This window comes from Dorea ammoniilytica, from assembly GCF_025567415.1.
GTDB lineage: Bacteria > Bacillota > Clostridia > Lachnospirales > Lachnospiraceae > Claveliimonas > Claveliimonas ammoniilytica.
Map to the genome: position 1 here is coordinate 1 of NZ_JAOQJV010000007.1, position 57,671 is coordinate 57,671.

Genomic DNA, 57,671 nt, shown 5'->3' on the forward strand with positions numbered 1-57,671 from the left:
CTTCGCCGTCGGGGTGATTACCCTACGCATTACCTGAGGTTCATGTCAAGGCTGGCGGACGGCTTAGAAAACCTATAACGTGGTAACGTCAATCCCACGAAAAAAATGATTGACCCTTAATTAATCATATGTTTTTGTTTAAATATTCTAATGGTTTAAAATATGAACAATCAACAGAGATACAAAAAAACCCCATATAGGACTTTTATATTTCATTGTCCTATATGAGGGTAGCATATCATTCTGGCACCCGGAGGTGTGATATATCTTTCAATATTCTTTTTATAATAGTTTCTATACTACGATGAACTCACACTTTTTTCAACCAATACTTTTAACCCAAAATAATATCCTGGCAGTTAAAAACCACCAGGATATTATCTACATTATAAATGAAGGGAAAATTATTGTTCTATCTCTTCCATAACCGGTACTTCCTCAATCTGGGAAAGCAGTTTTCTAGAAAGAACTGCTACTCCGGCAGCAGACGCACATTCCAGAATTCCAAGGAATACCATCCCGATTTCCGCCGAAATCTGATCATATTCGCCGGTTATCATGAAATAAATACAACTGAAAACTGTAACGCCAGCAAAGAGTGCTCCAAACACGCCACATCTGCAAAGCCTTGCCGGTCCATTCTTATGTTGTTTCGCTGTCATTTCGTCCGTGATCTTCATAGAAGTCGCAATGCCGATCCATGCAAATAAAAGCGGAACAAAATATACTAACCAGCTTAAATATACGGCAAGATCGCTGATACTCTGACAGGAATGTGTACCAGTAAGTACAAATGCTGCCGTCATAACCGCAATTAAAATCGCAGCATATTTATTTATCTTAGAAACGTAATCCGAATCGCAGATATAATGCATCTTAATCGCAATCGGCTGTGTCTGTACTGTCCTGTTTGTTTCCTGTGTCTTCGTTTCAGTCATAATCAATCATCCTCTTATCTGTTATATTTTAGAGAGTCCGTCCGCCATCCATCAAGATAATCTGACCATGTATATATGAACTCTCTGGAGCTGCCAGGAAGCATGCAAGATTTGCAATATCTTCCGGATATCCAAATCTTCCGATCGGGATTTTAGCCATCAGCTGCTCCTTTGACTCTTCTGTCGGATATAACGTATCAAACAAATCCGTAACAATAACACGTGGTGCAATGGCATTTACATTCACGCCGTTCTTGCCGAATTCCTTTGATACCGTACGCATCAGACCATGCTGGCCTGATTTGGATGCAGCATAATGTGCTCCTCCTCCGGTTCCGGTAATACCGGAACCAGATGTTACAAAGATAATCCGTCCTTCATCTTCAGGTTTCTTATCAGCAAAACAATCATAAAAAGCTTTGACTGTATAGAATGATCCACTCAGATTGATAGAGATAACTCTCTCCCATTCTGCCGGTTCGATCTCAGCAATTGTATGTTTTCTGCTGACACCCGCATTAATTACAAGAATATCTATCTTACCAAAAGCATCTACCAGTTGCTGCTTTGCCTGAACCAAAGACTCATAATTTGAGACATCGGCTGCTGCGAACACGCATTTATATCCTTTTGCTGTGAATTCTTCCTGAGCCGCAAGTCCTGTAGCTTTATCAAAATCAATAATTCCCACAGCTGCACCGCTCTCAGCCATTTTCTCCGCGATACTTCTTCCGATACCTTTAGCTGCGCCAGTCACTACGGCTGTCTTTCCTTTTAAACTTAAATTCATTTCAATTTCACCTCAACTGTCTAACTGCGTGTGTACAAATCTGTTCTAACTTGCAGGCACTGCTTAACTTAAAATGTCAACGATTTTCTGAATATCCTGCTCCATTCCCATACCTGTCAGGAAAGACAGTGCACGGATTACCGGAATCTTGTCATTAGAATAACTTGTTGTGGTTACAATAAGATCAGCTCCAGCCATCTTAGACTCAATCTCAGCTACTTTACACTGAACGATCTCAGCCTGAACATTTGCTTTTGCAAGTGCCTCTTTGATTTTTACACATACTACTGTTGATGTTGCAATACCTGTTCCGCAGGCAACGATTACTTTTTTCATAGATAGATAACTCCTTTCAATTCAACCTTTAAAGTCCTTTTAAATTATGCTCTAATTATTTTGCTGCATTAGCGGCTTCAACCTGAGCCTTAACGTCATTTCTTGTCCAGTACCACAGTCCAAAGTAGATAACTGCTACAGCAATACCTGCGATGAACATTGGCATGTTAGCTGGATCACAAAGTTTAGCAAATACCCATACAAGAATATGGCATGATGCATCGATACCAGAAATCTGTGTTGCACCTTCTGGGAAAGCGAATCCTACAGCTTTACCCATTGCTGTTGTAGCCTCAGCCATGTTAGTAGCGATGAACAGGATACCACACATCATAACTGAAGAGCTAAGTACGCTTCGTACGATGTTACCACGGGAAGCAACTACTGCCCAGATTACTGTGAATGGAAGTACAGCAAAGTCAGCGTACGGAAGTAATCTGTTGTAAGGCAGAATGATTGCCAGCGCCAGTGTAATAGGGATCATGATCAGGGATACTGTTACAACTGTCGGATGTCCTGTAGCTACAGCTGCATCCAGACCAATGTATACTTCTTTTCCCGGGAATCTCTTCTGAATAAAGTTTCTTGCGCCTTCTGAAATAGGCATCAGACCTTCCATAAGCAGAGATACCATTCTAGGAAGAAGTACAAGTACAGCAGCCATGTTAACGCCTGTCAGAATAACCTGTTTTGAATCGTATCCGGCAAGTGCTCCGATAACAAGACCAAGAACAAGACCAAGGAACATAGGCTCACCGATGAAACCAAGTTTCTTCTTCAGTGTATCGCCTGTAACGTCCACTTTGTTAAGTCCTGGGATTTTATCCCATACACGATTCAGTGCGTAACATACAGGTGCCCATGCAACAGTCTCAGCATGTGGCAGACACACGCCTGGCAGTTCCAGGAAAGATCCCACTGCAGGTGCTGTCCAGTCAGCCAGCTTGAAAGTAACTACAGCGTGGATCAGTGCACACAGCAGACAAAGCGGAAGGCTTCCTGTTGCGTAGTAGATTACACCACCTGCAAAAATCAGATGCCAGTAATTCCAAATATCAACGTCCATCGTCTTTGTCATATTAAGTGCTAACATGATCATATTGACGATAAACAGGAGCGGAATCAGCATTACTGCAATTGGTGTAGCCCATGTAATAGAAGCTGCTACCGGCCAACCTACGTCCAGTACATTCAGACTTAAGTTCAATCTGTCAACCATTGCCTGTGCTGCTGCTCCTGCATAGCTACTGATCAGTCCGATAACCAGGTTAATTCCGATGAAACCAACACCTACTGTCAAACCTGCGCGGAATGACTTAACAAATCCCTGTCCCAGAATCAGACCAAAGATTGTCAGAATAATTGGAAGCATGGCACTTGCTCCCAGGTCCAAAATGTATTGAACCGCACTTGTGATAATACTCATAGTTTCTCATCCTCTCTTTCTTTTGTATTCCTTAAAGTGTCTATAAAATCATGGAATAAGCTATGCCATAAGCTTTTCCATAACTTCCTCAATTGTGTCCATATCTTCTGCCGCTTTTACGGTCTGCAGCACAGATACGTTCTGGCAGGTCTCTACCAGTTTAGAAAGCATTTCGATCTGATCATTTGGCTTCATAATAGCGAGCATAAAGATCACTTCAACGGATACAGTTGCTTCATCATCTCCCATAACCACAAAGTCCACAGGTTTGTCAAGAATGCCACAGAACACAGCTTTCTTATTAACATGAATAGCATCTGTATGTGGAATAGCCACTCCCATAGCTTCCATTGGAAGACCTGTTGGGAATACTTTTTCTCGTTCAATGACTGCCCCTGGGTAAGTATCTTTTACCCATCCTTTTTCAACCAGCACATTGCCCATCTCACGCAACACCCCGAATTTATCAGACGCATCTACCTTTGCTACAAGATAGCCTTTCTCAATATTTTCCTTTAAGATTTCCATACTTCTTTCTCCTTTTGTTATACATAATAAAATTTTCTTATATTTCGTCTGTATCAGCTACCTGGATAACTACCTTTACTTCCTCTGCATTTTTACTCTTCGTAAATCCTTCTTCCCAGTTATCAAGATCTGTGATCATAGTTACTACCTTCTCCGGATGTACCAGTCCCTCTTCCATCAGTTTTAAAGATGTTCTCCATGCACTTGGCTTCTGTGTTCTGGTTCCCATATAATGAATTTCTTTTGGGAAGAAAATACCTACGTTGACTTCATTGATATCTTTTGCAAATACACCAATCTGGACAACCTCACCCTTTTTACGAATCAGCTCAAATGAACGATTTAATGCCGGAATAGCACCGGAACATTCATAGATTTTGTCTGGTCCGATACCATCTGTCATCTCATTCATTACAGTTCCCAAATCTTCTTTCATCTGATCAACAATACGATCAAATCCGAGTGTTCTTGCAACTTCAAATCTCTTTTCATCTTTGGTAAGACCGGCAATAACTACTTTCGCACCCTGTGATTTACATACCATACCTGTCAGAAGTCCCATAGCTCCTGGTCCGAAAATCAACACTGTCTCCCCCGGCTTAACCTGTGATGTTTCCATGGCTCCATGTACGCAGCATGCAAGAGGCTCCGTCAAAGACGCCTGTAACAGACTTACTTTTTCTGGAAGTTTATGGATTCTCGCTTCATGGTTAATTACATATTCCGCAAATCCACCATCAGCCTGTGTGCCAAGTCCCTGTCTTGATGAGCAGAGATTATATTCTTCATTCTTGCAGTAAATACATTTGCCACAGGTCTTAAATGTCGTCTCACTTGTTACTCTGTCTCCCACCTTCAATTCTTTTACATCTGGTCCAACCTCTTCTACAATACCCGAAAACTCGTGACCCAGTGTAACCGGTGGTTTATTGCTGGCATACTCACCTGCCCATGTGTGAAGATCTGAACCACAGATTCCTGCATATACTACTCGGATCTTAACCAGATCACCGCTTACTTTCGGTTCCTCAACCTCTCGGATTTCCAAATTACCAGGTCCCTTTGCATATTTTACTAATGCTTTCATCGTCGTCCTCCTCTTTTGTCAGTCCATCATACGTGACATTGATTGCATTATCCATTATCTATTTAACAGTCTTCAGACTATTAATCGCATGTAACAGTTCTTCTGCTGTCGGCATTCGATCCAGCATATGTTTGATCTTTTCATTTCCGAAGATCATCATGACATCATATAATGCAGAATTAATACTTTCAGCACTCTGTATACTTATTCCTATAAGATATCTCACCGGATCATTCGATTCATGATGAAAATCCACCGGTTTTTTTAATCTAAGCAACGAGGCTGCTTCTTGTTTAACTCCCTCCAAGCAGTCTGCATGCGGAAGTGCTGTTCCCGGCCATATTACAACATAAGGACCATTTTCTTTTATGTTTTCCACCATTGCATCTACGTAAGCATCTGTCACGGCACCGCTATCTCTCAAAAGTATTCCAGATTGTCTGACAGCATCCTCCCAGTCATCTGCTTCATAATCAACCATCACTCTGTCCTGTGACAGAAGATTGTAAAAAGCACCTTGAATATCAGATTCTACCGGATTGATTACATCCAGCTGCATTTCTGGTATTTCTTTATCACCATCATCTTCTATTAATTCAAATACCTTACGCTGCACATCCAGCAAATCATCAGTATTCAATATTGCAGATCTAACGACCACACATGGCAGTTCACTCTCCAATGGGATCGTTGAAACAATCATTTGTGCCCCACTGTTTTGAATTTCTTTGGTATTATGCACAGACGAGACGCTGACAATATCGATCATCTCATCTAATGTATGCAGCTTTGCCAACATGAATTGCGCTGTACCTCTTCCGGTCTCGCATACCAATGCAACTTTAATTTTGGAATTCTTAGAGCTTTCTGCTTTTTCTTTTTCCAGTACAGATGCAAAATACAAAACCATAAAAGACATCTCGTCTTCGGAAAACTCTTTTCCTATATACTCTTCCAGGCTTCCGACATTTTCACGAATAATCGCAAAGATTTCCGGGTATTCCTGAAGCAAAGATTCTTTCAATGGATTTTTAAGCATTTCTCCTGACTGCAATCTGAATACAGCCGACCTCATGTGCGCTACCAGCAAATCATACAGTGAAAAATCCAGATAAAAATCAATTCCAAAACAATTTGATATATGATATAAAGTTTCTGCAATCAACAGGCGGATATCTAATGCATTTGCCTTATTAGATTTACTGTCTTTCAGATAACTTTTTCCCTTTAGACATTCTGCATAATACAAAATCTCTGATTCAGGAATCTCAAGACTATATCTTTTTTCTATAACTGCAAATAAATTACTGCTAAATTCATATTTGGAACTTCGTCTGAGATTTTTCCAATTTTCTTCATAATATGCAGGAATGATTTGATTATTATGAATACGATTTACAGCCAACGTCAGTTCCCTCACTGCTTCAAAGAAAGAATAATCCGAAAGAAAGGTCTGTTCTTCTTCCTCTTCCTGAATGATCAACTGTTTTATATCGTTATATATATTCATCCTGTCCATCTGGCGAACCATCAAACACCAGAATGCTCCCAGACTGTATCCCGTCTCATACTCATTGTCATCTCCGTTGACTTCAAGGAGTTTTAATATGCCTTTTCTCACATCTAATTCCGGCACATTAACAATGTAACCTCTGTGTACCTGCGAAATCAGTTCCATTTTATTTTCTTCAAACCATTTTTTGATTTCCGGAAGATCACGAAGAAGTGTGGTTCTGCTGACTCCAATTGTCTCTTTCAGCTGTTCTACCGTAACGTATCCTTTTGCGTTTAGCAGAATCATTACCAACACCGCTGCTCTCTCGTTCTTAGATAAAAAGTATGTATAAAATGTATGCTCACAAATAAATTTTTCAAAGGCGTGCACATCAACTCGGACGTCTGTATCAAAAAATACCTCTCCATCAGACCCAATTTGAATTACCGGAAGATCATATTCTATCAACGAGTCATTCAATTCCCTGATATCTGCACGGATAGATCTCTCCTGTACTTTGTATTTTTCAACCAGTTCCGTAACATTTTGTCTGCTGCCTAAAATTAATTCCCGTAATATTTTGTTACTTCTTCTGTTCATGCTGTCCTCCTCGATAGCCATATTATAAGTCATACTCTCGTCTCTCAAAAAGTCCCATCAAATGCAACTAAAATGCAAAGATTGGTATTATATACAAAAAGAAGTCATTTTTCGCGTAATTTTACGTAAAAAATGACTTCTTTTCTTAATATTTTGTTATGAAAATTATCTAATTCTTATTCAGTCATCCCATGTTGTCTATTCATTCTGTCCACCCAACAGATACCGGTAAATTGCTTCTGCACAGCCGCCATGATCATTATCGGCCACATTCACTTTGCATACTTCTCGTACGCACTCTCTCGCATTGCCCATTGCCACAGGCAGTCCTGCTACCTTCATCATCTTCACATCGTTATCAGAATCTCCCACTGCAATCGTATGTTCAAGTGGTATTTTGACGATTTCACAAAGTTGCTTTAACCCAATCCCCTTTGACATATGAAGCGGCGAGATTTCAAATCCTGTATCCTCTGCATAGACTACCGTCACTGGCAATTGAATGATTTGCTCAAACAATCTGTCTCGTATTCCAACGCTTGATGCATATACATTCATTTTCTCCATCGGAAAATGTTCTTTGCGATATGCATCATACAGGCCATCATAATGTTTGCCGGTCTTACGCTGCAGCTCCTTGTATCTCGTAACATAAAAATAATCCATACGCTCAGCATCGATGCTGTCTACAAGATTGCGACCTTTTGAATAGCCAATCAGCATACAGTCTTCGCCATCTATAATGTCTATGATTTTCTCAACGATTTCATCTGGAATCACAGTTGATGATAAAATTTCCTTTGTCTCCGAATCATAAAGCAATGCTCCGTTTTCACACACAAAATACCGCACATTCTGCAATTCATTTTCCTCATACGGTTCTATTTCACCAACTGCCCGTCCTGTGCAGACCGCTATCCTCTTCCCCAGTTCAACGGCTCTCGCAATTGCCTCCCGCGAAGATTCACTTACTTTATTTTTACTGGTCAGAAGCGTTCCATCCATATCAAACGCGATTAAATCATATCCACTCATGTTTTACTCCTATAACTATATCTCTTACTTACATTTCTTTCTGGAAATCCGTCCATGGAATATTCAGCGTCGCCCCCTCATTAAGCAGCGCATTCACATGCATCAGCAACGGAAAATCAGACTCTTTCACCTTTCCTGCTTTTGCAAGGGCTTTCACTGCGCGAGCGGTTCTTGTAGCAATAACTACTGCTTCCAGTGTCTGCCCTTTCAGCTGTTCCATAACCTCATCGATAGACAGTCCTTTACCAAGGAGGAGTCCCACTGTACGGCTTCGTCCTGCTGCAACTGTTACATTCAGATCGCCGGCAGCATACATGATATTATCCACACCGCCACCGACAATTTTAAGCAGATCTAGCATCTCTTTCACACTCTCCTGGAACAGGGCTGCTTCAGAATTATTGTGATTAATTCCATCATCGCCTGCTTTCTCAGCCATACCGATAGCAAGCGCTGTTCCCAGTGCATAGCCATTTTTTAAAGCAACTGCACACTCCAGCCCTACCACATCCAATGTCAGGCTGATCACATAATAATCAGTTGCAAACAGACTCCGGATCCAGTGCAATGTTTCCATCTTCGGTCCGCAATATCCGACAAAAGACGGATCGTGATCTGCCAGATCTCTTGCGGTACAAGGCCCGCCGATCGCATAGATTTCCTGTTTACTTCCTTCTGGTAATTTACTCATCCAGTATTCTGGATAAGTCTGCATCGTTCCATCTTCATAATCCAGCATTCCTTTTGTCACAGAAATTACCGGGACGCTCTCATCAAGTATCGGGAGTATCTTATCTGCAAACCAGTCTACGCCAAAGCTTGACACACCACATACGATCAGATCAGCACCCTGGATTGCCGCTTCTTTTTCGCTCTCTTTGTAATAATGAATACCGTCATGTAGTGTGCGAAGCAGATTCACATGATAATTATCCTCTCTCAGTCTGTCGATAACCTGATCATCTAACGGACTTCCTACCAGTCGCACCTCATGTCCATTTTCATACAATGGAAATGTAAGTGCCGATGCCATCTGTCCTGCTCCGATTAATGTGATTGTGCTCATTGTGTCGTCCTCCTCTTAGCCGTGTTTCTTTCTCAACTCTCTGCGCAATACGCTTCGATCCCATTCATACTGTTCCTCTTCCGTCTCAATGATAAGTTCCGGAACTATCGTTGGCTTACCATCTTCCCCTACTGCTACCTCTGTTGCATATGCACAGTTAATCAGAAACTGTTCTCCTGTTACCGTCTCTGCATAAGTCTCCACTTTGACATCCATAGATGTATGTCCTGCATAGACAATCTTTGCCTTGAGCACGACCGTATCTCCCGGATAAGCTCCCCGCAGAAACTGCAGATTATTAAACGATGCTGTGATGATCGGTCTGTGTGCATGTCTCTTTGCCGCCATTGCTGCAGTCTCGTCAATCCACTGCATCAGTTGGCCTCCGAACAGACGCCCCGCACTGTTCAAATGATTCATTCTTACCAGATGAACACTTTCCAGCTGCGAATCCACCACACGTTTTTTTCCTCTTTCCATACTTAATCCTCTCTTTTCTGATCTGATATATTAATCAGAGATTATCGCCTTTCTCTATACTACTATGAACGAACATTTTTTTCAACCGATTCTTTTCAAAACATTCACCGCGTTCGTTCTCCATATACGTTCAAGTTGATCCTCGCTCACACCTTTCTTACGAAGCATCTCCCATAATTTTGACATATCAGATACCTTCTGGATTGGCTCGTATGCCTGTACACTATATCCATCTACATCCGTACCGATTGCCGGAAATTCACTTCCTCCGACATTGATCATATGGAGAACGTGTGCTGCCATTGCTTCCAGTTCCATGCCAGGTGACAGGTTTTCACCAAGAAACATCGGGAACAGATTCAATCCTGCTACACCTCCAGCTTCTGCAAGTCTGCGGATCATTTCGTCGGTCAGATTCCTCGGATGCCTGCATAATGCACGGCAATTAGAATGTGATGCGACAACCGGACCGTCTGTACATTCCAGAATATCCCGGAAAGACTGGTCTGATGCATGAGACACATCAATAATCATTCCCAACTCTCCGGCACGGTTTATGATCTCTTTACCAAACTTTGTAAGTCCCTTTGCCATAAGTTCAGGCTCACGACTGTTAGGATGACCCAGACAGTTCGTATAGTTCCACATCGGTGTCATCAGACGTACGCCCTTCTCCCACAATTCTTCCAGACGCTGTGCTTTTCCGTTAATAATTCCTCCTTCTTCTATTGTTAAAACTGCTGATATCTGACCGTTCTGTTCATTTTTCAGTATGTCCTCATAGTTTCCTGCCATGCATATTTCTTCGGAATATTTCTCGCAGTTTTTCTTTAACAGCTCTATCATAGCCAGTGCCTGCTCGTAACATTTCTCATAATCCATATTCTGCTCTTCCAGGCAGGTAAAACATGCAAAGAACTGTGCCAGTGTCCCGGCTTCTTTCATCGCAGGAATACTGACACTCCACGGATTCTCCATCAGATCATACTCATTCTGCTGTATCATTTTCCACAGGGTATCACAATGCATATCAATCAAATTCATAGTCCCACTCCTTTCCCATCTCGAACCACATATGAAATTCCTGTGTCCCGCTGGACATAGGGAAGCCTTTTCTGCTATACTGTATGTGTTTTCAATACTGTTAATTATCACATTTTATAATAGAGGTGTCAATTATGCGAAATATACGTTTAACTATAGAGTACGACGGCAGCCGTTATCAGGGTTGGTCACGTCTGGGCAAAAATGAATCAACCAATACCATTTCCAACAAGATTCTGGATGTAATCAAAAAAATGTCCGGTGAAGATGTGGAACTTTTCTGCGGCATGCGTACCGAAGTCGGCGTCCACGCCTACGGACAACTAGCGAATTTCAAGACTTCATCCCGAATGGATCTTACAGAGATGCAGCGGTATCTGAACCGTTATCTTCCGATGGACATCGCCATTACTGATATTGAGGAAATGCCGGAACGCTTTCATGCGCAGCTTAACGCCAAGCGTAAGGTCTATGTGTACCGCATGATCACCGGCGCTGTACCAAGCGTATTTGACCGTAAGTATGCATACCACTGCTTCCGTCATCCGGATAAAGAACTGATGGATGAGGCGGCTGATCTTCTGATCGGCAAACACGACTTCCGCAATTTTACCTCTGCCGGTAAGTCAAAATCCACTGTAAAAGAGATTTATAATATCGAAATCTATGCAGACCCTGAAGAAATGCAGATTACCATTGAGGCCAATGATTTTCTCCACAATATGCAGAGACTGATCATAGGTACACTGATCGATATCGGTCTGGAGAAACGCCCGGTCAGTGATATCCGCGCAATCTTTCGCGGCGAAGAATCTGCATCACTCCCTTGTGATCCAAAGGGTATGTATCTGCAGGAGATTCAATACTAGAAAAACATCACACATAATTTCATACACACAGCAAAAGGCAGGATACTTTAACGTCCTGCCTTTCTTACTCAATATCATGATGCCAGGGTCAAAAGGTCTAAATCCACATGAGCTTGCTCATAAGTGGATGAAAGGCCTTGAGACCCGCCCCAATATGAGCCTAAAAGTGGGATGACAATCCCACGATATGCGAATAATTGGGAGGATTGTGGGAGTGCAAAGCACGGAACAATCCGTAGGCATCATAGTTGGGGCTTTTGACCCCAACATCATATCATATTCGTGGTATATTACAATCTTTTTGCAATCGCCTTAATAAAGTCTTCACTGTTCAACACTGTCGGATTCTCAAGTGAGGTGATCAGTGCCAGGTCTTTTGTCATTTCACCTGCCTCAATCGTATCAATTGTAGCCTTTTCCAGTTTATCTGCAAATGCCATGAGTTCTGCATTATCATCCAACTCACCGCGTTTTCTGAGTGCACCTGTCCATGCGAAGATTGTTGCTACAGAGTTGGTCGAAGTCTCTTCCCCTTTCAAATGCTTGTAATAATGTCTCTGTACCGTACCATGCGCTGCCTCATACTCATAATAACCATCCGGAGATACCAGTACAGAAGTCATCATTGCCAGGGAGCCAAATGCAGAAGATACCATATCGCTCATCACGTCTCCGTCATAATTCTTACATGCCCAGATGTATCCGCCTTCAGACTTCATCACTCTTGCCACTGCATCATCGATCAGTGTATAAAAATACGTGATTCCTGCCTGCTCGAATTTGTCTTTGTACTCTGTATCGAACAGTTCCTGGAAAACGTCTTTGAATGTATGGTCATACTTCTTGGAGATCGTATCCTTGCTTGCAAACCACAGATCCTGCTTCGTATCTAATGCATAGTTAAAGCAGCTTCTTGCAAAGCTCTCAATCGATGCGTTGATATTATGCATTCCCTGAATGATGCCTTCTCCTGTAAAATTATGGATCAGTTCTCTCGTCTCCGTACCATCTTCTGCGGTATATACCAATTCTGCTTTTCCTGGTCCCGGTATCTTCATTTCACTCGCGCGGTATACATCCCCATATGCATGTCTCGCAATAGTAATCGGCTTCTTCCAGGTACGGACATATGGTTCAATACCTTTTACCTTGATCGGAGCACGAAATACGGTTCCGTCCAGAATCGCACGAATCGTTCCATTCGGGCTCTTCCACATTTCTTTCAGGTCATACTCCGTCATGCGGGCTGCATTTGGTGTGATCGTAGCACATTTCACTGCAACACCGTATTTCTTAGTCGCATTAGCTGCGTCAACGGTCACCTGGTCATTCGTCTCATTACGGTATTCCAGTCCCAGATCATAGTACTCTGTATTCAGATCAATATATGGCTCCAGAAGATTCTCCTTGATCAGCTTCCAGAGGATTCTTGTCATTTCGTCACCATCCATCTCTACGAGAGGGGTTGTCATCTTAATCTTTGCCATTATGATTCTCCTTTTCTGTCCTTCGATGTTATCCTTCGATGTGAAGATTCTCCATTACTTTCATAACATGCTCGTCCGCTAATTTTTCTGCAAGATCAGCATCCTTTGCTTTGATCGCATCCAGAATCGCACGGTGCTCTTCAATAGACTGCTCTGCACGATCCGGTGCTCCAACAGACATCTGTCTGGTCATCTTGACATATTTATGAAAATCTGTCAGCAGATGCTCCAGAATGCGGCTGTTGGATGCTTCATACAATACTTTGTGGAACTTGCTGTCAAGTTCTGATACCTGGATAGTCTTTACCTTCCCATTACGTTTCAGATGAAATTCAGATAAGAGTAACGTCTCTTCCATATCTAAAATCTGCTGTTCCGTAATATTCTTGGTTGCCCATCTGGCACAGAGGCCTTCCAGTAGTGACCGAATCTTATAAATATCTTCTACATCTTTTCTGGAAATGGACGTCACATACGCACCTTTATTCGGAACGATCGTTACCAGACCTTCCAGCTCCAACTGCCTGAGTGCCTCTCGCACCGGCGTCCGGCTTACGCCAAGCTTCTCTCCCAATGTGACTTCTCGTAGCTCTTCACCATCCTGATAGACCCCCGATAAAATTTCTTCTCTGATTTTTTGAAATACCTTTCCCCGCAGGGACTGATCCTGATATTCTTCCATCATTACATCTCTCCATAACTATATAATCGAAACGCCTAACTGATCGCACGCTTCGTCAATAACTCCCAGCAGTTCTTCATCGGTCAGTACCGTAATACGTCCGCCTTCGTACTGTTCATCTACCCAGCTCTTTACCATAGCTACCAGTTCTGTATTCTTATCTACCTGTTTTTCCTCCGGCAAATGGAAATAGCTGTTGATCCAGTGAGCAATTCCTGCCAACCCAGATGTATTAGACACTGCTACCAGTGGCGCTCTGTTCAGGAACTTCTCTGTATCGAAGATGTTGTAAATCTCTTCATTCTTCAGCAGACCATCTGCATGAATACCTGCTCTTGTTACATTAAAGTTCTTACCAACGAACGGTGTTCTGGACGGAACACGGTAACCAATCTCTTTTTCATAATAATCAGCCAGTTCTGTGATTACGGTTGTATCCATGCCATCCAGCGTTCCCCGAAGCTGTGCATACTCGAATACCATTGCTTCCAGCGGTGTATTACCGGTACGCTCTCCGATACCGAAAAGCGAACAGTTCACGCCACTTGCTCCGTAGAGCCATGCTGTCGTTGAATTGCTGACTGCTTTATAGAAATCATTGTGACCATGGAACTCGATCAGTTCACTCGGCACACCCGCATGTACACGAAGACCATAGACAATACCAGGGATAGATCTCGGGATTACAGCTCCCGGATAGTTTACACCATAACCCATCGTATCACAGACACGGATCTTCACCGGAATCTGATACTCTTCCATCAACTTCATCAATTCCAGACAGAACGGAATCACAAACCCGTAAATGTCTGATCTGGTAATATCCTCCAAATGACATCTTGGACTTACCCCGGTCTCCAGACATTCTCTGATCACGGACAGATAATGATTCATACATTCTCTTCTGGTCATTTTCATTTTATAGAAAATATGATAATCAGAACAGCTTACCAGAATACCTGTCTCCGGCATACCAAGATCCTTTACCAGTTCAAAGTCTTTTTTGCTAGCTCTGATCCAGCTTGTTACTTCTGGAAATTTATATCCGCGCTCCATACATTTGTACACAGCATCACGGTCCTTCTTACTGTACAGGAAGAACTCGCTCTGACGAATCTTACCATTCGGACCTCCAAGTTTATGAAAATAATCATAAATGTCTACGATCTGCTGAGTACTGTAAGGTGCTCTTGACTGCTGTCCGTCGCGGAACGTAGTATCTGTAATCCAGATCTCATCCGGCATACAGTGTGGAACAATTCTGTCATTAAACGCAATCTTCGGAATTTCATCATAATGAAACAGATTCCTGAACACGTTTGGTGTATCCACATCTACCAATGGATACATATGCTCCTCTAGCTGCAGCAGATTAGAATGTTTATTTAAATATACTTTTCTGTTCTCCATGTGTCTTCACTCCTCATTAAGCATTCACCTTTGTATGAAACAATCTTGTATCATTGTATACATTAATACATGTTCTGTCAAGGTCGTTTCACGAACAATTTAGCACTTTTCCCTATTCAAGTCGAACGTCCGTGAGACTTGGCGCGTGATTCTGGTCAGCGAAGCTGACATATTCTTATCAGAATCACTGCGCATCCTCGCGGAGCGTTTATCTCAGTCGCAGATTGGACTCCCACTGAGACAAATTCGCTATTACTCACCACCTGAAGCGGTGGGAGTCTTCTCGACTGAGATAAACAAAACGGCAGCACAGATTATTCTCTGTACTGCCACTTTTACCATACTATATTCACTAATACAGATATGTTAAGTTGTTATCCTATAATGTCGCATCAATCTCGTGCGGTTTCAGGCCTTCTTTTTCCAATGCCGCAAGTATTTCTTTCTTGTGCCCGGTTCCAAATGCTTCCATCGTAATCCGAAGCTCTACTGCCGCATGGCGGTTGGTAGATACGAACTGATTATGCTCCAGCTTGATTACATTACCTTTTGCTGCTGCAATGATAGATGCTACCCTGGCAAGCTCACCTGGCTTATCCGGAAGCTGTACTGCTACAGAGAAGATACGGTCTCTCTGGATCAGTCCAAGCTGTACAATAGAGGACATTGTGATCACATCCATATTACCACCACTGAGGATCGCAACTGCTTTCTTACCCTTCAGATCTAACTGTTTCAACGCTGCCACACTTAAGAGTCCGGAGTTCTCTACAACCATCTTATGGTTTTCTACCATATCAAGGAAAGCGGTTACCAGTTCATGATCTTCCACCAACAGAATATCATCTACATTCTCCTGTACATACGGCAGATTCTTATCGCCAACTTTCTTAACAGCAGTACCGTCTGCAATAGTGTCTGCACTGTCAAGTTCTACAGGTTCTCCGGCTTTTAACGCTGCTGTCATGCTGGCTGCATTTGCAGGCTCCACACCAATCACTTTAATCTTCGGATTCAGCATCTTAGCAAGCGTAGATACACCTGTGATCAGACCGCCGCCACCGATTGGTGCCAGAATATAATCAACAGTCGGAAGTTCCTGAATAATCTCCATGGTAATGGATCCCTGTCCGGTAGCCACATCCAGATCATTAAATGGATGTACAAAGGTGTATCCTTCTTCTTCGGCAAGCTTCATAGCATATGCACACGCATCATCGTATACATCTCCATGCAAAATGACCTCTGCGCCATAGCTCTTGGTACGGTTAACCTTGATCAGTGGTGTGACTGTCGGCATTACCACGATTGCCTTGCAGCCGAATTTCTGTGCTGCATATGCCACGCCCTGCGCATGGTTTCCTGCAGATGCCGTGATCAGTCCGCGGTTTCTCTCTTCTTCTGTCAGGGTACTGATCTTATAGTAAGCACCACGCACCTTGTATGCACCTGTAAACTGCATATTTTCCGGCTTCAAATAAATCTTGCCTCCGGTCTGTTCACTCAGATATTCACTGTATAACAGCTTGGTAGGATTGGTTACCTTTTTGACCACCTCACTGGCCTCTTCAAACTTCTCTAATGTCAGCATAGTTTCCTCCTCGTTCGTATGTCTGTTCCGCCATCTGTTCTGTATCTTATTATTTTAAATGTCTATTCCTTTTCACCATCTTCCTCTTCCGGGGTAAACAATGCTTTTACAAACTGATCCGGGTCAAATCTCTGCAGATCTTCCATCTTCTCGCCTACACCGATATATTTGACCGGAATACCAAGCTCAGCCTGTACCGCTACAGCGATACCTCCCTTAGCTGTTCCGTCCATCTTGGTAAGAATGATACCGGTAATGTCTGCAACTTCTTTAAATTCTTTTGCCTGCTGCAACGCATTCTGACCAGTCGTCGCATCCAGTACAACCAGCGTCTCGCGGCATGCTTCCGGATATTCACGGTCGATGATACGGTTCATCTTACGCAGCTCTTCCATCAGATTCTTTTTATTGTGCAGTCTTCCGGCAGTATCGCACAGCAGGATATCCGCATGTCTCGCTTTGGCTGCCGCTACCGCATCATATACAACTGCAGCCGGATCAGAGCCTTCCTGTCCTCCGATCAGTTCTGCATGTGCGCGGTCTGCCCATTCCTTTAACTGCTCACCTGCAGCAGCACGAAAAGTATCTGCAGCAGCCACGATAACACGCTTACCCTGTGCATGATACTGTCCTGCCAACTTACCGATCGTAGTCGTCTTACCGACACCGTTAACTCCGACTACCATAATTACCGGATTCATTTCCTCAAATTCATATTCTACCGCGCCTACGCTCATCTGATCTCTGATGCTTTCGATCAGCAGTTCACGGCAGTCTGCCGGATTCTTGATATGACGTTCTTTAACCTTTTCTTTCAGATCATCCAGAATATCATAGGTCGCTGTCACGCCAAGGTCTCCCATGATCATAACCTCTTCCAGCTCTTCATAAAAATCATCGTCAATGGAAGAGAACCCGCCAAATACGCTGTCCATTCCGGATACGATATTATCTCTGGTCTTATTAAGTCCTTCTACCAGACGTCCAAAAAAACCTTTTTCTTCTGACATACTTTCCTCCTGTCAATTACTTATCTAATTCATCCTCCAGCAGACTTACGGATACCAGTGTGGACACACCTTTTTCCTGCATGGTAATTCCATACAGACGGTCTGCCGCTGTCATCGTACCTCGTCTGTGGGTAATTACAATAAACTGTGTATGCTCTGTCAGCTTATGGAGATACCGGGCGTATCTGGTGACATTAGAATCATCCAGCGCAGCCTCAATCTCATCCAGCAGACAGAACGGTGATGGTTTCAGGTTCTGAATAGCAAATAACAACGAGATTGCCGTCAGTGCCTTTTCCCCACCGGAAAGCTGCATCATATTCTGCAGTTTCTTGCCCGGTGGCTGCGCAATGATACGGATACCCGCTTCCAGAATATCCTCATCCTCCATCAGTTCCAGCGTGCCCTTGCCGCCGCCAAAAAGTTCTTTAAATACAAGATCAAACTCCTTGGCAATCCGTGCAAACTGCTCGGTAAACTGTCTGCGCATCGCCTCATCCAATTCATCAATAATCTTCACCAGTGTTGCTTCTGCTTCCACCAGATCATCATGCTGACCTTTCAAAAAATCATATCGCTCGGACAGATTCTTGAAATCTTCAATAGCATTGACATTCACCGGTCCCAGTGCTTTGATCTCACTTTTCAGTGTCTGAATCTCTTTCTTCATCATCGCCAGATCTGTCAGATTCTCGTTGCGCAGTTCCAGAGCATGGCTATAAGTCAGCTCATACTCTTCCCACATATAATTGATCTGCTTGTCAGCAGCCTCTTCATAACTTTCCTTACGGCTTTCCAGACGGAAAATTTCTTTATCCAGATCTGACATACGTCCGGACAGATCCTCGCGTTTCTTTAGAAAAGACTTGTGACGTCTGTTCAGTTCTTCGCGTTCATGAACTGATTTCTCAATCTCTGCTTCAATCTCAGCGAAAAGATCTTTGGAATCTTCAATGGTGAGTCTGATATCCTGAATCTTTTTCTCTTTCTCACGTATCTCCTGTGATGCATGATCCTGATTATTCACCAGACGTTCCTGTTCTTCCTTAAATTTGACCAGTTCTTCTTCTATACGTGCAGTATTCTCTCTGATAAAGGCTAACTGCTGTTCCAGACCGGCAGTGGCAATATGAAGACTCTCTGTCTCCTTCTGTTTGCTGCTCTCCTGTTTGCGAAGTTCTTCTAGTGCTTTCTGCCCCTCAGAAGCCTTGCGGTTAATCTCCTGCTCCATCTGTTCAGAATCTTTTAACTCCTGTGCAATAGCTCCCTGATTATCTCCGATATCTGCAATCTGCTGATTCAGTTCCGCCGTCTCATCCTTTGCCTGCTTGGCTGCCTGCAATGCCGCCGAAATCCGTTTGGATGCCTGATCCACATTCATCTTAGCTGTATTCTGGACAACATAAGCTTCCTGCAATTCTTTCTGTACTTCATCCATAGCCGTATAACAGGCAGTTCTTCTGGCGCGGAGTGCTTCCGTCTCCAGTTCCAGCAGCTCCATGCCTTCTTTCCAGTGTGCTACACGTTTCTCAAGATCTTCAATCTCACGCCTGCGGCTTAGCAGATTACTGGAATTACGAAATGCTCCACCAGTCATAGATCCGCCCGGATTCAACAGATCTCCTTCCAGTGTGACCAGACGCAGGGACTGCTTATACTTTCTTGCAATCGCAATCCCACGGTCAATATTATCTACAACCACTGTTCTTCCAAGAAGGCTTGCTGCAAGCTCCCGGTACTTTGGATCTACCTTTACCAACGTATCTGCAAGTCCGATGACACCAGTTTCTTTTAATACCTCCGGACGGTTCAGACCGCTTCTTGCTGACACGCTGGTCAATGGCAGAAATGTCGCACGTCCATATTTATTCTTTTTCAGAAATCCGATCATTCGTTTAGCGGTGTCTTCATTATCTGTAACAATATTCTGGATACTACCGCCAAGGGCTGTCTCGATCGCCGCTTCGTAAGCCTTTTCTACCTTTACGATATCCGCTACGACACCAAGAAGACCCGGTTCTCTGTTGCGGCACTCCATAACCTTACGGATACTATTACCATATCCGTCATAGCGTTCTGTGATATTGCGCAGAGATTCCAGTCTGGATCTGTCCCTGTGATATGAAGTCTGTCTATTACGCAGTTCTTCGGATTTGCCCTGCATTTCCTTCTGGATCTCTGCGATCTCATCTTCATTCGCCTGATTGGATTCTGTCAGTTCAATGATCTTATCCGAAATCTCTTTCAGCTCCTGCTCATAAGACTGCAGATTCTCCTGTACAGAGCCTGCCTCGCTCTGAGAAGTCAGCAGTCTGCTCTGGATCTCTGCCTTACGCACCTGAATCTGCTCCAGCATCGTATCATAGCGCTGCCCCTTCGCCTGTGTAGAAGCACGGTTGTTGAGCAGCTCGATCATATCATTTTTCCAGGTTTCAATATCATCACCAAGCTTACCAATCTGGCTCTGTAATGCGGCAAGCTTTACTTTCGATTCCGTTTCCTTTTTCTGCTGCTCAGATAACTGTTCCTGCAGTCCTCTTTCCTCTTCCTGCAGATCCTGTTTCTGAGCCTGTCTGCTCTCTATCTCCTCGCGGATTGCATTAGAACGCTGAGCGAAATGTTCATCGCTCATCTGTGCACTGTTGATCTGCTCCTTTAACAAAGCGATCTGATTCTCCAGATTCTGTTTCAAAAGGCTTGTCTCATTCTTCTTGGACTTATAACTTTCAATGGACTCATCAATCTGTTCCATCTCTTCCTCAACAGCCTCGTATTCGGTCTTCATATTGTCATAGTCCGCAGTATCCTTCTCAAGTTCACCCTTAGCAGTCTGAATCTTATTCTCCATATCACGAATCTGCTCTTTCAGGCGTTCGCTTTCCAGAAGGAACATATTGATATCAAAGGTCTTCAAAGACTCCTTCTTTTTCAGATATTCTCTCGCTGTCTCTGACTGTTTTTTCAGAGGTTCCCACTGCTTCTCAAGCTCACTCAGAATATCATTGACCCGGACCAGATTCTGCCTCTCATCTTCCAGCTTCTTCAATGACATATTCTTACGGCGTTTGAACTTCACAATACCCGCTGCTTCATCAAAGAGTTCTCTTCGTTCTTCCGGCTTACCGCTTAAGATACGGTCGATCTGTCCCTGGCCGATGATCGAATATCCCTCTTTACCGATACCGGTATCATAAAAAAGCTCATTCACATCCTTCAAACGGCAGGAATGACCATTGATCAGATATTCGCTCTCACCGGAACGATACAACTTTCTCGCTACAGTCACTTCCTCGTAATCGACCGCGAGCTGATGATCAGAATTATCCAACGTAATTGCCACATAAGCGTAACTTAACGGCTTGCGGTTCTCTGTTCCGGAAAAGATAACGTCCTGCATGCTACCGCCTCGAAGCTGCTTAACTCTCTGTTCGCCAAGAACCCATCGCACGGCATCGGCAACATTACTCTTACCACTTCCATTCGGACCTACGATGCCTGTAATACCGTTATGAAAATCAAATACGATTTTATTTGCAAACGATTTGAAGCCCTGTACTTCAATGCTTTTTAAATACATACAACACCTACTCTTTATCCATTTCACGCAGCATCAGAATTGTCTTGTATGCCGCATCCTGCTCTGCCGCTTTCTTTGTACGGCCGCAACCGATTCCGTATTCTTTCTTGCCGATAAATACAGACACTTTGAAGGACTTATTGTGATCCGGTCCTTCCTCACCTAACAAATGATACGTCATACTTTCCGAATACTTTGCCTGTACAATCTCCTGCAGGATAGTCTTGCTATCATAAAAGAGCTTTTTATTCTCCATGTCGTTAAGCACAAATTTGTGGATGAACTCTTTTGCATTAGCAAAACCACCATCGAGGTACACTGCCCCGATCAATGCTTCCAATGCATCGGATGTTACAGAATCTCTCTTTCTTCCTCCGGTTGCATCCTCGCCCTTGCCAAGTAACAGATACTCTCCCAGATCGATCTGTTTCGCACAATACGCCAGGCTCTTTTCGCACACCATAGCTGCACGGAGCTTCGTTAATTGTCCCTCCGGCATCTCTGTATGCTCGTGAAATAAGAAATCGCTGGATACGATCTCTAATACAGCATCTCCTAAAAATTCCAGACGTTCATTACATTCATATTTTGGCAGATGTTTTTCATTTACATAGGAACTGTGTGTCATGGCATTCTTTAACAAATGAAACTCATCAAAATGATACCCAATACGTTCCTCCAATAATCCAAGTTTTTTTCTCATAATCTCACTCCAAACAGAAAAAGCCCGCAAATGGGCTTTTTCCGACTTTCCCTAATTTGTAGCATTCTTAATCTGTTCTACAGCATCGCCTACTGTAACAATCTTCTCTGCTTCATCATTATCGATCTCAATATCAAAAGCGTCTTCAATGCCCATGATAATCTGAAATACATCCAGCGAGTCCGCACCCAGATCGTTTTCAAAAGAAGAATCTTCTTTAATCTCCTTCTCATCAATGTTCATTACATCCGCAATAATTTCACGTAATTTTTCAAATTCCATAGTTCTTTTACTCCTTTCTTGTAATTAATCTATTCATCGGAACGGCTTTCCGTTTGAATACATTCCATAATCTTGTCATTGATTTTTTGTTCCTTAAATGTAATACACTGAATAATGGAATTACATACTTCCTTCGCCTTTGCACTTCCATGTGTCTTAACCACCAGACCACGAAGTCCCAGAAGCGGTGCTCCGCCGTATTCTGTCGCATCAAATGCCTTCAGCGTCTCCTTCAGTGCCGGCTTCACGAGCAGGGCACCGAGTTTACTTCTTGTCGATGTCATCATACCGTCCTTGATCTTACTTACAAGCACTGCCCCAAGTCCTTCGTAAAGCTTCAGGATAATATTACCGGCAAATGCTTCTGATACGATTACATCTGCATCCCCGTAAGGGATATTTCTTGCTTCGATACTTCCGGTAAAATTAATATCGGTCTGTTCCTTGAGAAGCGGGAATGTCTCTTTAACTAACGCATTGCCCTTTTCTTCTTCTGCACCGATATTCACAATCGCTACCTTAGGGTTCTCTACACCTACCACATGTTCCATATAAATCGAACCCATCTTGGCAAACTGCACCAGATGAGACGGTCTTGCATCTACATTGGCTCCGCAGTCAATCAGCAGGGATACACCCTTCGCGGTTGGGATCAACGGTGCAAGCGGCGGACGTTCAATACCTTTGATACGTCCTACCAGCGTCTGCCCTCCGACCAGTATCGCCCCGGAGCTTCCTGCTGATACAAATGCATCTGCTTCGCCCTTCTTTACCAGCTTCATTCCGACTACGATGGATGAATCTTTCTTCTTGCGGATTGCATTCACCGGGGGTTCTGCCGTCTCGATAACTTCGGTTGCACCAACCACCTGAATTCGTTCTTTATCATAAGAATACTTACCAAGCTCTTCCCGGACAATCTCTTCTATACCAACTAAGAGCACGGTAACATTCTGTTCTTTATTTACTGCATCCACAGCACCTTTTACCATTTCTACAGGAGCATTGTCTCCTCCCATGGCATCCAGGGCTACTCTCGTCATTTCTGCCACTTTTCTTACCTCCCTGTGCTAGGATTAATTCTACTAAACATCAGGTAAAAAATCAATCATTTTTACCAAGTGCAATCTGTTCCGGAGTGATTGGCAGTTCTCTGTGCCATACTCCCGTTGCACGATAAATGGCATGCGCAATAGCAGGTGCCGGTGTGTTGATTACAATCTCACCGATGGACTTGGCGCCGAACGGTCCGGTCGGTTCATAGCTGTGTTCAAATTCTACCTGCAGTTTTCCCATATCCAGTCTGGTCGGGAGCTTATACTGGGCGAAATTACACTCCATTGGTCTGCCGATCCGGTTATAGGTCACATTTTCCATTAAGGTATGACCGATTCCCTGTACCAGCCCGCCTTCGGTCTGGATTCTCGCAAGCGCAGGATTGATTGGGATACCACAGTCCACAACCGCCTTGTAATCCAGAATATCCACTTTGCCGGTCAGTTTGTCCAGCTCGATCTCAACCATGCCGACCATGTACGGCGGTGGTGATACCGGTGATGTATGCATGGCTGTAACTTCTGCACTTTCATCATTAAAGAGCTGCGATTTGGTTGCAATTTCTTCAACGCTGACTGACTGATCTGTTCCAAGCCGTTTGACCATATTTCCTTCAAACTGTACTTCTTCTTTCGAACAATTCATCAATCCAGCAGCGATCAGCTCCATCTTATCGATTAATTTCTCACAGGCTTTTACAACAGCACCGCCTGTAATATATGTTGTCGAAGAGGCATAAGAACCGGAATCATATGGGGATGCATCCGTATCTGCTCCAAATACTGCAATCTCATCTACAGAACAGTCCAGACACTCTGCCGCCATCTGCGCCAGTATCGTATCACAGCCTGTTCCCATATCCGCCGCACCGATCATCAGATTATAAGTTCCGTCATCACTGAGTCGGATTGTAGCTGAGCCCACATCCAGGTTCGAGATACAGGAACCCTGCATTGCCATTGCCACACCCGCTGTGCGGACTTTCCCATTCCCCATATTCCTAACCGGATACTTGTCTTCCCAGTTAAAAATCTGCCTGCAGCGATCCATACAGCGATCCAATGCACAGGCATTCGCCGTCTCTCCAAAATATGCCGGCATAAACATGCCTTCTTTTACCATGTTCTGGTCACGAAGTACGGTCGGATCCATATGCAGTTTTTCTGCCAGTTCATTCACCGCAGATTCCAGCGCAAAGATTCCCTGCGTTGCCCCATAACCCCGGTATGCACCCGCCGCCTGAAGATTCGTATATACAACATCATAATCGAAACGGTACGCTTCCAGTGAACCGGTATACATCGGGATTGATTTATGTCCGGACAATCCAACTGTCGTCGGTCCATGTTCTCCATAGGCACCAGAATTAGACAATGTATAAATATCAATCGCACGAATCTTACCATTCTTATCTGCGCCCAGACGAAGTTTGATCTCCATCTCGTGTCGCGGTGATCCTGCGATCTGTGATTCTTCTCTTGTATAGATAATCTCGGACGGACGCCCTGTCTTCCAGGTAACAAATGCAGGGTAGACATCACATACCGACGTCTGCTTCGCTCCAAAGCCACCACCAATACGAGGTTTCTCAACCCGGACTTTACTCTTGGAAATGCCCAGCGCCCGTGCGATAATTCGTCTGGTGTGGAACACGATCTGCGTAGATGAGATCATATGAAGTCTTCCATAGCGGTCGATTTCTGCATAACTTCGGAATGTCTCCATCATTGCCTGATTGAAGGCTTTCGTGTGATATACATGATCAACGACCACATCACAGTCTGCCATCACGGCATCCACATCACCTTTAGAATCTCTTTCTGTGGCAACCAGATTCCGCTTATGGTCTCCGCCCCATGGACCATACTGCACCCATTCTTCCTCCGGATGCACCAGAATCTCGCCGTCTTTTGCTGTATGATAATCAAGTACCGCTTCCAGTATCTGATATTTCACCTTAATTAATTTCATTGCTTTCAATGCAGCTTTCTCCGTCTCCGCTGCAATGATCGCTACCGCGTCTCCGCTGAATCTGACATGACGGTCAAGAATCAGTCTGTCATACGGTGATGCCTCTGGATAGGTCTGTCCCGCATTCGTAAACCTCTGATTCGGCACATCCTCCCAGGTATAAATATCTACAACCCCAGGCACTTTTTTTGCAATAGCAGTATTAATCTCTTCCACAATTGCATTGGGATGCGGACTTCTTAAGATCTTGACAACCAGCGGATGATTATTCACCAGATCATCTGTGTAGACTGGCTTACCAAGCAAAAGCTGCATGGAGTCCTTTTTACGGACAGACTTGTTAATCGACTTATATTCTCTGTGTTCCATCCTATTTTTCCTCCTTACGGCTGTTCAAGAAACTTCTGATTCCTCTGAGCTGTCCTTCATATCCGGAACAGCGGCACAGATTACCTGCCAGAAATGCGCGGATCTCATCATCCGTCGGATCCGGATTCTCACGCAGCAGCGCGATCGTATTCATCACGAATCCCGGATTACAGAATCCACACTGATCCGCACCCTGATCTGCAATAAATCCTACAAATTCTTCCGCTTCTTCCTGCAGCCCCTCCAGTGTGTCCACACGATGTCCGTCTGCTCTTGCCGCAAGTACGGAACAGGAAAGTACCGGAACTTCATCCATTAATACCGTACACAGGCCGCAGTTGGAAGATTCACATCCCCGCTTTACACTGTAGCAGCCATGTTCTCTCACAAAATCTAACAGTGCCATATCCGGCTCGATCTGATCCTGTACTTTCTTTCCATTCAATATAATCGTAATATCCATCATGCTTTCACACCTCCAAGTTCCACAACACCACGCCCGGTCAGTATTTTCACGAGATGCGTCCGGTATTCGGCACTCCCTCTCATGTTACTTCCTGTCGTCACCTGTTCTGCTACGTATTCTGCAAATGCTTCTGCTTTTTTTTCTGTCACTTCACCGTCCAACAGATGTCTGTCATCATGAATACATACTGCCTTACCAGGTCTTGCTCCGATTACTGCCTTACAAACTCCATCCATACGTGATACTCCACAGGTAAGAATCGGGAAATCTGTCTTCTGCGCACGCATTGCCTGATAACTGAATACTCCTGGTTTCTTTTTAACGATGACCCGTACCAGCAGATCTCTGTCATACTGCATCCTGGCAAATTGCTCCAGCGGAATCACACCGCCCTTATATAATTCTACATAGGTATCCAATGCCATAAATGCAGTCAGTACATCAGAGAACCCGAATCGTCCCCAGATACTTCCTCCTACAGTAGCAAGATTGCGGAATTGTACCCCGATAATATCTTTGACCGCTTTTGCAACAATGCCATCACAATAATTTTCAAAACTATCATGCTTCTGAAGCTGTCGCAGTGTTACCATTGCGCCGATGGAGAATTCCTCTTCATTTTCTTCTATCTTGTCAAGTCCCAGATCGCACAGATCAATAGCAACCGGCACATTTCCAGACTCCATTCGCGTCCAGAGCATACCTGCCAGGATTCGATTCTTCTTTTTCTGATTTAATGTATATGCTTCTTCAAGGCTTTGTGCCCGTACGTATTTCTGAATATTTATCACGGTGATTCCTCCTTATTTTTATCCAAGCATAATAACTTAATTTATTATAGCAACTGAAACTCTTATTGACCAGAAAAAAATCCCGGACAGTCAAAATTCCTGTCCGGGACACTTCTACTTCCTATCTATTTCCAATATTTATTTATCCTTCGGCAGCAGGATATTCAATACAATTGCCACAACCGCCGCCGGAACGATACCAGATCCGCCAAAGATCAACGAAATCATCTGTGGCGCATTTGCAAGAATCGCTGAGTTACTTCCGATACCATATCCCACACCAAGCGCAACGGATACAATACTTAAGTTTCTTCCAGTCAGTGGTTCTTTCGTAATCAACTGAATACCACTGATGACAATAGATGAGAACATCATAACTGCTGCGCCGCCAAGTACAGCCTGTGGCATAATAGACACAATCGCACCAAGCTTCGGAATCAATCCGCACAGAATCAGAAATACTGCTCCTGTAGATAATGCAAAGCGGTTCACAACCTTAGTCATAGATACCAGTCCTACATTCTGGCTGAACGAAGTATTCGGAAGTACACCGAACAATGCAGCAATTGTGGAGCCAAGTCCGTCACACATAACACCTCCGGACAGCTCTTCTTCTGTTGCCTCACGGTCCATACCACCCATGATTACACCGGAAATATCTCCGACAGTTTCTACTGCTGTTACAATAAACATGATCATAACCGGAGCGATAGCGCGCATGTCAAATACTGGCTTCACCGGCATCAGCTTTGGAATCTCAAACCAGTTGGCAGATGCTACTTTATCCCAGTTCAGTACCCATGCCTTAGTAAATTCGACGCCATCTGCTGTCACACCTGTCGTCGGAAGGACAAATCCCATGATAAATGCCGCTACATATCCCACGATGATACCGATCAGGATGGAAGAAGAACTGAGCAGCCCTTTTCCCGTATGTTTAAAGATCAGAATGACTACCAGTACCAGAATTGCCAGGAATAAGTTCTCAGCAGACCCAAAGTCATTCGCAGTACTACCGCCACCAAAAGAATTCACACCTACACCGATCAGACTCAGTCCGATAGAAAGTACAACTGTACCTGTTACAACAGATGGGAAAAATCTTCTTAATGGTTTCAGGAAAAATCCAAGAACAGTCTCAAACAGACCACCCAGAATCGACGCACCCATGATCGCGCCATAAGCGATCACACCGCCTCCCATGCTGGAAGCTACTGCATTAAACACACCGATGAATCCGGAAGATGTACCCATAATGATCGGTACTTTTCCGCCGATCGGTCCTATACTAAACAACTGAATCAGAGTAACGATACCTGCGATCAGCATCGCATTCTGAAGCAATGATACCTGTAAGTCTGCAAACTCACCGCCGGATAAGCCACAGGCGCCTGTAATGATCAGGAGCGGAGTCAGGTTGCCGACAAACATTGCCAGTACATGCTGCATTCCCAGAGGTATTGCTTCTTTCAGGGACATCTTGCCCTCAAACCGAAATGCCTCCGGAGCCAATTCGAATTTTTTACTCATATTACTCTTTCTCCTTCGTGTGATAAATCTTGAGTTATTATATCAAATTATAAAATTTTAGTAAATTTAGTAAAAGTTCTAAGTATTAATAAGATGCGCTTATTAATACTTAGAACTTCAAATCCTCTCTATAATCAATATCCTCTAACTCCCGTTCATTACCAGCTTCCACATAGACACATTTATGTCTTCGCAGAACTTTCCTTCCGCCCTCGTCTCCTCGCAGTTCCATCAACTCTGGAAGCAGTGTTGCCGAAAACATTACCGGATTACCCATACGGTTTTCACACTTTACTGACGCGCACTCTCCCGTATCACATCCTGCATTTATCAGCTTTTTTACTGTATCCGCAGTAAGCCCTGGCTGATCTGCCACTACAAACATTACAAAATCCTCAGGTCGCACATCTTCCAATGCCAGGATACCTGCTTTAATGGTATAGGAGGCTCCATTTTTACTGTCCGGATTATATACAACATGAATATTTTCTTTCCACAGACTGTCATAAATTGCCCATTCCTGCACAACTACAGTAAGTGTTGTATCCGGATAGTTTTTCTGTACTTCTATTAATGTCTCCAGTCCATAACGATACAACGCCTTTCCACTTATAGTATATAAAAGCTTATTCCCCTGAAAACGTCTGCTGTTGCCTGCAGCCATATAGATCATGTGTACTTTCCTATGCTTCATCGGGATTCCTCCCAAAAAATAAGGAACTGTTTTCTTCCATAAGCTTACCGCAGATCACTTCCAGTACACTTCCGGCAATACATCTGGCCTTATCAGAGATCGTAAAGCAATTCTCCAGTTCTTCTTTACGTGGATCGATGTCTGCGATCTTAAATCCCTTTGATACATGATAACCGGTGCGGATCAATCCACGCAGGATACCATTCAGGGTAGCCTTAACCGGAACTCTTTCACCTGTCATTGACAAATCTTCATAAATCTCGGCTATAATCTGCCCCTTTTCAACTTGGTCACCAATCTTACTGATATTCTTCATATATCCTGCACCGGATGCATGGATCACCCGTTCTTTATCATAGCCGCCGACCTTTCCCGGAATCCCAGTATTAGCAATCGCTGCCCCTTTCGTAATCACACGTCCGAGATTGTGTCCGCGCATAGATTCAATGACTACATCTACATCTGCACCTGCAATAAATCCAGGTCCCACCCCAATCGTAAGCGGAGCCATATCTTTATATGTTCCCAGATTCTTCTTAGCAATAATCGCATCTACAACTGCAACCGGCTTCAATTCTTTAATCCATTCTCCCTTCGGATCTATAAGAACCGGAACTTCTCTTTTCTGCCACGCAGTGAGAATATCCTCCATATTCTTCACGCGAACAGCCTTCATGCCATCCACAGACGTCTCACCATCATAGACTGCTTCGCTGAAACACACCTGTCTACGAATGGAACTTGGCCGCTCCGATTCCAGACACACTACCTGGAGTCCTGCCTTCACCAGACGATGAATGATCCCTGTTGCGAGATCTCCTCCGCCTCTGCACACGACAATTCTATTGTAATCCATACTTTTCCCCTGCTTCTTCATATCCGATATAATGTAATTCTCCATTTACTTTCTCTGTAAATAATATCTGCATTTCTATAGAATTCTCTTCTGTCAGAAGTTTCTTCATGTATCCATCTCGGATTATCACATTCAACATTTCAAATGTCAAGACATCCTCTTCCCGCCATCCAAATCTTTTTATCAGTTCTTCATAACGAAATACTGTCTTTTTTATTGGCTCTCCTAGTGTCCACAGTCCCATTACAAGAATAATCTTTGTAGAGTATGGATATATCACCGGCTCATGAGCTCCGGGATATTTTACCGGCAGATGTTTCGAACCATCTGCTTCTATCAGTGTAACATCTGCATGATTCATCGCACGTCTCAGCACATCTTCCGAGAGACTGGTAATCTTATCCGAGTTCTCCTCGTCCAGCTTCCCAGCCATACAGCTTCCCTGTTGTTCCATTTTTGCGATAATCTGCTCTGCATTACAGGATATATCCGTCTCCGGCTCCCGGAACATGTGGGTTGTTGTACAGATCAGTACTTTATTATTCTGTTTTCTGTATTCATCAGCCAATCGGTGAATCAGCGTCGTCTTGCCTCCGGCACCGATGATGGATATTATTTCCTTATGCATAATCTTATTCCTATATACTATGATGCCAGGGTCAAAAGGTCTAAATCCACATCCGCAGGCATCATAGTTGGGGCTTTTGACCCCAACATCATATTATATAAAAAGGAGTCAAGCATAATGCTCAACTCCTTAACTTCTCTGCAAATTAATCCATTGCAATGATTTCTTTTTTGTTGTAAGAGCCACAGTTCTTGCAAACTCTGTGAGGCATCATTAACTCGCCGCACTTGCTGCACTTAACAAGATTCGGTGCGCTCATTTTCCAGTTTGCTCTTCTCTTATCTCTTCTTGCCTTTGAAGATTTATTCTTTGGACAAATTGACATAGGTTACACCTCCTTAAAATTCTTAAATACGTCGCGGATAACTGACATTCTCGGATCAAGGCTTGTATCCTCGCAATTGCAAGTGCCTCGATTAAGATTTTGACCACATACATTGCAGATGCCTTTACAGTCATCGCTGCACAGAATCTTTGTCGGCCACCCTGTCAATAACTCATTGTAGACCAATTGTTCCACATCTAAGCTGTATCCGTCAATATAGTTATTCTCGTCTAATTCTTCTGACTGATCTTCTGCCTCAGTGTCGGTCGTAATCTTATGCTCAAATTCAAGCTCAACCTTTACTTCCACATCATCCAGACATCTGTCACACGGAGCAACTGCGGTAATCTCGCCTTTGCCTCGTATCCACAGCTTACGCTCACCTGCATACTCTACAGATAACTCAAGCGGTGTCGTGTCTGTAATGTTATACGTCCCCATCTCCGACTTAAATGAAGTCATCTCAATCGGAACGTACTCTCTGATTGCTTTATGTTGTTCAGACAGAACGTCGGATAGGTTTAATATCATAGTATCTTCTCCTATTCACACACTAGACTATTATATCATGCAAATAAATTTTGTCAACAGAAAATTTTATACTAATTTAACTGTTTCGCGGGCAATTGCAAGCTCTTCGTTGGTCGGAAGTACAATAACCTTAACTTTTGAATCATCAGAAGAAATTATTGCAGTATCACCTGATACATTCTCATTTTTCTTTTTATCAAGTTCAACACCAAGATATCCAAGTGATTTACAAACATTCTCTCTGATCGGTACAGAATTCTCACCAACGCCTGCTGTAAATACGATCGCGTCAACACCGTTCATTGCAGCTGCGTAAGCACCGATATATTTAACAATACGATATACATATGCTTCAAGTGCAAGCTTAGCTCTTTCATTCTCCTCACCAGCAGCTTTAACTACATCACGCAAATCCGAAGATACTCCACTCAATCCGAGCAGTCCTGACTTCTTATTCAGAATATTCAGCATTTCATCTACGCTGATGTGCTCATGGTTGCAGATAAACTGAAGAACAGCCGGATCTACATCTCCGCTTCGTGTTCCCATGATCAAGCCTTCCAAAGGTGTCAGTCCCATACTTGTATCTACACATTTACCACCGATGGATGCTGAAATACTTGCTCCATTACCAATATGGCATACAATAACCTTAGCATCGTCCTTGCCAAGCAGTTTAACAGTCTCACCAGACACAAACATATGACTTGTTCCGTGGAAACCATATCTTCTGATGCTGTATTTCTCATAATACTCATATGGGATTGCATACATAGCAGCTTTCTGTGGCATATTCATACCAAATGCTGTATCGAATACTGCTACGTTCGGCTTGCCAGGCATAGCCTTCTCACAAGCCTCAATACCGATCAGGTTAGCCGGGTTATGGAGTGGTCCAAGGTCGAAGCAGTCACGTACGACTTTCTTCACATCCTCTGTAACCAGTGTAGCATCACTATATACAGTACCTGCATGCAGTACACGATGTCCGATTGCTGTGATCTCATCTGCGCTCTCGATCACACCATGCTCCGGATCCTGCAGTGCATCGATTACCAGTTTGACAGCTACGCTGTGATCCGGCATTGGCTGCTCTGTCACAAATTTGTCTTTTCCTGCAGGCTTGTGGGTCAGGACAGAACCTTCTGCTCCGATTCTCTCACAGATACCTTTCGCAAGAACGCTTTCGTTCTCCATATCGATCAGCTGATATTTTAAAGATGAACTTCCACAGTTGATAACTAATACTTTCATTCTACTTTTTCTCCTCTTATCCTTACACTTTCTTACTGATTCTGGCACTGTACTGCTGTGATAGCAATTACACCTTCGATATCCTCAGCACTGCATCCTCTTGAAAGGTCATTAACCGGTGCTGCGATTCCCTGTGTCATCGGTCCGTATGCTTCTGCCTTAGCAAGTCTCTGAACCAGCTTATATCCGATATTACCTGCATCCAGGTCTGGGAATACAAGTACATTAGCCTTACCAGCTACCGGGCTTCCTGGTGCCTTTGAAGCTCCTACAGATGGAACGATTGCTGCATCAAGCTGCAGTTCTCCATCAACCATAACACCTTCCGGTGCATTTGCCTGAGCGATCTTAACAGCCTCTACTACTTTATCTACATCAGCATGCTTAGCACTTCCCTTTGACGAATGCGAAAGCAGTGCTACTCTCGGCTCGTCACCAACCAGAAGCTTGAATGACTCTGCTGCTGAAAGAGCGATTGCTGCAAGCTTCTCAGAATCCGGATTCTGCTCCAGTCCACAGTCAGAGAATACAAATGTTCCGTTCTCTCCCATATCGCAATCCGGCACTACCATTACGAAGAAAGAAGATACTAACTTTGTATCTGGCTTTGTCTTCAGGATCTGCAGACATGGTCTCAGTGTATCTGCTGTAGAGTGGCATGCTCCGGATACCATACCGTCTGCATCGCCCATTTTAACCATCATAACGCCATAATATGTATAGCTGCTGAGAAGAAGTTCTCTTGCTTTTTCCTCAGTCATACCTTTCTTCTCACGAAGTTCTACCAGCTTAGCAATGTATGCCTCTGTCTTATCGCTTGTTGCCGGATCTACGATAGTTGCTCCGGAAATATCGAATGAACCTTTATTCTTAGCGATCTCTTCTTCGCTTCCGATCAGGATCAGCTTAGCAGTTCCCTCTTTCAGAACTTTCTCTGCTGCTTCATAGGTTCTTGCGTCTTCTGTTTCCGGAAGAACGATTGTCTGTACATTTGCTTTTGCTTTTGCTTTGATTTCATCAATAAATCCCATGATTTAAAGACTCCTTTCCATTTTTCTCATATAGTTCCATTATAACGCAAAGAGACCTTGTCCACAAGGTCTCTTTCCAAGTTATATTAATAACAATTGTACTTAATTTAATCCAAACACATAGCTGACAATAGCAAAATATACACTGATTGTACTGATATCAACCAGGGTAGAGATCAGTGGCGTCGCCATGATCGCAGGATCAAGTCCTACTTTTTTTGCTACCAGCGGCAGCGTACATCCAACCACTTTTGCGATGATAACCGTACATGCCATGGTAAGTCCGATGGTAAGTGCCATCAGCGCATCCCCCTGTCCCATGATCATGATACGGATGCCATTGACCGTAGCAAGTATCAGACTGATGCATACCGCCACCCGCACTTCTTTCCAAATTACTTTAAACAGATCCCGAAATTCGATCTCTCCCACTGCCAGACCACGTATCACCAGCGTCGAACTCTGAGAACCACAGTTACCACCTGTACCGGTTAACATCGGCACAAAACCTGCGATCTGAGGCATCATAGCAAGGGCAGCTTCATAACTGTTCATGATCATTTGCGTCACTGTTGCAGAAAGCATCAGAAACAACAGCCATGGGATACGACTCTTCACATGCTCAAAAATTGTCATCCCAAAATATGAATCATCATCCGGATTAATACCGGCCATCCTGCTGATATCTTCCGTTTCCTCATCCTGCAATACCAGCATGGCATCATCTACCGTAACAATACCAACCATACACATCTCGTGATCCACGATCGGCAATGCGATCAATCCGTACTTAGTGATCGTTCTTGCCACATCCTCCTGATCATCTGTTGTTCTTGCATACAGCATATTCGTGTCCATGATTTCCTCGATCAGTCTGGCTTCTCCGGTAGTCAGAAGATCCTTGATATCCACCACGCCGATCAACTTTCTCTTTTCTGTTACATAACAGGTATAGATCGTCTCGCGGTTCAGTCCCACCTGACGGATTTTTAGGATCGCATCTTCTACCGTCATATCCTGTGATAGTGCAATATAGTCTACGTTCATGATACTTCCTGCACTGTCTTCCGGATACTGCAAAAGCTGATTAATCTGCTTCCGCTTTTCTTCATCCGTAGCCATGAGGAGTCGGTCAACCACATTGGCAGGCATCTCTTCCAGCACATCTACTGTATCGTCCAGATACATCTCTTCCATAACTTCCTCAAGCTCCGAATCTGTCAGAGCATTGATCAGTATCTCTCTCTGGTCACTGTCCATATAGGAAAATGTCTCAGCCGCCTCTTCCTTCTCCAGCAGGCGAAAAATCAGCACCAGCCACTTTTCATCTACTTCCCGCAAAATCTCAGCAAGGTCTACGGGATACATATTGTTCTTTAATTCTTCCTTTAATTCTTTGAACTGATGCTCATTGATCATTTCTTCAATTCGTTCGATCGTCAGTTCTTCTCTCTCTTCTGGAATGTCATGATCAAATTCACTGGTCGCGACAGCATGTCCCCAGTCTTCCGCATTTAACTGCTCCGGATCGTGTCTCTCTCCCATGTTCCCACTCCTTTACGGTTACTCTTTTTTATCATGTTCTGAAATTTTCCAACGATTACCGATATTTGCACTTTTATACTCATTATAGTATAATCAATTTTAAACGATTATACAAGAGGAGAATCTTATGAAAACCGTCGGATTAATCACAGAATACAATCCATTTCACAACGGACATGCCTATCATATCGAAAAAGCAAAAATGCTGACCGGTGCCGACCGTGTGATTGTCGTTATGAGCGGCGACTTCGTACAACGTGGTGCTCCTGCCGTCATGCCCAAACACCTTCGCGCCGAAAGTGCGCTTCTATCCGGTGCCTCTCTCATCCTAGAACTTCCGGTATGTTTTGCTACCGGGAGTGCTGAATATTTTGCACAGGGTTCCATCTCTCTGCTTAACCGGTTGGGATGCATAGATTCCATCTGTTTCGGCAGCGAATGCGGTGACCTCCATCTGTTAAAAGAAATCGCGCAGATTCTTGCTGACGAACCTATAGAGTATCAAACTGCTTTAAGACAGGCTTTAAAAGACGGCGCATCCTTCCCGGCGGCAAGACAGAAGGCACTTAATATTTATTCTGATAAATATTCTGAGATTCTCGCCTTGCCAAACAATATCCTGGGTATCGAATATTTAAAAGCATTGGCAAAACTTCACAGCAAAATGGAACCATTTACCATAAAACGGATTGGTGCCGGTTATCATGATATGGATATCGACGGGCAGTTCAGCTCTGCCACTGCCATCCGTTCTGATATTTACCAGCTTGCTGATGTGAATTCTTCATCCGAAAGCCTTCCCCTGACTCATATTCAAACACAAGTACCTTCTTCCTGTCATGAATTGATGAAGAAAAACTATCAGACACGTTATCCGGTAAAGGCTGATGATTTTTCATTACTTTTAAAGGCAAAACTATTATCCGAAACGGCGGGCAGTCTCAGTCATTATCTGGACATGAGTCCGGAACTTGCCAACCGTATCCTGCGGCTCCGTAATGATTATCTCAGCTTCGAGCAGTTTTGTGACCTGTTAAAAACAAAAGAGCTGACCCGAAGCCGGATCAGCCGTTCTTTCATACATGTATTACTCGGAATCACAAATGACTGGTTAACCGCCATGAAAGCACCAGCCCCTTATGCGAGAATTCTGGGATTCCGTAGGGATCACGCAGATCTCTTGGGAATCTTAAAGCGGACTTCTGACATTCCACTGATCACAAGTCCTGCAAGAGCTGTGCTTGCAGATACAGCATACCAGATGCTGGAACTTGATATCTACGCATCCGATCTGTATGAGTCTGTGATCACTGATCTGTATGGAACACCCTTTCATAATGAATTGACCAAACAGATCATAAAAATCTGAGATTAATAATAAATCCTGTCTTCTGCCAGAATAACCGGCACTCCGTCTCTTACATCAAGGATTGTCACACCACAGTTATGACTGCATCCATCTCCCCAGAAATTTTCTTTGGGGAGTTTTTTTATATTTGCGATCATAGATGCAAGTGCTCCACCATGTGTAGACACCAGAATTGTATGGTTCTGATATTCCTTTTTATGACAAATTTCCTGAAGAAACTCTCCTGTTCTCTCTTCCAGATGTTCTAATGTCTCTCCGTCATCCGGAGCCTCATATCTGCCAGGCTCTGTGAAAAAGCACTGAAAATCTCTCGGCATCTCCTCATCCCAGGTATCCGGATTCCAGCAACGTCCCTCGTATCTGCCAAAAGATATTTCTATCAGACGTTCGTCAGTAATGATCGGTATATCTCTTCCTTCCAGGATAATCTCTGCTGTCTCTCTGGCTCTGGACAGCGGACTGCACAGACACAGATCAAACGGCACCTCTGCAAGTCCCTCTCTCGTCTTTCTCGCCAGTTCTCTTCCGTATTCATTCAACGGAATATCGATCTGTCCCTGATTGCGTTTCATTTTATTATAATCGGTCTCTCCATGACGGATCAGATAAAGCTTCATCTTCTGTTCCTCCTGTATTTTCTCCATTGGAATTTATTATAGCATGTCGAAACACTACTTGCATACCGGAACATTTTAAACTAGAATAAATAAAGAATATTTACACAAAGGAGTAGACCCGTCATGAAAAAAATCACAAGCTTTACAATAGACCACATTCGTCTGGTACCAGGCGTATATGTATCCAGAGTCGATGCTGTAGCAGGACATCCGGTCACTACATTTGATCTGAGAATGACCGCACCGAACGACGAACCGGTTATGAATACAGCTGAAATGCATACAATCGAACATCTTGCTGCTACATTTCTCCGCAACCATGAAGAATACAAAGACAAGACTCTGTATTTCGGGCCTATGGGATGCCGCACCGGATTCTATCTGCTGTTAGCCGGAGAATATACATCCAAGGATATCGTACCTTTGATGATTGAGATGTTTACATTCATCCGCGACTTTGAAGGCGAAGTACCTGGTGCCGCTCCAAAGGACTGCGGTAACTATCTGGATATGAACCTCGGCATGGCAAAATACCTTGCAAATAAATATCTGGACGAGGTACTGCTGCATATTACTGATGCGCAACTTAATTATCCTGCATAAATCATATAGAAAAAATCATCGGAATGTGCCTTTTACACTTCCGATGATTTTTCTATTTCTTTATTAATTTACGGAATAACCGTATCGTTCTCTCTGTTAACGAATTTTCATTGCGAAGTACGGTTCTGCGTATATACGCACAGGTCGCATCTTCTCCTTCTTCAGCAAGCATTTCCAACAGATGCCGTAATAATGCCGCCGTCTCCGGATGAATCATATTGCCAAGCTTTGCCGCTCCACGGTCATAATATTCTAACGGATTCCAGTCTTCATAAGCATCTTTCTGATAAGTCTTAGATGCCGATACACGGTCTACAAACATCTCTACCACATAACGTGTCGGCATGCGCATACCCACAATTCCTTCTTCTTTATTCAGACTGTAATCAATCCAATATTCGTAATGATGCTTATTGCGTCCCTTATGATGAAGCCACGCCGAAGATACTCCGGTTGCTTCCCGTTCTGCATTATTCGGACTACGGTTGCCCTGATAATACTTGCATCCCACCAAAAATTCCGAAGGTGTATATTTGGACAGGTCATGCATCAGTCCCTGACGGTACAGTCCAACTTTAAAACACCCTTTCATAACCAGTAATTTGTGATGATTAATCGTACGCAAATGCTCAATAGCTTTCATAGCACATCCCTCTTTTTCGATATGTTACCGACCGATGACGATCATTTGTGATATCCCATATAATATCAACAGATGTACAGGATAGTATAAGTAAAAGAAGTATCCTGTGCTCCGTCCCTTTTTCCCATTATACAATGCAATTGGAAGAATCGCAAATATTCCTGCATACTGGATTGGAATTCCAAACAGAAAATTCCATCCGCCGACAAGAACTGGCTGATACCATTTATATTCTCTGGTAAACCAGAAAATCGCGATCAGAAGTACCCCCCATGCTCCGTAATCTGTATGCAGAAATTCTGCAGCAAACATCGCTACAATGACTACTTCTGCTTTCATCGCGTTCCCCGATGCCTTTACGCAATAATGCAGCATAATCAGACCGATCAACAATGTAAAAAACACATTCTGATGTTCAATTGAAAAAATCTGTCCGGACTCTGCAAGGTTAAAGGGAATCTCTGACAACAGTCCGACAACCAGCATCCGTTGTATATATCGCTTCAGATCATGGGTATGACTGAATCCTTCTGTTAGGGTAAAACAGAAAATAGGAAACGCCAGCCTGCCAATCCCACGCATCCAAAATGCCTGTGGAAACAGAATAAATCCCATATGATCTATGGTCATTGTAAGGATTGCAATCATCTTTAAAGCAAAAGAACTCAGACCGATTTTTTGCTGTATGTCTTGCCATTCTGTTGTTCTTTGTTCTGCAACCTTCATGTTCATTCCACCTGTCGGCTTATCAGAAGCATAACAGTACGATCTTCCACCTGGATATCATGTTGATTATCAAGCAGCAACGGTTCCTTAAGCACACCTTCTTTTGTCGATGCTGCCAGATACCATTTCCTTTTTGATGTCAAAGTCGGTAATGCAAAGACGTGCTCTACCCAGTGCATATTATAGATCACAAAACAATCTGACGTACCTTGTGCCTGTCCGGAATAATATACTCCAAGCTGCCTGCTGCTCACTTCATTCGGAATCCTCCATGCATGCTCACCATGAAAAGAGATGTCCGGGATTCCACATTTTGCCAGATCAGCCCCCATCAATGGTTCTGCCTGAGTAAGTACCGGCTGTGCCTTTCTGAAGCTGATCAGGTCTTTTACAAGTTCTGTAAGCCAGCCATATTGTTTCGCACGACTCCAATTCACCCATCCGGTTACATTATCCTGGCAATAGACATTATTATTGCCCTTCTGGCTGTTTGCAAATTCATCACCTGCAAGAATACATGGCGTTCCCTGTGCCGAGAACAGCAGCAGGAGTGCATTGGTCATCTGCTTCTTTCTCAGCCCCATAACTGCTTTCTTTCTGCTTGGACCCTCAGCTCCACAGTTCCAGCTGTAATTGTATTCCGGACCATCCTGATTATTCTCGCCATTCTCCTCATTATGCTTGCGGTCATAAGACACCAGATCATTCAATGTAAAACCATTCTGGTTAGTAATATAGTTATAAATGTGTTCCGTATGATGATTGACCCAATACATTACATCATTCACCATACCCTCGTCTCCTTTCAGGAAACGACGCATGATATTCTGATAATCATTCAAATGTATCAGAATCTTCGTCCGACTGAGGATTGGATCCTTCGCAATCTCTTCCGCAGAGAAGAATACCGGATTCACAATAAAGCCATCCACATGGTACTCCATGCGATAATATCTCAGGCACTCTTCCATCAGCTGTCTGCCGGCTGATGCGTCAAATGGCATTTCGAGAATCACCTCAATTCCTGCTTTATGGCAGGCTTTGATCATATCTTTTAATTCGGTTACAGGATGCTCTCCTGCCGCATAACTGCTTTTAGGTGCAAAAAAGTACCCAGGACCATATCCCCAGTAGTTCACACCATTCTTACCACCGTTATCAAATTCATACACCGGCATACAGTGAATCTGATTAATCCCAAGTCCTGCCAGATACGGTATTTTTTCAACCAATCCTGCAAATGTTCCCTTATGGCGTACTCCTGATGCACTTTGTCTGGTAAAACCTTTAACATGCAGACTATATGCGATCACCTCATGCTGAGGAAGCATGAGCGGCGCATCCTTTTCCCAATCATAAGACTCCTGAACAACCACTCCTCGTCTCTGGCCTTTCATCACAGATACTTCCCTGACATAAGGATCCAGATACTCTTCACCATCTATTCGATACAGGTATTCTACGTCTCCGCCCAGACCTTCTACTGCCACAAACCGCACATTACCAATCAATGGTTCCTGTTCAAGTTCACAGACGGAAAATGGCTCGGTATATCCTTTTTTATATAAGCACAGTTCGCAGACACTGTCCGGGTCAGCCGCAACTGAAAAATTAATCTTTTCTTCTGAAATTGTCACTCCAAGAGGTAATGCAGCTCCCCGCACATGCTTCATAATCTTTTCTCCCTGTTTTCTCTGATTATCTGGTGTATCTTTCTGCTGTTACTGCCATCCATCAACACCGTACATTTCTACATTATCACTGTTGATCATATATACTTCTTCATAAGTCTCTGGTTCGTACTCATTATCTTTCAGAATTGCCAATGCAATCTTCGCAGCATCCTTACCCATGTGAATCGGAGACTGTGCCACTGTTCCTGCCACAACACTGTCTTTTTTCACCAGTTCCTTCTTAATATCCGGCGATCCATCGATTCCATAGACAATGATATCTTTTCGTTCTGCCAGGTTCAATGCTGTGATCGCACCTACTGCAATCTGATCATTACCACACATAATAGCGGTAATCTCCGGATGAGCATCCAGCATCTCTTTTGTCTCATCAAGTGCTTTCTGGAACTGTCCGTCTGCATCCGCTCTGTCCACAATCTCAAAGCCTACTTCTGCTGATGAGAGCGCTTTTTCAAATCCGGTAATACGGTCATTGACAGAATTCATCGTCGTGCTTTCAAGGATAAGAACGTTACCTCCATCCGGACATCTCTCAATCAGATCCTTCCCGCACAGATACCCGGCTGCCTGATTATCAGATCCTACATAAGCATCTACATATTCACTTTCCTTTACCTGTGTATCTACATTAATAATCTTCACACCGGCATCCTTCAATGCCCGAAGTGATGTACTGATTTTTTCCCAGTCAACCGGGCTCAGGAATATAGCATCAATGCCCTCATCAATCATCTCCTGAATCTGCTGGTTCTGAAGATCAGGATCACTTCCCGGATCCTTCGTGATCATCCGATAATCTTCATCTCCAAGTCCTTCTTTTACAGCACTTTCCAAAGTGATAAAATACGGATTCTGCATATCGATGCCACTGAAGCCAAACTTATATTTGACTTCTTCCTCTTCAGATGTATCCTCTTCTCCCTCTGCATCTGTCTCTGTATTCTCATTTGCTGTTGCATTATCTTCCGGTGTACCTACTGACTTTTTGCATGCTGCAAGAACAACCAGGCACGCAGCCAGTACGATAATCACGCTCCATGTTCTTTTTTTCATTCTTTCTTCCTCCTAATGTATAACGCTTTAGATATACATGCCTTTTTATTTTACAACATTTCTTTCTACATTTCCAGTAGAACATCGTTTCTACCAGTCTAACAGATTGCAAACAGATTACAGCGCTCACAGCTTGCTTTTTTGCAGGCTCTCTGTTAAAGTTAAATCATCATAATAATACAAAAAGGAGATTCAGTATGGATGAATTTTTCAATCAGCCAGATGATCTTGGTACTGTCACCCTGACTCTGGATAATGACGAAGAACTGGAATGCGATATCATCACTTTCTTCACTGCCGGTGACAATGAATATGTCGCACTGGCACCGCAGGGTGATGAGTTCGACGGCATCGTATATCTTTATCGCTACATCGAACATGATGGCGAAGAAGAGCCGGAGCTCATAACGATCGAAAGCGATGAAGAATATGAAATTGCATCTGATGGGTTTGACGAATGGTTAGATAACCTGGAATTCGAAGAATTACCGACTGTGGAGTAATTCATCGACAAAGCGGGAAGGATCCAGATCCTTTCCGTTTTTCATTTTTGCATAGCTTATGATAAGTTTCCGTTTTGCTCTTGTCATCGCCACGTAAAACATACGTCGTTCCTCTTCCAGCTCTGCATCTAGCTTTGCTTTCTTATACGGAATCACGCCCTCGTTACACTGGATCATAAATACGGTATCAAACTCCAAGCCTTTTGCGCCATGCATAGTCATCAGCCATACACCGTCATTTCTTCCGGACTGTCTGCTCTTCTGTCCCAGAAGTGCGGCCGAATATCGTTCAATATAATCCAGCCATTCCTGCATATCTGAATAATCTTTCGCTTTTTCCTGAATCTCTGTCAGCACAGTAAACAGATCTTCTTCACTGATTCTTCGTTCTCTGGCATATTCTTTCAGATAATCATCATACCCGATATGCTTGCGTATGTACTGGATTGCCGCATATGGTGTCTGTCCTTCCATCATACTGAGATCCCATTCAAACTGATCGATCCGGTCTAACATCCAACTCTTATCCATATAAAAGCAACGGATATCCTCAAATGATACCACTGCATTCTCCAGACTGTCTCTGCTGATATATCGAACCGGAGCATTCATGACATCCAAAAATAATCTCCGATCACGTTCTCCCAATGCCAACCTGACATAGCTTATCAGATTTCTTGCAATAAAATGATCGTAAATATTCTGAATGGATTCTTTCGCCTGGAATGGAATCTGATATTCCAGCAAAGTCTCCATCATCACTCTTGCATCATTCGCTGTCCGGTAAAGAACCGCCATATCAGAATGCGGAATGCCTTCCTTTTCTGCCTCTCGAATCTTATCGATCAGATACTTACTCTCTTCTTTTGCATCCTTTACTTCCTGTACATGGATACAGGCACCCTTATCACCGGACGTAACCAGCTTCTTCTTATAGCGTCTGCTGTTATTGGAAATAACCCGAAGAGCTCCATTCACAATATTTCTGCTGGATCTGTAATTCACATCCAGCAATATCGTCTCTGTCTCCGGATAATCCTCACCAAAACCAAGCATGATCTCCGGACTTGCTCCCCTGAAATGATAAATTGACTGATCATCATCTCCCACCACAAACAAATTATTCTCCGGCATGGCAAGCATCCGCACCACTTCATACTGAATCCGGTTCACATCTTGAAACTCATCGATCAAAATATAGCGAAACCTCTTCTGCCACTGTTCCAGAATATCCGGTCTTCTGCGGAACAGATCATAACATAGAAGCAGCATATCATCAAAATCAATCTTCCTCATCAGCTTTCTCTGTTTCTCATAGGTCTTGTAAATTCTGGTAAATACTACGCCGTAACGGATAGACTCATATTTTTCAATACTGATCCCGCGGTTCTTTACATTACCAATCTCTGTGATCAAATCTCGTATTTCTTCTTTTTCATCGGATAATTCCGGCTCAAATCCGATCTCCGGCATAGCAAGAATCTGGCGGATCAACTGATACTTTTCTTCCTCTGTCAGGATATTATCTGATGTCAGACGGTATGCCCATTTCAGAATACCAAAATACACTCCGTGAAAGGTTCCAAACGTAACCGGATAGTTCTTCCCTTTGGTATAACCCTGAAACCGCTCTTTCATCTCTCTGGAAGCTGCCCTGGTAAAAGTAATGACCAGAATTTCTTCTGGTCTTACTTTGTAATGCTCTATTAAATACTGTGTTCGTCTGGCAATCGTATATGTTTTGCCAGATCCAGGTCCTGCCAGCACCATGCATGGTCCGTCACCATGCTTTATTGCCCGTTCCTGTGCCTCATTCGGCCCCATGTATTACCTCGTTTCTAACTTCTCAATAGCTTTCTTGATTCGTGCAATGGACTCCTCTTTGCCAAGTACATCCATAATCTCCGTTGCTCCTCCCGGTGTATTCTGCTTACCGGAAATAGCAGTACGGATCGGCCACATTACATAGCCGACTTTCTTCTCGATCTCTCCGGCAAATGCTTTCAGCGTCTCAAACAATGCATCGTTGCTGAAATCTTCCTGCGCTTCCAATACCGGAAGTACGGATTTCAGAAGTTCCAGAGAATTCTCTTCGTTCGTCTTCATCTTCTTATGACAGTACATTGCTGTGTCATACTCCGGAACAGCCTGGAAGAAATCAATCTGATCTTTGATATCCGGCAGAATCTCGATACGAGTCTTCACCAGAGCAGCAATCTTGCGCAGATCATAATCTCCTGTGATCACCTCTTCGATATATGGCTTAGCCAGGTCGAAATATTTTTCAAAATCCATAGCCTTCAGATATTCACCATTCATCCAACGCAGCTTCACAATGTCAAATACTGCCGGGGACTTGCTCATATGGCGATAATCAAATGCTTTTACCAGATCTTCCAGTGAGAAAATCTCCTGATTATCTGTCGGGCACCATCCAAGCAGTGCAACATAGTTCACAATAGCTTCTGATACAAAGCCCTGATCCAGCAAATCTTCGTAAGAAGAATGTCCGCAGCGCTTACTAAGCTTCTTATGATTCTCATCTGTGATCAGCGGACAGTGTACATATACCGGCACATCCCATCCAAACGCTTCATAGAGACGATTATACTTCGGTGCAGAAGAAAGATACTCATTACCTCTTACTACATGTGTAATTCCCATCAGATGGTCATCAATAACATTGGCAAAGTTATAAGTCGGATATCCATCTGACTTAATAAGGATCATATCGTCCAATTCTGCATTCGGCACGGTAATATCTCCATAAATCTCATCATGGAAGGTTGTCGTGCCTTCTGTCGGCATATTAATACGGATAACATATGGCTTTCCTGCTGCAAGGTTCGCTTCAATCTCTTCCTTAGAAAGGTGAAGGCAATGCTTGTCATATACTACAATCTCTGTACCGGACTCTGATACGGTACTCTTCAGCGATTCCAGTCTCTCTTTGTCACAGAAGCAGTAATAAGCATCTCCCTGCTCGATCAACTGCTTGGCATATTTGAGGTACAGACCTGATTTATTACGCTCACTCTGGACGTACGGACCCACACCGCCATCCTTGTCCGGTCCTTCATCGTGAACCAGACCTGTCTTAGCCAGTGTACGATAAATAATCTCAAGTGCTCCTTCTACAAAACGCTCCTGATCTGTATCTTCGATACGAAGGATAAAATCTCCATCCTCATGCTTAGCGATCAGATATGCATACAATGCTGTTCTCAAATTACCCACATGCATTCTTCCTGTCGGACTTGGGGCAAATCTTGTTCTCACTCTACTCATTTCTCTATCTCCGTTTCTTTTATTATTACTTTATTATCTTATCTGTAAACCAGCTTTCATTGTAACAGAGATAGCCGGTTCATTCAAGGTTTTCTGTACAATTCACCATTAGAACTGCCATACACCGGATTATCCGGATGTACCTCAATGTAAAACAGTTCAGAGAGACCATCAAATGCCGAATCGCTGATATCTACGATATTTACAGGTATATACACTTCAAAGACCTCACTACCCAGACTGGTAAATGCCCCACCTGCAATAGCTGTACATCTGCTGTCAGCCGGAATATTCAGTACTCCATCTGTAACTGTAATCCCATCACATCCTACTATTCTTCCATCAACATCACATAGAAACCCATTGATACTGGTCACCGTACCTGCATTCTCATCAGGTTCTTCTGTGTTCGATCCCTCTGTCCTGTCATATGTAACATCACCTTTCGGCGTATCTGGTACTATGACAGCAGTCACATCCGATGCTCTTTCAGACACATTGCTCTGCATCGGCATTGCAACCTCCTTCGCTGCAGTACCCATCTTCTCCTTAAAATTCTTCATCCCTTCCACTGGTATACTGCATGAATATCGTGCTATATCCACATTCATCTTGTTCCATGCATACATATGCAGATCATATGTGGTTGCAGTTGGCACAGTCCACGCTTTTGCGGTTCTGTATTCACCATGTTCCATCATACTGAGCGCATGAATCTTTTCTCCAGATCCCATCAGAAGTGCTACAGTTAACAGTACAGTGGCTCCCTCTCTGATGCTTTTCTTCTGCAAAATATTTTCTTTTATAGTGTCGTCTTTTGTCAAATCATATTCTACCATGTTTTTATTATATTATGGTTACCGCTTCCAGACAACAGTTTTGGAGGTGTCAAAATGACACCTCCAAATAATCGACATTCATGAAATTATAACTATCTAATATTTAATTACATTTTCCAGATATGTGTACAGCTGCAATCGCACCATCCGCTGCAGCGGTAACCACCTGCCGCACACTCTTTACACGAATATCACCGGCCACATATACACCAGTCACGCTTGTCTGCATCTCTTCATCCGCACGGATATATCCATTCTCATCCATATCAAGTATTCCCTGAAAGAGAGCTGAATTCGGAATATTTCCCACAAAACCGAACAGACCGATCATACCATCTTTTGGATCAGCTTCAATCTGCTTCTTCTCTCCGGTCTTGACATTGCGAACAGTCAGTCCCTGCAGGATTCCTGCTCCATGAACCTCTTCTACCACACTGTCCCACAGAAAATCTATCTTAGGATTGGAAAATGCTCTCTCCTGTATAGCCTTCACTGCACGAAGTTTATCTCTTCGGTGGATGATCGTCACCTTTCTCGCAAATCGCGTCAGGTAAATTGCTTCTTCCACCGCAGCATCTCCGCCTCCGGCCACATATACTTCAAGATCTCGGAAAAAATTAGCATCGCAGGTTGCACAATATGAAATACCGCTTCCCCGGTACTTGTCCTCACCTTCACATCCGATTGGACGTGCATGGGCTCCGGCTGCTATGATCACATATCGTCCCTGATAAATCTCTTTTTCACCCTGAAGCTTTTTCACCTCACCATTAAAATCAACCGACTGGATCTGATCTCTCACCCGCACTGAGCCAAAACGTTCTGCCTGCGCCGACATCCGCTTGATCAATGAAGCGCCGCTCTCGCCTTCCGGCATCTGTCCAGGATAATTCTCAATCTCATCCGTGACTGCAATCTGCCCGCCATCGGCTCCTTTTTCAATTAACAGTACTGACAGCCCGCTTCTGCCGGCATACAAAGCTGCTGACAGCCCGGCAGGACCTGCCCCCAGAATCATTACATCATATATCATATTCATACTGTGTCCCTGTTTTTTTATTTTTATACGTTAATCTCTGCTTTTACACCAAGAATGCCTTTATTCTCTTCCAATAATGGTCGAATCACCCTGGTCAGATACTGATCTACCTGAACAGATGCACGTCCTGTGTATTTAGTCGGATCCATGGTCTTCTTCAGTTCATCCAGTGTCAGATTGAATGCAGGATCTGCTGCGATCAGTTCCAGAAGATTGTTATCCTTTCCTTCTACCTTGACATTACGTCCTGCTTCCATAGACAGCTCACGGATACGTTCATGCAGCTCCTGTCTGTCTCCGCCGGCCTTAACAGCATCCATCATTATATTCTCCGTAGCCATGAATGGAAGCTCAGCCATCAGACGCTTCTCGATAACCTTTGGATATACCACCAGTCCGTCTACAACATTCAGGCACAGATCCAAAATACCGTCAATCGCAAGGAACCCTTCCGGTACGCTCAGTCTCTTATTTGCAGAGTCATCCAGTGTACGCTCAAACCACTGTGTAGCAGATGTGATCGCCGGATTCAATGCATCAATCATCACATATCTTGACAGAGATGCAATTCTCTCGCTACGCATTGGGTTTCTCTTATATGCCATTGCTGAGGAACCGATCTGGCTCTTTTCAAATGGCTCTTCTACCTCCTTCAGATGCTGCAGAAGGCGGATATCATTAGAAAACTTATGGGCACTTGCCGCAATACCTGCCAGCACATTCAGTACACGAGTATCCACCTTACGGGAATAGGTCTGACCGGATACCGGGTAGCACTGTTTGAATCCCATCTTCGCAGCGATCATCGGATCGATCTTATCAATTGTCTCCTGATCTCCATCAAAAAGTTCCAGGAAGCTTGCCTGTGTACCTGTCGTTCCCTTGGAACCAAGCAGCTTCAGCGTGCTCAGTACATAGTCCAGATCTTCCAGGTCCATAGAGAATTCCTGAATCCAGAGAGTTGCTCTCTTACCAACTGTTGTCGGCTGCGCCGGCTGGAAATGAGTAAACGCCAGTGTTGGCTGGTCTTTATACTTATCCGCAAAATCTGCCAGCTCTGCAATCACATTCACCAGCTTGGTGCGCACCAGCTGCAGTGCTTCATGCATCACGATAATATCGGTATTATCCCCTACATAACAGGAAGTTGCTCCCAGGTGAATGATTCCCTTTGCCTTCGGGCACTGCTGCCCATATGCATATACATGTGACATTACGTCATGACGTACCTTCTTTTCTCTCTCTTTTGCCACTTCGTAATTGATGTCCTCTGCATGCTCCTTCAGCTCTGCAATCTGCTCATCCGTAATATCCAGACCCAATTCTTTCTCGGTTTCTGCCAATGCAATCCATAATCTTCTCCAGGTACGGAACTTCATATCCGGTGAAAAAATGTACTGCATCTCCTTGCTTGCATATCGCTCTGATAATGGACTGCGGTATCTGTCGTTACTCATCATATTTCCTCCTCGTTAATCAAATGCGTGTGAGATATCCCCATCCGGCACTTCCATCGGATAATTACCAGTGAAGCAGGCATCACAATATCCCAGATCTCCCACCATTTCTTTTAATTTATCTACTTCCATATAACCAAGCGAATCTGCGCCGATCAGCTCTCTGATCTGCTCGGTTGTATGAGAATGAGCTATTAACTGTTCATTGGACGGTACATCGGTTCCGAAATAACACGGATAAAGGAACGGCGGTGAGCTTATCCTTACATGTACCTCCTGTGCTCCGGCTTTCTTTAACATCCGGATAATATTAGCACAAGTCGTACCTCGCACAATGGAATCGTCTACCATAACGATCCTTTTATCCTTTACGACTTCCTCTATGACATTCAGTTTAATCTTTACGCTGGACTCACGTTCATTCTGCGTCGGCTTGATAAATGTACGTCCTACGTAACTGTTCTTGTGAAATGCCATACCGTACGGAATACCGGAAGCCTCCGAATATCCCTTGGCTGCCACCAGACCGGAGTCCGGAACGCCTACTACCAGATCAGCCTCTACCGGATAGGACTGTGCCAGTGCCTTGCCGGCAATGATCCGTGAATGATAAACATTCACCTGATCAATGGTACTGTCTGTTCTCGCAAAATAAATATATTCAAATATACATCTGGCATGCTTAGCCGGATCGATTGCCATACTCATATCAGACTGGATACCCTTCTTCGTAAATGTAACAATCTCACCAGGTTCTACATCCCGCACAAATTCGCCGCCAACAGCAGCGATCGCACAGCTCTCGGATGCAAGAAAATATGTATCGTCTCTTTTACCGATGCAGAGCGGTTTCAATCCAAATGGATCTCTGGCTCCGATCATCTTACGTGGCGATGTAACCACCAGTGCATAGGCACCTTTGATCTTCCCCATCGCATTGCGGACAGCTGCTTCCGCAGTTCCTGCTTTCAGACGTTCTCTGGCAATATGGTATGCGATTACTTCTGAATCAATGGTCGTCTGAAAGATCGCTCCTGTGCGCTCCAGTTCATGACGCAGCTCAATCGCATTGGTCAGATTACCATTATGCGCAATTGCCAGTACACCTTTCACATAATTGATAACCAGAGGCATCGCATTCTCTGCCTTCGATGCTCCTGCTGTTGAATACCGCACATGGCCAACCCCCAGATTGCCATTTAACGCATGCAGAGATTCACTGTCGAACACTTCATTCACAAGCCCCAATCCCTTCTTGAAGTGTACCTTCCGTTCTCCATTTGTATCCGTTACCGCGATACCACAGCTCTCCTGTCCTCTGTGCTGCAACGCAAAAAGCCCATAATATATTGTTGGGGCAACATCGCCTCCACTCATATCATAGGCTCCAAATACACCGCACTCTTCTCCAAGACCTGTTGTAATCTTCTCAAATTTATCCATGAATGTTCGTCTCCTTATATCATATTAATATTCATAGTTCAACACTCAATGACATACATGATTATAATATAGCGTATTCGAAAAATCAATTATCAATTATCCGTTCTCCGATACTCACGCTTCCACTTTTCCAAAACCTGCGCTTCAATATCCAGATCTGCCTGCTGCAAGGCTTCTTTCATATCTTCTTTCAGTTCACTGTTCAGATTCAGATATGTCTGCTCTTTGGACAGCATTTTCCCATAAGCATCCTCCGGCAAATATCTGTAACAGCAATAAAGGTACGGTTTTAAAATAGAAGCATCCGGATTCACCTCATAAGCTCTCTCATACATATGTGCAGCTTCTTCATACAGAAACATCTTGCCATATGCCGCACCAAGGCAGCTGTATACTTTGCTGTAGAATTCTTTGCCAATGGACTCATCCCAGTCCTTGTTCACAATAGACTGATACACAAGAATCGCAGATGCAGTCTCACCGGAATTCAATAGATTATCTGCTTTGTATTTCTCGCGTTCTACTTCGTTCTGATTCTTCAAATGTTCCAGTACATTGTGAATCTTGGTGATCTCCGCTGCAGAATAAATCGCAGCATGACTCAGCACCGTCAGCAGGAACTGTTCTGTCGTGCAGTTCTGATCTAACAATACCCTGAGTTCTGCAGCGAGATCGTCTAATTCCAGTTCCTCTTCCAGCCAGTCACACAGCTTTTTATTGATGATCGTATAATCGATCAGATACAGATTATTGCAGAAATAATAGCAGAGTTCTTCTATGGTATAGATATGCATATGAATTCTGGTGATTTCATATGGATGCTTTGCTTTTTTTCTATGACAAAGAATTAAACTGCCCATGACTTCCTCCTAAATGTATGATCTTCTCTACCTGAAAATCCGATGCCGGATAAAATTCTCCGAATCCGATATCCTTAAAAATGATCTTGCAGGTACGTTCGTCCAAAAAGATGGTCTCAATCTGAAGCCGGAGCGCATAATCTCTCCTGCTTTTAAGCCCTTTCAACGAGACAGTCTCCGCCTCTAATTCTCCGGTTGCCAGCGATTCAATATGAATCTCAATATCCGAAGTATCTTCCAGAAGCACCTCCCACTGTCCGTCGGATTCATACCAGTGGCTTCCCCACTGCACGATCGGATACCAGCCCTCCTTACCGTGTACCCGCATACGCAGACACACCTGTTCCATCATCTTGCTGTCATCCAGATAAACCGGGATTTCATCCTCTTCTCTGGTCTGATGCCACGCATGATAGCAGGCACCTTTACTATATAAATTATTACCGATAAATGCACGCCGTCCGTTACACAGTACCTTCAGGGATAACGGATACCAGTTATTCTCAAAGCCTTCCCCTGTCAGGAATACAGAAGACACGACTTTTTTCTCAAATACACTCTGGATAAATGCACGGAACCGTTCATCGGCATCCTTTGCCTTATCCACATTCAGTACCGGGTAAACCGCCGCCAGCTCTTTCATTTGTGCATTTGCCACCTGATCTACGGTTACAAACATATCTGCGCCTCTGCCGCTGACCGTCTTTAACTTCCGCAGCATATAAGCACGGATCTCATTGCGGTCACAGTAAAACAATGCGGCCTCATACTGCCAAAGTTCCTTGGGCTGATAAAACATATAATGGCAGAAGCTCTCTTTGAAGTCCTGAACTGCTATATTCTCCTTTGGAATCCCCAGAAATCTTCCCATACCTTTCAACATCTTACTGATATCAATATCTGTCTTCGGAACGGAGAATGTAATCCGCTCTATATTTTCAAACCGTTCCAGAGCAAGCTGAAGATACTTGGCCAGAAGCCATACTCCATCCTTAACCTGTCCGCCTATCTTAACTTTTTCCTGTTTGACTGCTTTGGTATAAAGATCAGATACCGTGCATTTTTCTTCCACCGATGCAAGCTGTACAGCATCCTTTCCATATACCCATTCATCCTGTAATTTACCTAGGATCATCGGAATCTGAAAATTATCCACTGACACTTCCAGTGTCTCCGGCTCATGCTTTTCCGGTTCGTAATAACTGATCTGGCAAAATTTCTCATTCAATTCTATTCCAAGTATTTTATCTGCTCTCACCTGTTACCTCCTGCTGCCTGTCTTGCCGAAGATCCGTTCAGCCAGATATGCTTCCTGTTCATACTCGATCATTGCCTGTTTCTTTCTTGCAGGTGCCATACCCGCCATAGCATTCAACTTGCCATATTTACCAATCTCTGGCACCTTCCGTTCCTGTTTCAGCACCTCTTCCGGATCCGTATAGGACTTCTTGCCACTTGTCTCACAGAATGAATAGCGAACCTGTTCATCCTGGAATAACACGAAGCTTTTCACGTAGATATTCTCATATACCGGCATCAGACTCTCTGTCTGGTAGCCAAGATCTTCCACATCACCGCGGCGCATCTTATACGTAATACGCACTCTGCCTCCATGGGATGCCTGGAAACTCACCATAGTTTTATCGTAAATCTGTGCCTCTCTGAGCCACGACTCCTCGTATTCCATATAGAACGGAAATACCAGCTGACGCTCACACATTTCCCGTAGGAAACGATGCAGGATCTCTCCCTCTTCCTCTCCATACTCTTTTCCGGCAAAACGTTTCAGCAGAGCCACTTTACAGATATCTGCCAGATCCTCATCATTTTTCTCTTCATTCATAATGATATCAAAGATGGAGGCACCTACGCTTCTTCCATACACTACATATTCCCTGCTCACATAAGCAAGGTATGCCTGTTTCAGGCGGAAATATGGATTTCCATTCAGATAATAATCAATAAATATATCTTCTTCTGCAAACATATCTTCCGAGAACAGCATCTGCGTAATAATACGCTCACCAAGCTTGGTCACAGCAATTCCGTAATCTTTCGCCACTTTCCACAACACTTTCATATTCCGTGTAGAACCACAGTAATAATCAGCAAGATAGGTCAGTGTCATTTTATCATACTGCTGTCTCTTAAAAAGCTCATAGCTCAGATACAGCATAAATTCGTCTTCATCATAATCCTCTTCACGGATCGTCTTACTACACAGACGAAATACCTCTTTTTCATCAAAAGCCCTGATACCATTCTTCCGGATATTTTCAAAATTCACTTCCAGTTTATTATTCTCTGCACCCCAGTTGGAAATTCTGGACATGTATTTCTTGCACATTTCCAGATAACGTGGTTCATAGAACAGACGCTTCGTCTCAAATGCAATGGAATCCGTATGATATCCTCCATCCATGGTCTGCCAGATAATCCTTGCTTCCTTATCGTACAGATAAACGATCATACCATCCGGTCTGTACGGAATTCTCTGCTTTACTGTACCATCCTTTTCAATGACCAGGGCACATTTCAGATTATGCACCTTAGTCTTCACCAGATATGCATGGCAGATATCACGCATAGCTTCCAGACGTTCTCCGGTCATCTCTTCCTCTGTACAGAACTTCTTATAAATCACCTTCAGCGATTCCGTAATATGACGCTTCATAAGCTGTTCCCATGCAAACGCCACCATCTGCTCCCGGTAGCTGATATACAGATCACTGGCATTCTCTTCATAAGTGATCAGATTCGCATAAAGCAGTGCTGCTTTTTTATAATTCAGTGTGTTACCATGCATAAAATACAGAAAGATAGACTTCGGCAATGCTTCTCTCACATCATCTTCTTCAATCGTAGACATATAATACTCATAAAGCTGTGCAATCTTAAATCCTTCATTAACCGCTCTCTGATACCATACAAAATAACGGTTATCCAGCTTATTGCCCTTGATGAGCAGCGTACAGATTGCATTCAGGATCATCGGTTCTGCATAAAGCTTATATAACCGTTCCAGAATATGAAACAGAAATTCACTGTAATTTTTCTGCTGGCTGGCAAGATTAGCCACATACATGGCCATTTCTCTGGAAATCAGGCGATATTTTGATGCAAAATTCAATACCATCATCTCGAACTGTCCAAGCTTCTTCAAAAGCAGGCTCTTCTCTTCATAACACTGAAATGCTTCTAACAGAAATAAGACTCCATTGGTCCGATAATTCTGATAATGCTGTTCCAGTGCCGCCAGACGTCTGCCCTTGTCCCGATACTGTGGGTCAATATCCAGAAGCATCAACAGAAGCATGGTCGAATCCTGCTGTCTGAGATAAATCTTACCAACCTCATCTATCACACGATCCATATGACTTCCATGTCCACGCACCAATGCCGTCAGATACAGATAGTAAGCATTCACCTTCGGATTCTTACCGATCGCAAACCGGTTATAATTATAATTCTCCAGAATCCACTTGGCATCTTCGATCTGATTGCCATGAATATATACATGTGCCTGAAATAACTGAAGATACTCATCCAGCGGATCGATCTGACGCATCTTCTTCACCTTATCCACAGCACTCTCTGTCCATTTATCCAACGTCATGCGGCCTGCCACACAGGAAACATGTTCCTTTACTACTTGTGCCATCAAAAATTCGATCTCTCGATGATTCTCATCATAGGAGCCATTCTGCATAACCTCCACATCATAACTCAGAATCTCATACGGAGTGATCAGATGGATCTTACCAAAGTTACGTCCTGCATGCAGGCCGTCCGGCTTCACAAGAAAATCTACCTGGTATACATTGCCCACAAAATCGTCTGTCGTAAAACGGTTGCGGCTGACGCTTAAGAATTCACCCTCTGTCTGGATCTGAACCGGCATATATCCCCAGGTATTCTTGATCACTGTCAGCGTCTGCTTGGTAATCTCCTTCACGTCCTGAAACAGCATACCTTCCCCCGGAAGTGTCAGGAAAATGCATTCTTTCTGTTTAATACCTACCAGAAACTCTTCCATAGCAGCTTCATCCAGAGACCATTTGCGCATATTATCATATAAATAAAAGATACGCTTATCCTCGTATTTTAACACTTCATAAAATTCACGGGAACGGAATAACTTCAATGCTTCTGTATAATCCTTAACCGCCAGTCTTCGGAAATCATCCGTATTCTGCACCTTACCGTAATTCGTCATTACATAAGGTTTCTCTATCAATGCTGTAAACGGAATCGTATATTCTCCTCCGGTACACACAACGGTAAATGTGCCCTGCTCCACATGTCCCGGCAGCAGTCCTCTGCCATCATATTCAAATTCTACTCTTACCGGATTCCCTTCAAATCCCTGTTCCAGACAACGCATACGAAAAGAAGACGAGTATACCAGCCCTCTGATAGAGCCTTCCCCTCGATTCTTGATCATGAAATATCCCTTATAAACTTCCCCTTCACCAATGGTGAGAATCAGGCTTGTATCCGGAAAGACAACCTGCGGCTGCGCCAGTTGAAAATCTCCTTTTGAAAACTTTTTAATTTTATTTTTCAAGCCATCCACCTCTTCTTGCATTGCTTTTTTCTTTAAACATACTATAATGAAGTATAGCATTGTTTCATGTTTAAAGGCAATACCAACCACAAAATATAGGAGATTATTATGTCTGAGAAGAATATTCAGCAGGATCGTCCTGCTTTTCACGGAAGTGATATCGAACAAATCGAACAATATTATAAGATTCCTGCAGAAAGTATTATCAAATTTGGTGCTAATGTGAACCCATTAGGACTTTCTGCTACATTAAAGAAAGACCTGGCTGAACATCTGGATGTGATCACCAGTTATCCGGACCGCGATTACAAAGAACTCCGTTCTGCAATTGCGGATTACTGTGGTGTCAAGATGGAACACGTTGTAACCGGCAATGGTTCCACCGAACTGATCTCTCTGCTGATCAGTGAACGAAATGCCAGACATGCTATGGTCATCGGACCAACCTATTCTGAATATGAACGGGAGCTTTCACTCACAGGTGGACGCATTTCCGAATACAATCTTTCTGAAGAACATGACTTTCATCTGGATATTGATGATTTTGCCAAAGCTCTGGCTGATGACGTAGATTTTGTGATTCTGTGTAATCCTAATAATCCTACTTCCTCAGCTATGAAAAAAGACGAGCTTCGCTCTCTTCTTGAGCTCTGTAATTCAAGAGATATTTTCGTAATGATCGATGAGACCTATGTAGAATTTGCTCCAGATGTGTCCGAAATTACCGCCATGCCGTTAGCAGCTACTTACGATAATCTGATGATCCTGCGCGGTGTATCCAAGTTCTATGCAGCTCCGGGACTCCGTCTGGGCTACGGTGTCACAAGTAACCAGGCTTTCCTGGATACATTGAAAAAGCACCAGAACCCATGGAGTCTGAACAGTCTGGGCGCTTATGCAGGCGTGCGCATGTTGCAGGACAAAGATTTTATTCAGAAAACGCGTTCCCTGATCCTTTCCGAACGGGAACGTATTCTCAATGAACTGAATTCTTTCCGTTACGCTAAGGCATATCCGGCATACGCCAATTTCATTCTGGTTAAGATACTCCGGGATGACCTGACATCTTTTGATATCTTTGATCAGGCAATCCGCCATGGCATGATGATCCGCGACTGTTCATCGTTTGAAGGACTGCCGGGCGAATATATCCGTTTCTGCATCATGCTTCCAGAAGATAACACAAGACTGCTTCACTGTCTTGCCAAATCACTGGCATAGCGATTATAAAATGTCAATAGCAGCCGTTTCGCATTTACTTCTCGAAACGACTGCTATTTTATCTAATTTATCCAATCTTACGAAGATCATTATTAGCTCCCACTAATATCAGGATCATATCTTTCTTCAGTTTTTCATCCGGATCGGGATTCACCTCTACCTGACTATTCCACTTAATCCCAACCACAATCACTCCATATTTTTTACGTATATCCAGCTCTTTCAGGCTCTTGCCTATCCATGCTTTCGGCACTTCTGATTCCGCA

At 43.6% G+C, this 57,671-nt stretch carries 52 protein-coding genes (1 of these 52 running past the window's edge); 5 read left to right on the forward strand and 47 right to left on the reverse strand.

The window, feature by feature from the left end:
- Positions 1-404 precede the first annotated feature (404 nt).
- The 11 genes from OCV65_RS06965 to OCV65_RS07015 form a co-directional block, all read right to left on the reverse strand.
- Positions 405-938, reverse strand: coding sequence for a hypothetical protein (locus OCV65_RS06965; protein ID WP_262581459.1), 534 nt, complete (start codon positions 936-938; stop codon positions 405-407).
- A 28-nt stretch (positions 939-966) separates the two neighbouring features.
- A complete protein-coding gene (locus OCV65_RS06970; protein ID WP_262581460.1) occupies positions 967-1,728 on the reverse strand; it encodes an SDR family NAD(P)-dependent oxidoreductase in 762 nt (253 codons plus the stop codon).
- 63 nt (positions 1,729-1,791) lie between these two features.
- Positions 1,792-2,064, reverse strand: a complete 273-nt coding sequence (locus OCV65_RS06975; RefSeq protein WP_262581461.1) for a PTS sugar transporter subunit IIB — start codon at positions 2,062-2,064, stop codon at positions 1,792-1,794.
- A 55-nt stretch (positions 2,065-2,119) separates the two neighbouring features.
- Positions 2,120-3,490, reverse strand: a complete 1,371-nt coding sequence (locus tag OCV65_RS06980; RefSeq protein WP_262581462.1) for a PTS galactitol transporter subunit IIC — start codon at positions 3,488-3,490, stop codon at positions 2,120-2,122.
- A 60-nt stretch (positions 3,491-3,550) separates the two neighbouring features.
- Positions 3,551-4,018, reverse strand: coding sequence for a PTS sugar transporter subunit IIA (locus OCV65_RS06985; protein WP_262581463.1), 468 nt, complete (start codon positions 4,016-4,018; stop codon positions 3,551-3,553).
- Between the two features lie 37 nt (positions 4,019-4,055).
- Positions 4,056-5,105 (reverse strand): zinc-binding dehydrogenase, encoded by a 1,050-nt coding sequence (locus OCV65_RS06990; RefSeq protein WP_262581464.1) that lies wholly within the window; start codon positions 5,103-5,105, stop codon positions 4,056-4,058.
- 58 nt (positions 5,106-5,163) lie between these two features.
- Positions 5,164-7,200 carry a BglG family transcription antiterminator gene (locus OCV65_RS06995; RefSeq protein WP_262581465.1) on the reverse strand — a complete coding sequence of 679 codons (2,037 nt, stop codon included), beginning with the start codon at positions 7,198-7,200 and terminating at the stop codon, positions 5,164-5,166.
- Positions 7,201-7,398: 198 nt separating this feature from the next.
- The gene (locus OCV65_RS07000) at positions 7,399-8,235 is read right to left on the reverse strand and encodes a Cof-type HAD-IIB family hydrolase (protein ID WP_262581466.1); all 837 of its coding nucleotides are present in this window, start codon (positions 8,233-8,235) and stop codon (positions 7,399-7,401) included.
- Between the two features lie 28 nt (positions 8,236-8,263).
- Entirely contained in the window at positions 8,264-9,301 is a 1,038-nt protein-coding gene (locus tag OCV65_RS07005; protein WP_262581467.1) for an NAD(P)-binding domain-containing protein, read from the reverse strand.
- 15 nt (positions 9,302-9,316) lie between these two features.
- Positions 9,317-9,781: an acyl-CoA thioesterase gene (locus OCV65_RS07010; protein WP_118383507.1), complete on the reverse strand. Its 465-nt coding sequence runs from the start codon at positions 9,779-9,781 to the stop codon at positions 9,317-9,319.
- An 81-nt stretch (positions 9,782-9,862) separates the two neighbouring features.
- Entirely contained in the window at positions 9,863-10,825 is a 963-nt protein-coding gene (locus tag OCV65_RS07015; protein WP_262581468.1) for a dipeptidase, read from the reverse strand.
- Positions 10,826-10,959: 134 nt separating this feature from the next.
- On the opposite strand from OCV65_RS07015, the gene truA reads away from it, so the two are divergent.
- Positions 10,960-11,694, forward strand: a complete 735-nt coding sequence (gene truA, locus OCV65_RS07020; RefSeq protein ID WP_262581469.1) for a tRNA pseudouridine(38-40) synthase TruA — start codon at positions 10,960-10,962, stop codon at positions 11,692-11,694.
- 290 nt (positions 11,695-11,984) lie between these two features.
- Here the strand turns inward: truA and OCV65_RS07025 are convergent, their stop codons facing one another.
- The 21 genes from OCV65_RS07025 to mgtE form a co-directional block, all read right to left on the reverse strand.
- A complete protein-coding gene (locus tag OCV65_RS07025) occupies positions 11,985-13,181 on the reverse strand; it encodes an NADP-dependent isocitrate dehydrogenase (protein WP_262581470.1) in 1,197 nt (398 codons plus the stop codon).
- A 28-nt stretch (positions 13,182-13,209) separates the two neighbouring features.
- Entirely contained in the window at positions 13,210-13,863 is a 654-nt protein-coding gene (locus OCV65_RS07030; RefSeq protein WP_118383563.1) for a GntR family transcriptional regulator, read from the reverse strand.
- Positions 13,864-13,881: 18 nt separating this feature from the next.
- On the reverse strand, positions 13,882-15,273 hold the full coding sequence (locus tag OCV65_RS07035; protein WP_262581471.1) for a beta/alpha barrel domain-containing protein: 1,392 nt from the start codon (positions 15,271-15,273) through the stop codon (positions 13,882-13,884).
- Between the two features lie 379 nt (positions 15,274-15,652).
- Positions 15,653-16,864 (reverse strand): threonine ammonia-lyase, encoded by a 1,212-nt coding sequence (ilvA, locus tag OCV65_RS07040; protein ID WP_118383502.1) that lies wholly within the window; start codon positions 16,862-16,864, stop codon positions 15,653-15,655.
- Between the two features lie 62 nt (positions 16,865-16,926).
- Positions 16,927-17,874, reverse strand: coding sequence for a signal recognition particle-docking protein FtsY (gene ftsY / locus OCV65_RS07045; protein ID WP_262581472.1), 948 nt, complete (start codon positions 17,872-17,874; stop codon positions 16,927-16,929).
- 16 nt (positions 17,875-17,890) lie between these two features.
- Complete coding sequence (smc, locus tag OCV65_RS07050; RefSeq protein WP_262581473.1) at positions 17,891-21,451, reverse strand: chromosome segregation protein SMC; 3,561 nt, start codon at positions 21,449-21,451, stop codon at positions 17,891-17,893.
- A 7-nt stretch (positions 21,452-21,458) separates the two neighbouring features.
- Positions 21,459-22,154 carry a ribonuclease III gene (gene rnc, locus OCV65_RS07055; protein WP_118383499.1) on the reverse strand — a complete coding sequence of 232 codons (696 nt, stop codon included), beginning with the start codon at positions 22,152-22,154 and terminating at the stop codon, positions 21,459-21,461.
- A 51-nt stretch (positions 22,155-22,205) separates the two neighbouring features.
- Positions 22,206-22,436, reverse strand: coding sequence for an acyl carrier protein (acpP, locus tag OCV65_RS07060; protein WP_118383498.1), 231 nt, complete (start codon positions 22,434-22,436; stop codon positions 22,206-22,208).
- A gap of 29 nt (positions 22,437-22,465) precedes the next feature.
- The gene (gene plsX, locus OCV65_RS07065) at positions 22,466-23,488 is read right to left on the reverse strand and encodes a phosphate acyltransferase PlsX (protein ID WP_118383497.1); all 1,023 of its coding nucleotides are present in this window, start codon (positions 23,486-23,488) and stop codon (positions 22,466-22,468) included.
- A 52-nt stretch (positions 23,489-23,540) separates the two neighbouring features.
- On the reverse strand, positions 23,541-25,832 hold the full coding sequence (locus OCV65_RS07070; protein WP_262581474.1) for a xanthine dehydrogenase family protein molybdopterin-binding subunit: 2,292 nt from the start codon (positions 25,830-25,832) through the stop codon (positions 23,541-23,543).
- 1 nt (position 25,833) lies between these two features.
- Positions 25,834-26,295 carry a (2Fe-2S)-binding protein gene (locus tag OCV65_RS07075; RefSeq protein ID WP_262581534.1) on the reverse strand — a complete coding sequence of 154 codons (462 nt, stop codon included), beginning with the start codon at positions 26,293-26,295 and terminating at the stop codon, positions 25,834-25,836.
- The gene (locus OCV65_RS07080; RefSeq protein WP_262581475.1) at positions 26,295-27,089 is read right to left on the reverse strand and encodes an FAD binding domain-containing protein; all 795 of its coding nucleotides are present in this window, start codon (positions 27,087-27,089) and stop codon (positions 26,295-26,297) included. The genes OCV65_RS07075 and OCV65_RS07080 overlap by 1 nt, the downstream gene beginning before the upstream one ends.
- Before the next feature lie 138 nt (positions 27,090-27,227).
- Positions 27,228-28,619, reverse strand: a complete 1,392-nt coding sequence (locus OCV65_RS07085; protein ID WP_262581476.1) for a uracil-xanthine permease family protein — start codon at positions 28,617-28,619, stop codon at positions 27,228-27,230.
- Between the two features lie 109 nt (positions 28,620-28,728).
- Positions 28,729-29,313: a nucleotidyltransferase family protein gene (locus tag OCV65_RS07090; protein WP_262581477.1), complete on the reverse strand. Its 585-nt coding sequence runs from the start codon at positions 29,311-29,313 to the stop codon at positions 28,729-28,731.
- Entirely contained in the window at positions 29,303-30,169 is an 867-nt protein-coding gene (gene yqeB, locus OCV65_RS07095; protein WP_262581478.1) for a selenium-dependent molybdenum cofactor biosynthesis protein YqeB, read from the reverse strand. The genes OCV65_RS07090 and yqeB overlap by 11 nt, the downstream gene beginning before the upstream one ends.
- Positions 30,156-30,797: a selenium cofactor biosynthesis protein YqeC gene (gene yqeC / locus OCV65_RS07100; protein WP_262581479.1), complete on the reverse strand. Its 642-nt coding sequence runs from the start codon at positions 30,795-30,797 to the stop codon at positions 30,156-30,158. Before yqeC ends, yqeB begins: the two co-directional genes overlap by 14 nt.
- 145 nt (positions 30,798-30,942) lie before the next feature.
- Positions 30,943-31,122 (reverse strand): 50S ribosomal protein L32, encoded by a 180-nt coding sequence (gene rpmF, locus OCV65_RS07105; RefSeq protein WP_118383490.1) that lies wholly within the window; start codon positions 31,120-31,122, stop codon positions 30,943-30,945.
- A gap of 3 nt (positions 31,123-31,125) precedes the next feature.
- Positions 31,126-31,653 (reverse strand): YceD family protein, encoded by a 528-nt coding sequence (locus tag OCV65_RS07110; protein WP_262581480.1) that lies wholly within the window; start codon positions 31,651-31,653, stop codon positions 31,126-31,128.
- Positions 31,654-31,719: 66 nt separating this feature from the next.
- Positions 31,720-32,907 (reverse strand): acetate/propionate family kinase, encoded by a 1,188-nt coding sequence (locus tag OCV65_RS07115; RefSeq protein ID WP_118383488.1) that lies wholly within the window; start codon positions 32,905-32,907, stop codon positions 31,720-31,722.
- A 32-nt stretch (positions 32,908-32,939) separates the two neighbouring features.
- Positions 32,940-33,938 carry a phosphate acetyltransferase gene (pta, locus tag OCV65_RS07120; RefSeq protein ID WP_262581481.1) on the reverse strand — a complete coding sequence of 333 codons (999 nt, stop codon included), beginning with the start codon at positions 33,936-33,938 and terminating at the stop codon, positions 32,940-32,942.
- Positions 33,939-34,040: 102 nt separating this feature from the next.
- Positions 34,041-35,381, reverse strand: a complete 1,341-nt coding sequence (gene mgtE, locus OCV65_RS07125; protein ID WP_262581535.1) for a magnesium transporter — start codon at positions 35,379-35,381, stop codon at positions 34,041-34,043.
- Positions 35,382-35,610: 229 nt separating this feature from the next.
- On the opposite strand from mgtE, the gene OCV65_RS07130 reads away from it, so the two are divergent.
- The gene (locus OCV65_RS07130) at positions 35,611-36,852 is read left to right on the forward strand and encodes a nucleotidyltransferase (RefSeq protein WP_262581482.1); all 1,242 of its coding nucleotides are present in this window, start codon (positions 35,611-35,613) and stop codon (positions 36,850-36,852) included.
- Positions 36,853-36,854: 2 nt separating this feature from the next.
- Here the strand turns inward: OCV65_RS07130 and OCV65_RS07135 are convergent, their stop codons facing one another.
- Entirely contained in the window at positions 36,855-37,469 is a 615-nt protein-coding gene (locus OCV65_RS07135) for a histidine phosphatase family protein (RefSeq protein WP_262581483.1), read from the reverse strand.
- Positions 37,470-37,592: 123 nt separating this feature from the next.
- On the opposite strand from OCV65_RS07135, the gene OCV65_RS07140 reads away from it, so the two are divergent.
- Complete coding sequence (locus OCV65_RS07140) at positions 37,593-38,072, forward strand: S-ribosylhomocysteine lyase (RefSeq protein ID WP_118383485.1); 480 nt, start codon at positions 37,593-37,595, stop codon at positions 38,070-38,072.
- 52 nt (positions 38,073-38,124) lie between these two features.
- Here the strand turns inward: OCV65_RS07140 and OCV65_RS07145 are convergent, their stop codons facing one another.
- From OCV65_RS07145 to OCV65_RS07160, 4 genes are read right to left on the reverse strand one after another with little or no spacing between them, the layout of a single operon-like run.
- Complete coding sequence (locus OCV65_RS07145) at positions 38,125-38,715, reverse strand: DUF5662 family protein (RefSeq protein ID WP_118452020.1); 591 nt, start codon at positions 38,713-38,715, stop codon at positions 38,125-38,127.
- Positions 38,716-38,739: 24 nt separating this feature from the next.
- Positions 38,740-39,441 (reverse strand): conjugal transfer protein TraX, encoded by a 702-nt coding sequence (locus OCV65_RS07150; protein WP_262581484.1) that lies wholly within the window; start codon positions 39,439-39,441, stop codon positions 38,740-38,742.
- A 2-nt stretch (positions 39,442-39,443) separates the two neighbouring features.
- Entirely contained in the window at positions 39,444-41,114 is a 1,671-nt protein-coding gene (locus tag OCV65_RS07155) for an alpha-amylase family glycosyl hydrolase (RefSeq protein ID WP_262581485.1), read from the reverse strand.
- Positions 41,115-41,162: 48 nt separating this feature from the next.
- Positions 41,163-42,188: a sugar ABC transporter substrate-binding protein gene (locus OCV65_RS07160; protein ID WP_262581486.1), complete on the reverse strand. Its 1,026-nt coding sequence runs from the start codon at positions 42,186-42,188 to the stop codon at positions 41,163-41,165.
- A gap of 197 nt (positions 42,189-42,385) precedes the next feature.
- Between OCV65_RS07160 and OCV65_RS07165 the strand changes: the two genes are divergently transcribed.
- Entirely contained in the window at positions 42,386-42,691 is a 306-nt protein-coding gene (locus OCV65_RS07165; RefSeq protein WP_118383480.1) for a DUF1292 domain-containing protein, read from the forward strand.
- Here OCV65_RS07165 and OCV65_RS07170 read toward each other — a convergent pair.
- The 9 genes from OCV65_RS07170 to OCV65_RS07210 all read right to left on the reverse strand — a co-directional run bounded on the left by OCV65_RS07170 (position 42,674) and on the right by OCV65_RS07210 (position 56,193).
- Positions 42,674-44,515, reverse strand: a complete 1,842-nt coding sequence (locus tag OCV65_RS07170) for an ATP-dependent helicase (protein WP_262581487.1) — start codon at positions 44,513-44,515, stop codon at positions 42,674-42,676. The genes OCV65_RS07165 and OCV65_RS07170 overlap by 18 nt on opposite strands.
- Positions 44,516-44,518: 3 nt before the next feature.
- On the reverse strand, positions 44,519-45,979 hold the full coding sequence (gene gltX / locus OCV65_RS07175) for a glutamate--tRNA ligase (protein WP_118452024.1): 1,461 nt from the start codon (positions 45,977-45,979) through the stop codon (positions 44,519-44,521).
- Between the two features lie 83 nt (positions 45,980-46,062).
- Positions 46,063-46,770 (reverse strand): hypothetical protein, encoded by a 708-nt coding sequence (locus tag OCV65_RS07180; RefSeq protein ID WP_262581488.1) that lies wholly within the window; start codon positions 46,768-46,770, stop codon positions 46,063-46,065.
- A 151-nt stretch (positions 46,771-46,921) separates the two neighbouring features.
- Positions 46,922-47,857 carry a thioredoxin-disulfide reductase gene (gene trxB / locus OCV65_RS07185; protein ID WP_262581489.1) on the reverse strand — a complete coding sequence of 312 codons (936 nt, stop codon included), beginning with the start codon at positions 47,855-47,857 and terminating at the stop codon, positions 46,922-46,924.
- 23 nt (positions 47,858-47,880) lie between these two features.
- Positions 47,881-49,314 carry an adenylosuccinate lyase gene (gene purB, locus OCV65_RS07190; protein ID WP_262581490.1) on the reverse strand — a complete coding sequence of 478 codons (1,434 nt, stop codon included), beginning with the start codon at positions 49,312-49,314 and terminating at the stop codon, positions 47,881-47,883.
- 15 nt (positions 49,315-49,329) lie between these two features.
- Positions 49,330-50,757, reverse strand: coding sequence for an amidophosphoribosyltransferase (gene purF, locus OCV65_RS07195; RefSeq protein WP_262581491.1), 1,428 nt, complete (start codon positions 50,755-50,757; stop codon positions 49,330-49,332).
- Positions 50,758-50,849: 92 nt separating this feature from the next.
- On the reverse strand, positions 50,850-51,617 hold the full coding sequence (locus tag OCV65_RS07200) for a hypothetical protein (protein WP_262581492.1): 768 nt from the start codon (positions 51,615-51,617) through the stop codon (positions 50,850-50,852).
- Complete coding sequence (locus tag OCV65_RS07205) at positions 51,592-52,875, reverse strand: DUF5716 family protein (protein WP_262581493.1); 1,284 nt, start codon at positions 52,873-52,875, stop codon at positions 51,592-51,594. The genes OCV65_RS07200 and OCV65_RS07205 overlap by 26 nt, the downstream gene beginning before the upstream one ends.
- A gap of 3 nt (positions 52,876-52,878) precedes the next feature.
- The gene (locus OCV65_RS07210; RefSeq protein ID WP_262581536.1) at positions 52,879-56,193 is read right to left on the reverse strand and encodes a DUF5717 family protein; all 3,315 of its coding nucleotides are present in this window, start codon (positions 56,191-56,193) and stop codon (positions 52,879-52,881) included.
- Positions 56,194-56,292: 99 nt separating this feature from the next.
- On the opposite strand from OCV65_RS07210, the gene OCV65_RS07215 reads away from it, so the two are divergent.
- Entirely contained in the window at positions 56,293-57,405 is a 1,113-nt protein-coding gene (locus tag OCV65_RS07215) for a pyridoxal phosphate-dependent aminotransferase (protein ID WP_262581494.1), read from the forward strand.
- 67 nt (positions 57,406-57,472) lie between these two features.
- On the opposite strand, the gene OCV65_RS07220 is transcribed toward OCV65_RS07215, so the two are convergent.
- Positions 57,473-57,671, reverse strand: the final stretch of a protein-coding gene (locus OCV65_RS07220; RefSeq protein WP_262581495.1) for a potassium channel family protein. The gene runs 446 nt beyond the window's last position; only the last 199 of its 645 coding nucleotides appear in the window; the start codon falls outside the window, past its right edge — the gene reads right to left on this strand; its stop codon occupies positions 57,473-57,475.

Bases quoted from the DNA above. Each gene is read 5' to 3' on its own strand.
- OCV65_RS06970 (WP_262581460.1), bottom strand. From the start codon at position 1,728: ATGAATTTAAGTTTAAAAGGAAAGACAGCCGTAGTGACTGGCGCAGCT.
- rnc (WP_118383499.1), bottom strand. From the start codon at position 22,154: ATGAGAAAAAAACTTGGATTATTGGAGGAACGTATTGGGTATCATTTT.
- purF (WP_262581491.1), bottom strand. From the start codon at position 50,757: ATGGATAAATTTGAGAAGATTACAACAGGTCTTGGAGAAGAGTGCGGT.
- gltX (WP_118452024.1), bottom strand. From the start codon at position 45,979: ATGAGTAGAGTGAGAACAAGATTTGCCCCAAGTCCGACAGGAAGAATG.
- OCV65_RS06965 (WP_262581459.1), bottom strand. From the start codon at position 938: ATGACTGAAACGAAGACACAGGAAACAAACAGGACAGTACAGACACAG.
- OCV65_RS07165 (WP_118383480.1), top strand. From the start codon at position 42,386: ATGGATGAATTTTTCAATCAGCCAGATGATCTTGGTACTGTCACCCTG.
- purB (WP_262581490.1), bottom strand. From the start codon at position 49,314: ATGAGTAACGACAGATACCGCAGTCCATTATCAGAGCGATATGCAAGC.
- OCV65_RS07140 (WP_118383485.1), top strand. From the start codon at position 37,593: ATGAAAAAAATCACAAGCTTTACAATAGACCACATTCGTCTGGTACCA.
- OCV65_RS07010 (WP_118383507.1), bottom strand. From the start codon at position 9,781: ATGGAAAGAGGAAAAAAACGTGTGGTGGATTCGCAGCTGGAAAGTGTT.
- OCV65_RS07030 (WP_118383563.1), bottom strand. From the start codon at position 13,863: ATGGAAGAATATCAGGATCAGTCCCTGCGGGGAAAGGTATTTCAAAAA.
- smc (WP_262581473.1), bottom strand. From the start codon at position 21,451: ATGTATTTAAAAAGCATTGAAGTACAGGGCTTCAAATCGTTTGCAAAT.
- OCV65_RS07090 (WP_262581477.1), bottom strand. From the start codon at position 29,313: ATGAAGCATAGGAAAGTACACATGATCTATATGGCTGCAGGCAACAGC.
- OCV65_RS07160 (WP_262581486.1), bottom strand. From the start codon at position 42,188: ATGAAAAAAAGAACATGGAGCGTGATTATCGTACTGGCTGCGTGCCTG.
- OCV65_RS06975 (WP_262581461.1), bottom strand. From the start codon at position 2,064: ATGAAAAAAGTAATCGTTGCCTGCGGAACAGGTATTGCAACATCAACA.
- OCV65_RS07015 (WP_262581468.1), bottom strand. From the start codon at position 10,825: ATGAATTTGATTGATATGCATTGTGATACCCTGTGGAAAATGATACAG.
- OCV65_RS07075 (WP_262581534.1), bottom strand. From the start codon at position 26,295: ATGGATATTACGATTATATTGAATGGAAAGAAAGTACAGGATCAGATC.
- OCV65_RS07215 (WP_262581494.1), top strand. From the start codon at position 56,293: ATGTCTGAGAAGAATATTCAGCAGGATCGTCCTGCTTTTCACGGAAGT.
- OCV65_RS07085 (WP_262581476.1), bottom strand. From the start codon at position 28,619: ATGAGTAAAAAATTCGAATTGGCTCCGGAGGCATTTCGGTTTGAGGGC.
- OCV65_RS07145 (WP_118452020.1), bottom strand. From the start codon at position 38,715: ATGAAAGCTATTGAGCATTTGCGTACGATTAATCATCACAAATTACTG.
- OCV65_RS07170 (WP_262581487.1), bottom strand. From the start codon at position 44,515: ATGGGGCCGAATGAGGCACAGGAACGGGCAATAAAGCATGGTGACGGA.
- OCV65_RS07115 (WP_118383488.1), bottom strand. From the start codon at position 32,907: ATGAAAGTATTAGTTATCAACTGTGGAAGTTCATCTTTAAAATATCAG.
- OCV65_RS07025 (WP_262581470.1), bottom strand. From the start codon at position 13,181: ATGGCAAAGATTAAGATGACAACCCCTCTCGTAGAGATGGATGGTGAC.
- ftsY (WP_262581472.1), bottom strand. From the start codon at position 17,874: ATGTCAGAAGAAAAAGGTTTTTTTGGACGTCTGGTAGAAGGACTTAAT.
- OCV65_RS07150 (WP_262581484.1), bottom strand. From the start codon at position 39,441: ATGAAGGTTGCAGAACAAAGAACAACAGAATGGCAAGACATACAGCAA.
- OCV65_RS07200 (WP_262581492.1), bottom strand. From the start codon at position 51,617: ATGGGCAGTTTAATTCTTTGTCATAGAAAAAAAGCAAAGCATCCATAT.
- OCV65_RS07035 (WP_262581471.1), bottom strand. From the start codon at position 15,273: ATGGAGAACAGAAAAGTATATTTAAATAAACATTCTAATCTGCTGCAG.
- acpP (WP_118383498.1), bottom strand. From the start codon at position 22,436: ATGGAATTTGAAAAATTACGTGAAATTATTGCGGATGTAATGAACATT.
- OCV65_RS07110 (WP_262581480.1), bottom strand. From the start codon at position 31,653: ATGATATTAAACCTATCCGACGTTCTGTCTGAACAACATAAAGCAATC.
- OCV65_RS07155 (WP_262581485.1), bottom strand. From the start codon at position 41,114: ATGAAGCATGTGCGGGGAGCTGCATTACCTCTTGGAGTGACAATTTCA.
- OCV65_RS07135 (WP_262581483.1), bottom strand. From the start codon at position 37,469: ATGAAGCTTTATCTGATCCGTCATGGAGAGACCGATTATAATAAAATG.
- pta (WP_262581481.1), bottom strand. From the start codon at position 33,938: ATGGGATTTATTGATGAAATCAAAGCAAAAGCAAAAGCAAATGTACAG.
- truA (WP_262581469.1), top strand. From the start codon at position 10,960: ATGCGAAATATACGTTTAACTATAGAGTACGACGGCAGCCGTTATCAG.
- OCV65_RS06990 (WP_262581464.1), bottom strand. From the start codon at position 5,105: ATGAAAGCATTAGTAAAATATGCAAAGGGACCTGGTAATTTGGAAATC.
- trxB (WP_262581489.1), bottom strand. From the start codon at position 47,857: ATGAATATGATATATGATGTAATGATTCTGGGGGCAGGTCCTGCCGGG.
- yqeB (WP_262581478.1), bottom strand. From the start codon at position 30,169: ATGGATTACAATAGAATTGTCGTGTGCAGAGGCGGAGGAGATCTCGCA.
- OCV65_RS06995 (WP_262581465.1), bottom strand. From the start codon at position 7,200: ATGAACAGAAGAAGTAACAAAATATTACGGGAATTAATTTTAGGCAGC.
- yqeC (WP_262581479.1), bottom strand. From the start codon at position 30,797: ATGCATAAGGAAATAATATCCATCATCGGTGCCGGAGGCAAGACGACG.
- OCV65_RS07070 (WP_262581474.1), bottom strand. From the start codon at position 25,832: ATGGAACACAGAGAATATAAGTCGATTAACAAGTCTGTCCGTAAAAAG.
- OCV65_RS06985 (WP_262581463.1), bottom strand. From the start codon at position 4,018: ATGGAAATCTTAAAGGAAAATATTGAGAAAGGCTATCTTGTAGCAAAG.
- ilvA (WP_118383502.1), bottom strand. From the start codon at position 16,864: ATGCTGACATTAGAGAAGTTTGAAGAGGCCAGTGAGGTGGTCAAAAAG.
- OCV65_RS07000 (WP_262581466.1), bottom strand. From the start codon at position 8,235: ATGAGTGGATATGATTTAATCGCGTTTGATATGGATGGAACGCTTCTG.
- OCV65_RS07130 (WP_262581482.1), top strand. From the start codon at position 35,611: ATGAAAACCGTCGGATTAATCACAGAATACAATCCATTTCACAACGGA.
- rpmF (WP_118383490.1), bottom strand. From the start codon at position 31,122: ATGTCAATTTGTCCAAAGAATAAATCTTCAAAGGCAAGAAGAGATAAG.
- OCV65_RS07005 (WP_262581467.1), bottom strand. From the start codon at position 9,301: ATGAGCACAATCACATTAATCGGAGCAGGACAGATGGCATCGGCACTT.
- OCV65_RS06980 (WP_262581462.1), bottom strand. From the start codon at position 3,490: ATGAGTATTATCACAAGTGCGGTTCAATACATTTTGGACCTGGGAGCA.